At 63.6% G+C, this 55,775-nt stretch carries 53 protein-coding genes (1 of these 53 running past the window's edge); 18 read left to right on the top strand and 35 right to left on the bottom strand.

The window, feature by feature from the left end; translation table 11 throughout:
* The 9 genes from rapZ to PSV05_RS01855 form a co-directional block, all read right to left on the bottom strand.
* Positions 1 to 610, bottom strand: the 5' portion of a protein-coding gene (gene rapZ / locus PSV05_RS01815; RefSeq protein ID WP_300060586.1) for an RNase adapter RapZ. It extends 272 nt beyond the left edge of the window; the window shows 610 of its 882 coding nt (coding positions 1-610); its start codon is at positions 608 to 610; its stop codon lies beyond the left edge, outside the window.
* Positions 607 to 1,560: an HPr(Ser) kinase/phosphatase gene (gene hprK / locus PSV05_RS01820; protein WP_300060589.1), complete on the bottom strand. Its 954-nt coding sequence runs from the start codon at positions 1,558 to 1,560 to the stop codon at positions 607 to 609. The genes rapZ and hprK overlap by 4 nt, the downstream gene beginning before the upstream one ends.
* A 39-nt stretch (positions 1,561 to 1,599) precedes the next feature.
* On the bottom strand, positions 1,600 to 1,929 hold the full coding sequence (gene raiA, locus PSV05_RS01825; RefSeq protein WP_300060592.1) for a ribosome-associated translation inhibitor RaiA: 330 nt from the start codon (positions 1,927 to 1,929) through the stop codon (positions 1,600 to 1,602).
* A gap of 65 nt (positions 1,930 to 1,994) precedes the next feature.
* Positions 1,995 to 3,419 carry an RNA polymerase factor sigma-54 gene (locus PSV05_RS01830; protein WP_300060595.1) on the bottom strand — a complete coding sequence of 475 codons (1,425 nt, stop codon included), beginning with the start codon at positions 3,417 to 3,419 and terminating at the stop codon, positions 1,995 to 1,997.
* Between the two features lie 91 nt (positions 3,420 to 3,510).
* Positions 3,511 to 4,230, bottom strand: coding sequence for an LPS export ABC transporter ATP-binding protein (lptB, locus tag PSV05_RS01835; RefSeq protein WP_300060598.1), 720 nt, complete (start codon positions 4,228 to 4,230; stop codon positions 3,511 to 3,513).
* Complete coding sequence (gene lptA, locus PSV05_RS01840; RefSeq protein ID WP_300060601.1) at positions 4,230 to 4,790, bottom strand: lipopolysaccharide transport periplasmic protein LptA; 561 nt, start codon at positions 4,788 to 4,790, stop codon at positions 4,230 to 4,232. Before lptA ends, lptB begins: the two co-directional genes overlap by 1 nt.
* Positions 4,771 to 5,328 (bottom strand): LPS export ABC transporter periplasmic protein LptC, encoded by a 558-nt coding sequence (gene lptC / locus PSV05_RS01845; RefSeq protein ID WP_300060604.1) that lies wholly within the window; start codon positions 5,326 to 5,328, stop codon positions 4,771 to 4,773. Before lptC ends, lptA begins: the two co-directional genes overlap by 20 nt.
* 11 nt (positions 5,329 to 5,339) lie before the next feature.
* Positions 5,340 to 5,897: an HAD hydrolase family protein gene (locus tag PSV05_RS01850; protein WP_300060607.1), complete on the bottom strand. Its 558-nt coding sequence runs from the start codon at positions 5,895 to 5,897 to the stop codon at positions 5,340 to 5,342.
* Positions 5,897 to 6,910 (bottom strand): KpsF/GutQ family sugar-phosphate isomerase, encoded by a 1,014-nt coding sequence (locus PSV05_RS01855; protein WP_300061329.1) that lies wholly within the window; start codon positions 6,908 to 6,910, stop codon positions 5,897 to 5,899. Before PSV05_RS01855 ends, PSV05_RS01850 begins: the two co-directional genes overlap by 1 nt.
* 70 nt (positions 6,911 to 6,980) lie before the next feature.
* Between PSV05_RS01855 and PSV05_RS01860 the strand changes: the two genes are divergently transcribed.
* Entirely contained in the window at positions 6,981 to 7,214 is a 234-nt protein-coding gene (locus PSV05_RS01860) for a BolA/IbaG family iron-sulfur metabolism protein (protein WP_300060610.1), read from the top strand.
* On the top strand, positions 7,214 to 8,470 hold the full coding sequence (gene murA, locus PSV05_RS01865) for a UDP-N-acetylglucosamine 1-carboxyvinyltransferase (protein WP_300060613.1): 1,257 nt from the start codon (positions 7,214 to 7,216) through the stop codon (positions 8,468 to 8,470). Before PSV05_RS01860 ends, murA begins: the two co-directional genes overlap by 1 nt.
* Before the next feature lie 81 nt (positions 8,471 to 8,551).
* Here the strand turns inward: murA and PSV05_RS01870 are convergent, their stop codons facing one another.
* From PSV05_RS01870 to purM, 3 genes are read right to left on the bottom strand one after another with little or no spacing between them, the layout of a single operon-like run.
* The gene (locus PSV05_RS01870) at positions 8,552 to 9,235 is read right to left on the bottom strand and encodes a DUF3108 domain-containing protein (protein WP_300060616.1); all 684 of its coding nucleotides are present in this window, start codon (positions 9,233 to 9,235) and stop codon (positions 8,552 to 8,554) included.
* A 43-nt stretch (positions 9,236 to 9,278) separates the two neighbouring features.
* A complete protein-coding gene (gene purN, locus PSV05_RS01875; protein WP_300060619.1) occupies positions 9,279 to 9,938 on the bottom strand; it encodes a phosphoribosylglycinamide formyltransferase in 660 nt (219 codons plus the stop codon).
* Between the two features lie 18 nt (positions 9,939 to 9,956).
* Positions 9,957 to 11,027 carry a phosphoribosylformylglycinamidine cyclo-ligase gene (purM, locus tag PSV05_RS01880; RefSeq protein ID WP_300060622.1) on the bottom strand — a complete coding sequence of 357 codons (1,071 nt, stop codon included), beginning with the start codon at positions 11,025 to 11,027 and terminating at the stop codon, positions 9,957 to 9,959.
* Positions 11,028 to 11,095: 68 nt separating this feature from the next.
* Here purM and PSV05_RS01885 point away from each other — a divergent pair, with 68 nt between their 5' ends.
* From PSV05_RS01885 to hda, 3 genes are read left to right on the top strand one after another with little or no spacing between them, the layout of a single operon-like run.
* Complete coding sequence (locus PSV05_RS01885; RefSeq protein ID WP_300060625.1) at positions 11,096 to 12,301, top strand: DUF2066 domain-containing protein; 1,206 nt, start codon at positions 11,096 to 11,098, stop codon at positions 12,299 to 12,301.
* An 11-nt stretch (positions 12,302 to 12,312) separates the two neighbouring features.
* On the top strand, positions 12,313 to 13,473 hold the full coding sequence (locus PSV05_RS01890) for an AI-2E family transporter (protein WP_300061332.1): 1,161 nt from the start codon (positions 12,313 to 12,315) through the stop codon (positions 13,471 to 13,473).
* A gap of 1 nt (position 13,474) precedes the next feature.
* Positions 13,475 to 14,185: a DnaA regulatory inactivator Hda gene (gene hda, locus PSV05_RS01895; protein ID WP_300060628.1), complete on the top strand. Its 711-nt coding sequence runs from the start codon at positions 13,475 to 13,477 to the stop codon at positions 14,183 to 14,185.
* On the opposite strand, the gene murU is transcribed toward hda, so the two are convergent.
* From murU to cysG, 4 genes are all read right to left on the bottom strand, one after another.
* Positions 14,164 to 14,889 carry an N-acetylmuramate alpha-1-phosphate uridylyltransferase MurU gene (gene murU / locus PSV05_RS01900; protein ID WP_300060631.1) on the bottom strand — a complete coding sequence of 242 codons (726 nt, stop codon included), beginning with the start codon at positions 14,887 to 14,889 and terminating at the stop codon, positions 14,164 to 14,166. The two genes, hda and murU, sit on opposite strands and share 22 nt — an antisense overlap.
* Complete coding sequence (locus PSV05_RS01905; protein WP_300061335.1) at positions 14,886 to 15,845, bottom strand: phosphotransferase; 960 nt, start codon at positions 15,843 to 15,845, stop codon at positions 14,886 to 14,888. The genes murU and PSV05_RS01905 overlap by 4 nt, the downstream gene beginning before the upstream one ends.
* A 196-nt stretch (positions 15,846 to 16,041) precedes the next feature.
* The gene (gene cysK / locus PSV05_RS01910; RefSeq protein ID WP_300060634.1) at positions 16,042 to 17,001 is read right to left on the bottom strand and encodes a cysteine synthase A; all 960 of its coding nucleotides are present in this window, start codon (positions 16,999 to 17,001) and stop codon (positions 16,042 to 16,044) included.
* 58 nt (positions 17,002 to 17,059) lie between these two features.
* Positions 17,060 to 18,547 carry a siroheme synthase CysG gene (cysG, locus tag PSV05_RS01915; protein ID WP_300060636.1) on the bottom strand — a complete coding sequence of 496 codons (1,488 nt, stop codon included), beginning with the start codon at positions 18,545 to 18,547 and terminating at the stop codon, positions 17,060 to 17,062.
* 149 nt (positions 18,548 to 18,696) lie between these two features.
* Between cysG and PSV05_RS01920 the strand changes: the two genes are divergently transcribed.
* Positions 18,697 to 19,677, top strand: coding sequence for a LysR family transcriptional regulator (locus tag PSV05_RS01920; protein WP_300060639.1), 981 nt, complete (start codon positions 18,697 to 18,699; stop codon positions 19,675 to 19,677).
* A 33-nt stretch (positions 19,678 to 19,710) separates the two neighbouring features.
* On the opposite strand, the gene PSV05_RS01925 is transcribed toward PSV05_RS01920, so the two are convergent.
* The 4 genes from PSV05_RS01925 to PSV05_RS01940 form a co-directional block, all read right to left on the bottom strand.
* The gene (locus PSV05_RS01925; RefSeq protein WP_300060642.1) at positions 19,711 to 20,451 is read right to left on the bottom strand and encodes a phosphoadenylyl-sulfate reductase; all 741 of its coding nucleotides are present in this window, start codon (positions 20,449 to 20,451) and stop codon (positions 19,711 to 19,713) included.
* Entirely contained in the window at positions 20,448 to 22,217 is a 1,770-nt protein-coding gene (gene cysI / locus PSV05_RS01930) for an assimilatory sulfite reductase (NADPH) hemoprotein subunit (protein WP_300061337.1), read from the bottom strand. Before cysI ends, PSV05_RS01925 begins: the two co-directional genes overlap by 4 nt.
* On the bottom strand, positions 22,214 to 24,046 hold the full coding sequence (locus PSV05_RS01935; RefSeq protein ID WP_300060645.1) for an assimilatory sulfite reductase (NADPH) flavoprotein subunit: 1,833 nt from the start codon (positions 24,044 to 24,046) through the stop codon (positions 22,214 to 22,216). The genes cysI and PSV05_RS01935 overlap by 4 nt, the downstream gene beginning before the upstream one ends.
* A 248-nt stretch (positions 24,047 to 24,294) precedes the next feature.
* The gene (locus tag PSV05_RS01940) at positions 24,295 to 25,785 is read right to left on the bottom strand and encodes a M20 family metallopeptidase (RefSeq protein WP_300060648.1); all 1,491 of its coding nucleotides are present in this window, start codon (positions 25,783 to 25,785) and stop codon (positions 24,295 to 24,297) included.
* A gap of 236 nt (positions 25,786 to 26,021) precedes the next feature.
* On the opposite strand from PSV05_RS01940, the gene PSV05_RS01945 reads away from it, so the two are divergent.
* Together PSV05_RS01945 and PSV05_RS01950 are read left to right on the top strand one after the other, a co-directional pair.
* Positions 26,022 to 26,366: a helix-hairpin-helix domain-containing protein gene (locus tag PSV05_RS01945; RefSeq protein ID WP_300060651.1), complete on the top strand. Its 345-nt coding sequence runs from the start codon at positions 26,022 to 26,024 to the stop codon at positions 26,364 to 26,366.
* A 94-nt stretch (positions 26,367 to 26,460) separates the two neighbouring features.
* Positions 26,461 to 27,105 carry a HutD family protein gene (locus PSV05_RS01950; protein WP_300060654.1) on the top strand — a complete coding sequence of 215 codons (645 nt, stop codon included), beginning with the start codon at positions 26,461 to 26,463 and terminating at the stop codon, positions 27,103 to 27,105.
* Here PSV05_RS01950 and PSV05_RS01955 read toward each other — a convergent pair.
* The 11 genes from PSV05_RS01955 to PSV05_RS02005 all read right to left on the bottom strand — a co-directional run bounded on the left by PSV05_RS01955 (position 27,083) and on the right by PSV05_RS02005 (position 38,014).
* Positions 27,083 to 29,245: a TonB-dependent siderophore receptor gene (locus tag PSV05_RS01955; RefSeq protein WP_300060657.1), complete on the bottom strand. Its 2,163-nt coding sequence runs from the start codon at positions 29,243 to 29,245 to the stop codon at positions 27,083 to 27,085. The genes PSV05_RS01950 and PSV05_RS01955 overlap by 23 nt on opposite strands.
* Positions 29,246 to 29,384: 139 nt before the next feature.
* Complete coding sequence (locus PSV05_RS01960) at positions 29,385 to 29,720, bottom strand: non-heme iron oxygenase ferredoxin subunit (RefSeq protein ID WP_300060660.1); 336 nt, start codon at positions 29,718 to 29,720, stop codon at positions 29,385 to 29,387.
* Positions 29,713 to 30,246: a GNAT family N-acetyltransferase gene (locus tag PSV05_RS01965; protein WP_300060663.1), complete on the bottom strand. Its 534-nt coding sequence runs from the start codon at positions 30,244 to 30,246 to the stop codon at positions 29,713 to 29,715. Before PSV05_RS01965 ends, PSV05_RS01960 begins: the two co-directional genes overlap by 8 nt.
* Positions 30,243 to 31,466, bottom strand: a complete 1,224-nt coding sequence (locus PSV05_RS01970) for a cysteine desulfurase (RefSeq protein ID WP_300060666.1) — start codon at positions 31,464 to 31,466, stop codon at positions 30,243 to 30,245. Before PSV05_RS01970 ends, PSV05_RS01965 begins: the two co-directional genes overlap by 4 nt.
* Positions 31,463 to 32,713, bottom strand: a complete 1,251-nt coding sequence (gene sufD / locus PSV05_RS01975; protein ID WP_300060669.1) for a Fe-S cluster assembly protein SufD — start codon at positions 32,711 to 32,713, stop codon at positions 31,463 to 31,465. The genes PSV05_RS01970 and sufD overlap by 4 nt, the downstream gene beginning before the upstream one ends.
* Positions 32,710 to 33,471: a Fe-S cluster assembly ATPase SufC gene (sufC, locus tag PSV05_RS01980; protein ID WP_300060672.1), complete on the bottom strand. Its 762-nt coding sequence runs from the start codon at positions 33,469 to 33,471 to the stop codon at positions 32,710 to 32,712. The genes sufD and sufC overlap by 4 nt, the downstream gene beginning before the upstream one ends.
* A gap of 134 nt (positions 33,472 to 33,605) precedes the next feature.
* A complete protein-coding gene (sufB, locus tag PSV05_RS01985; RefSeq protein ID WP_300060675.1) occupies positions 33,606 to 35,045 on the bottom strand; it encodes a Fe-S cluster assembly protein SufB in 1,440 nt (479 codons plus the stop codon).
* A gap of 10 nt (positions 35,046 to 35,055) precedes the next feature.
* Entirely contained in the window at positions 35,056 to 35,511 is a 456-nt protein-coding gene (locus PSV05_RS01990; RefSeq protein WP_300060678.1) for an SUF system Fe-S cluster assembly regulator, read from the bottom strand.
* Positions 35,512 to 35,613: 102 nt separating this feature from the next.
* A complete protein-coding gene (locus PSV05_RS01995) occupies positions 35,614 to 36,654 on the bottom strand; it encodes a succinylglutamate desuccinylase/aspartoacylase family protein (protein ID WP_300060680.1) in 1,041 nt (346 codons plus the stop codon).
* Positions 36,655 to 36,658: 4 nt separating this feature from the next.
* Entirely contained in the window at positions 36,659 to 37,564 is a 906-nt protein-coding gene (gene rimK / locus PSV05_RS02000) for a 30S ribosomal protein S6--L-glutamate ligase (RefSeq protein ID WP_300060683.1), read from the bottom strand.
* Positions 37,565 to 37,597: 33 nt separating this feature from the next.
* On the bottom strand, positions 37,598 to 38,014 hold the full coding sequence (locus tag PSV05_RS02005) for a RimK/LysX family protein (protein ID WP_300061340.1): 417 nt from the start codon (positions 38,012 to 38,014) through the stop codon (positions 37,598 to 37,600).
* A gap of 176 nt (positions 38,015 to 38,190) precedes the next feature.
* Here PSV05_RS02005 and PSV05_RS02010 point away from each other — a divergent pair, with 176 nt between their 5' ends.
* Both PSV05_RS02010 and PSV05_RS02015 read left to right on the top strand, forming a co-directional pair.
* Positions 38,191 to 38,655, top strand: coding sequence for an SET domain-containing protein-lysine N-methyltransferase (locus tag PSV05_RS02010; RefSeq protein ID WP_300060686.1), 465 nt, complete (start codon positions 38,191 to 38,193; stop codon positions 38,653 to 38,655).
* A 159-nt stretch (positions 38,656 to 38,814) separates the two neighbouring features.
* The gene (locus PSV05_RS02015; RefSeq protein WP_300060689.1) at positions 38,815 to 41,079 is read left to right on the top strand and encodes a DUF5916 domain-containing protein; all 2,265 of its coding nucleotides are present in this window, start codon (positions 38,815 to 38,817) and stop codon (positions 41,077 to 41,079) included.
* A gap of 39 nt (positions 41,080 to 41,118) precedes the next feature.
* Here PSV05_RS02015 and PSV05_RS02020 read toward each other — a convergent pair whose 3' ends face one another.
* A complete protein-coding gene (locus PSV05_RS02020) occupies positions 41,119 to 41,871 on the bottom strand; it encodes a hypothetical protein (protein ID WP_300060692.1) in 753 nt (250 codons plus the stop codon).
* 113 nt (positions 41,872 to 41,984) lie between these two features.
* Here PSV05_RS02020 and PSV05_RS02025 point away from each other — a divergent pair, with 113 nt between their 5' ends.
* On the top strand, positions 41,985 to 42,323 hold the full coding sequence (locus PSV05_RS02025; protein WP_300060695.1) for a hypothetical protein: 339 nt from the start codon (positions 41,985 to 41,987) through the stop codon (positions 42,321 to 42,323).
* Between the two features lie 10 nt (positions 42,324 to 42,333).
* Here the strand turns inward: PSV05_RS02025 and PSV05_RS02030 are convergent, their stop codons facing one another.
* Positions 42,334 to 42,885, bottom strand: a complete 552-nt coding sequence (locus PSV05_RS02030; protein ID WP_300060697.1) for a DUF1439 domain-containing protein — start codon at positions 42,883 to 42,885, stop codon at positions 42,334 to 42,336.
* A 62-nt stretch (positions 42,886 to 42,947) separates the two neighbouring features.
* Positions 42,948 to 44,996, bottom strand: a complete 2,049-nt coding sequence (gene fusA, locus PSV05_RS02035) for an elongation factor G (protein WP_300060700.1) — start codon at positions 44,994 to 44,996, stop codon at positions 42,948 to 42,950.
* Between the two features lie 235 nt (positions 44,997 to 45,231).
* On the opposite strand from fusA, the gene PSV05_RS02040 reads away from it, so the two are divergent.
* From PSV05_RS02040 to PSV05_RS02050, 3 genes are all read left to right on the top strand, one after another.
* Positions 45,232 to 45,666, top strand: a complete 435-nt coding sequence (locus tag PSV05_RS02040) for an OsmC family protein (protein WP_300060703.1) — start codon at positions 45,232 to 45,234, stop codon at positions 45,664 to 45,666.
* A gap of 69 nt (positions 45,667 to 45,735) precedes the next feature.
* The gene (locus PSV05_RS02045) at positions 45,736 to 47,445 is read left to right on the top strand and encodes an amidohydrolase family protein (protein WP_300060706.1); all 1,710 of its coding nucleotides are present in this window, start codon (positions 45,736 to 45,738) and stop codon (positions 47,443 to 47,445) included.
* Between the two features lie 150 nt (positions 47,446 to 47,595).
* Positions 47,596 to 48,315, top strand: a complete 720-nt coding sequence (locus PSV05_RS02050; protein WP_300060711.1) for a glycine zipper 2TM domain-containing protein — start codon at positions 47,596 to 47,598, stop codon at positions 48,313 to 48,315.
* 48 nt (positions 48,316 to 48,363) lie between these two features.
* Here the strand turns inward: PSV05_RS02050 and PSV05_RS02055 are convergent, their stop codons facing one another.
* The gene (locus PSV05_RS02055; RefSeq protein ID WP_300060714.1) at positions 48,364 to 49,260 is read right to left on the bottom strand and encodes a PhzF family phenazine biosynthesis protein; all 897 of its coding nucleotides are present in this window, start codon (positions 49,258 to 49,260) and stop codon (positions 48,364 to 48,366) included.
* A gap of 89 nt (positions 49,261 to 49,349) precedes the next feature.
* Here PSV05_RS02055 and PSV05_RS02060 point away from each other — a divergent pair, with 89 nt between their 5' ends.
* From PSV05_RS02060 to PSV05_RS02075, 4 genes are all read left to right on the top strand, one after another.
* The gene (locus PSV05_RS02060; protein ID WP_300060715.1) at positions 49,350 to 51,980 is read left to right on the top strand and encodes a bifunctional aspartate kinase/diaminopimelate decarboxylase; all 2,631 of its coding nucleotides are present in this window, start codon (positions 49,350 to 49,352) and stop codon (positions 51,978 to 51,980) included.
* Entirely contained in the window at positions 51,977 to 53,353 is a 1,377-nt protein-coding gene (gene murL / locus PSV05_RS02065) for a UDP-N-acetyl-alpha-D-muramoyl-L-alanyl-L-glutamate epimerase (protein ID WP_300060719.1), read from the top strand. Before PSV05_RS02060 ends, murL begins: the two co-directional genes overlap by 4 nt.
* A complete protein-coding gene (murD, locus tag PSV05_RS02070) occupies positions 53,334 to 54,746 on the top strand; it encodes a UDP-N-acetylmuramoyl-L-alanine--D-glutamate ligase (protein WP_300060722.1) in 1,413 nt (470 codons plus the stop codon). Before murL ends, murD begins: the two co-directional genes overlap by 20 nt.
* Before the next feature lie 254 nt (positions 54,747 to 55,000).
* Positions 55,001 to 55,750 carry a dienelactone hydrolase family protein gene (locus PSV05_RS02075; protein ID WP_300060725.1) on the top strand — a complete coding sequence of 250 codons (750 nt, stop codon included), beginning with the start codon at positions 55,001 to 55,003 and terminating at the stop codon, positions 55,748 to 55,750.
* Positions 55,751 to 55,775: the final 25 nt, after the last annotated feature.

Below are 55,775 nucleotides of genomic sequence, written 5' to 3' on the forward strand. Positions count from 1 at the left end.
CCCAATGCGGATTCGGCAGCACGCGCGCATCGAACACGAAGTCCGCGTCTGGTGGCACGCCGTGTCGGTAGGCGAAGGATTCGAACAGCAGCGACAGGCCGGCGCCGCTCAGGCCGTATTCGGTCAGCAACTGCCGACGCATCTGGTGGACGTTGAGCGTGCTGGTGTCGATCACGTGGTCGGCGATCTGCCGTAACGGTTTCAATGCCTGTCGCTCCAGCGAAATCGCATCGGCCAATACCAGCCCGAGGTGGCTCAAGGGATGCCGGCGGCGGGTGTCGGCGTAACGGCGCAGCAGGGTGTCGTCGGCGGTTTCGAAGAACAGCAGTTTCGGATCCAGGCCCAGTGCGCCGATCTGCGAAAGTGCGTCGGGCACGTCGCCCAGGTCGCCGAGGCTGCGTGCATCGATCCCTACTGCGATCTTTTCCGGCGGATTGGCATTGGCCAGCATGCGCCGCACGAATTCCGGCAGCAGCTCTGCCGGCAGGTTGTCGACGCAGTAGTAGCCCAGATCCTCGAACGTATTCAACGCGACCGACTTGCCGGAGCCGGACATGCCGCTGACGATGACCAGTGGCGGCGGTGCGGGCATCGGCGGCGGTGTGGTCATTGCGCGCGTTCCAGGAAATTGCTGTGGCGGGCCATGAATGCCGCCGCCGGATCCATGCCCTTGGAGCGCAGGATATGCATGCGGGTGGCGGCCTCGGCGAGTACCGCCAGGTTGCGCCCGGCCATCACCGGCAGGGTGATCATCGGTACGTCCAGGTCCAGCAGGCGCCGGTTGCTGATGTCACCGGTCAGGCGCTCCAGGCCATCTGGCCGGGCTTCCAACGATGGCTTGCTGAGATGCACGATCAGCCGCAGGTACTTGTTCCGCTTGACTGCGGTGTCGCCGAACATCTGGCGGATGTTGAGCACGCCAAGGCCGCGCAGTTCCAGCATGTCCTGCAGCAGTTCGGGGCAGGTGCCGTCGAGCACGTCAGGTGCGATCTGGGTGAACTCGGGTGCGTCGTCGGCGACCAGTCGATGGCCGCGTGTGACCAGTTCCAGCGCCAGCTCGCTCTTGCCCGAGCCAGACTCGCCGGTGATCAGTACGCCGATCGAATAGATCTCCATGAACACGCCGTGCATGCTGATTCGCGGCGCCAGCGTGCGCGCCAGCCGGTACTGCAGGTGGTTGAGCAGTTCATGGCCGCGCAGTGGCGAGCCCCACAGTGGAGTGTCGGATTCCTCGGCGGCGATGCGCAGGTCGTCGGGGCATAGCTGGTTCTTGCTGATCACCAGCGCCAGTGGCCGATAGTTGATCAGTCGCTGGATGATTTCCCAACGCTGGCGCGCATCCAGTCTATCCAGCCAGGCCAGTTCCTCGGTGCCTAATATTTGCACCTTGTTCGGATAGATGGTGTTGAGGTAACCGGCCAGCGAAGGCCGCCGCGCCACCGTGTCCACGGCTTCCACGACACGCAGCGCCGCGCCTTGCTGGCCGGCGATCCAGCGCAGTGCGAGCCGCTCATGTTGCTGCTCGAACAGCTCCGCGGCGGTAATGCGGGCGGCGTTCATCGATTCACCAGGAATGGCTCGCGGCGCTTCGGCCTGCGGTCAGCCAAGGGTGCCGTCATGGGCGATGCTCTCGCCGCGGTGGTGGTCGGTCATGCGCTCCTTGTGCTTCATCAACAGGCGATCGAGTTTGTCGCTCAACAAGTCGATGGCGGCATACATGTCCACGCCATTGGCAATCGCATGCAGGGGGGCGCGGCCGTCCAGGGTGATGGTGGCCTCGGCGCGATGCTCGGGCTTGTCCAGGCCAAGCTGGACGCGGATCTCGCATGGGTGGTCGAAATGTCGCGAGAGGCGGGCTAGGTGAGTTTCCACGTAATCGCGCAGGGCCGGGGTGACTTCCATTTGCTGGCCGTGGGTTTCGATCTGCATGTGAACCTCCTTCGACGTGATGGGCCGGCCGGTGGGGTCCGGGCGGCGGGTCGCGTGCCTCCAGCCTAGCCGATGCGCACGCGTTCGTGGGATGGGGGAATGTGTATTGCCTCGCGATACTTGGCGACGGTGCGCCGGGCAACCGGGACGCCCTCTGCCTTGAGCGTCTCGGCCAGCCGCGCGTCTGACATCGGCTTGCGCGGATCTTCGGCTTCGACCAGCTTGCGGATCATGTCCTGGATGGCGGTGCTGGAAGCGCTGCCGCCGCCTTCGGTCTCGATGCCGGAGGCGAAAAAATCACGCAAGGCAATCGTGCCGCGCGGGGTGCGCACGTACTTGCGCGCGATCGCCCGCGACACCGTGGATTCATGCAGGCCCAGCTCGCCGGCAATGCTGCGCAGGGTCAGCGGCTGCAGCGCCTGCGCACCGAATTCGAGGAACCCGGCTTGTTCGCGCACCAGGCAGCGCACCACCCGCAACAACGTGTCCGCGCGCGACTCCAGACCTTTCAACAGCCAGCGCGCTTCCTGCAGGCGACCACGCAGATAGTCGGCATCGCTGCTGCTGGCGCCCTGGATCATCTGTTCGTAGCCGCGATGGATGGCGATGCGCGGCGTCGCGCCGGCGGCCAGCGCTACCCGCCACAGGCCCTGCTGGCGCCAGATCACGCAATCCGGCGTGACATAGGTGCCGGCAGGCATGTCGCCGTGCTGCGCGCCTGGACGCGGATCCAGGCTGCGCATCAGTTCGACCGCGGCCTGCGCCTCCTCGCGGAGACAGTCGAGCTCCGCACACAGGCCTTCGATGCCGATTTTCGGCAGTCTGGCCAAAGCGCCTTCAGTGACAGTGATGGCCAGGGCGCGGCCGGGTGTGTCCGGCTCCAGCGCGCGTAATTGCAGGCGCAGGCATTCGCCCAGGTCGCGCGCGCCGACACCGACCGGGTCGAACTGCTGGATCCTGTGCAGCACCAGGAGGATCTCGCTGGGGCTTGCCTGCACCTCCGGTTCCAGGCTTTCGGCGATGGCGTCCATGCCGTCGCGCAGGTAACCGTCATCGTCGATGGCATCAATCAGGGCCACCCCGATGGACAGGTCGCGGTGGCTGAAATGGCCCAGGTGGAGTTGCCAGAAAAGATGGTCGTGCAAGGTTTCCGAGCTTGCGGCGCGTTCGCTGGCGGCATCGAAGCCATCACCACCATCCGAAGACGGACCGATCCGTTCCTGCCAGGGTTCGCTTTCGCGGTCCCAGCGTTCCTCGACGAACTCCTGCTCTTGCGGGGCCTCGGCGCCATCGGCATCGCGCGTTTCATGCACGTCCGCAGGCCCTGCAGCATTGTCTTCCACCCAGTCCAACAGCGGATTGCTGGCCATCGCCTCGGCGACTTCGAGTTCAAGCTCGGCGGTGGACAGCTGCAACAGACGGATCGCCTGGCGCAGTTGTGGCGTCAGGATCAGGTGCTGGTGCAGCGCGGGGGACAAGCGCGGCTTCATGGACTGAGCATATCGTCCACCGCTTTAAAAAACTGTAGTCAGGCTATCGAAGCCGGACAATCGCGGGGAAACCCGGATTCAATGCCTGGATTCAAAGCCGGAAAGCATCGCCCAGGTAGACCCGGCGCACGTCCGGATTGGCCAGCAGCACATCCGGGGCTCCCTGCGCCAGCACTGCGCCGTCGGCCAGGATATAGGCGCGGTCGCAGATGCCCAGGGTTTCGCGCACGTTGTGGTCGGTGATCAGTACGCCGATGCCGCGATCCTTCAGGTGCTTGACGATGCGCTGGATCTCGTTGACAGAGATCGGATCGACGCCGGCGAAGGGTTCATCCAGCAGGATCAGGCGCGGCTTGCCGGCCAGCGCGCGGGCGATCTCGACCCGGCGCCGCTCACCGCCGGACAGGCTGGCGCCGGCTTGGTCGGCGACGTGGCCGATCTGCAGTTCGTCGAGCAGGTCGGACAGTTCACGTTCTCGACCGTTGTGGTCCAGGTCCGCGCGCAGCTCCAGCACCAGCCGGATGTTGTCGGCGACCGACAGTTTGCGGAACACTGACGGTTCCTGTGGCAGGTAGCCCACGCCCAGCTTGGCGCGCGCGTACATCGGCTGCTGGGTGATGTCGTTGCCATCCAGGGTAATACTGCCGGCATCGGCAGGCACCAATCCGACGATCATGTAGAAGCAGGTGGTCTTGCCTGCGCCGTTGGGACCGAGAAGGCCGACCACTTCGCCGGCGTCCAGCGTCAGGCCAAAGTCGCGCACGACCTCGCGCGAGTTGTAACGCTTGCGCAGGCCCTTGACCACCAGCATCAGGGCTTGCTCTCGCTGGCCGGTGCTGTCGGCTTCGGCGCCGCTTGCGCGCTCTTGCCCTGTGCACTCTTGGGCAGGATCGTCATCTTCACGCGGCCATTGCCGCTGCCACCGCTTTCGACCTGACCGGTCTTCATGCTGTAGACCACGCGCTGACCATTCAGCGTGCCGCGCGGCTGGGTGATCACGACATTCCCAGTGAAGATGACAACTTCGGTCTTGAGGTTGTAGTCCACGTTGCTCGAAGTCACGTGGATCGGACTGCCATCGTCCAATTGTTGCTTGAGGGTCACGCCACCACTCATTTGCGCGCGGTTGATGTCGCCATCGCCTTGGTCGATCACTGCCTTTGCCGCGAGTACGTTCAGGCTGCCCTGGTTGATGGTGACGTTGCCAGTCAGCACGGTTTGGCCGTTGCCGCTCATGCTGAGCGTGCCAAGGTCGGCACCGATGTGCATCGGTTGGTTGCGGTCGGACGTACGCGCGCTGGCGCCGGCTGCAAAAACAGCGGCGAGCACGGCCACGGCAGTGGCCGCGAAATCAATGGGGCGAAGGGACATAGCGGGCAGTGACATCAGATAGGAGGGTGGCCTGCTGGCGGTTGAAGTCCGCTTCCAGGCCACGGCCGCGCATTGTAAGGCCGGGCCGGGTGATGGTCACGGCAACCGAGGAGGTGGCCCGGTTCGCGCGTGGGAACAGGTTCAGCTCCGAGGTCTCGATACGCGTGGGTGGCGGTGCCTGCACGGGACTGGTGGCGACCACCTCACCGCGCAGGCGCAGTTCCTTGCCGTCCTCCGGCACGAAGCCGTGCTTGGCGCGGATCTCCCAGTAGGCGCCGTTGCGATCGGGTACCAGGAACAGCGGCGTCAGCAGGGTCATCGACTTGGCGCCGAGGTCGCGTTGCAGCTCAGGGCCACGCAGGGTGAAGGCTTCCTTGCCCTCACTGTCCAGCGAGACGATCTCGTAGTCGCGCAGTACGTAATCCGGGCGCTTGACCACGTTCGAATCCGGGGCATCTTCGGAATGCGTCCACACCGACCAGCCGCTGGCTATGACCGCTAGCAGCAAAATAATGGTGAGTCCGCCGCGCCAGTTCATGGCGGCTCTCATCAGGGGTGTTCCCCGTGAGCCAGGATCGCGTCGACCTTGCCCTGCGCGTACAGCAGCAGGTCGCAAGCTTCGCGCGCGGCGCCTGTGCCGCCGGTGCGCAACGTGACCCAGTGCGCCTCGTCGAGCACCCATGCATGTGCATCAGCTGGCGCGATGGCCAAGCCGACGCCGCGCAGGGTCGCCAGGTCGGGCAGGTCGTCGCCCATGAAGGCGACTGCTTCCATGCCAATGCCCATGCCGGCAGCGATCTTCTGAATACAGGCCAGCTTGCCGCGTTCGCCGACGTGCACGTGCGGGATCTGCAGTTCACGGCCGCGTTGTTCGACGACCGTGCTGTTGCGTGCCGTGACCAATGCGGTTGCGATCCCGGCGTGGCGCAGCAAGACCAGGCCCAGGCCGTCCTGTACATGGAACGACTTGGCCTCGTGGCCGTCGGTGCCATAAATCAGGTGGCCATCGGTCAGGGTGCCGTCCACGTCGAAGCCGATCAGGCGAATGCCGGCGGCACGTTGCAGAACATCGGCGGGATAGGTACCGGGACAGGCAACGGCTGTCATTACACCACCCGCGCGCGCAGCAGGTCGTGGATGTTGAGCGCACCAACCACGCGCTGCTCGCCATCGACCACCAGCAGCGCATTGATCTTGTGGGCTTCCATCAGCTGCGCGGCCTCAACTGCCAGTGCGCCCGCGTCAATTGTCCGCGGCGAGCGCGTCATCACTGCAGCAATGGTCGTGTTGCGCAGGTCGACCTTGGCATCGTCCAGGCTGCGGCGCAGGTCACCGTCGGTATACAGGCCGAGCAGGCGGCCTTCGGCATCGACCACCGCGGTCATGCCCAGACGCTTGCGGCTCATTTCCACCAGCGCCTCGCTGATGCTGGCTTCAGGGTGGATCCGCGGCACGTCATCGCCGGCGTGCATCACGTCGGTGATATGCAGCAGCAGGCGCCGGCCGAGTGCGCCGGCCGGATGCGAGCGGGCGAAGTCGTCGGCGGTGAAGCCGCGGGCATCCAGCAATGCCACTGCCAGCGCATCGCCCATCGCCAGCGCGGCGGTGGTGCTGGAGGTCGGCGCCAGCGCAAGCGGGCAGGCCTCGGTCGGTACACCCACGTCGAGATGGATATCGCTTTCGCGCGACAAGGTGGAATCCGTCCGTCCGGTCATCGCGACCACGGTATTGCCCTGGCGCTTGAGCACCGGCAACAGCATCAGGATCTCGTCGCTTTCCCCGGAATACGATAGCGCCAGCACGATGTCGGCGTCGGTGACCATGCCCAGGTCGCCGTGGCCGGCTTCGCCCGGATGCATGTAGAAGGAAGGGGTGCCGGTGGAGGCCAGGGTCGCCGCGATCTTGCGGGCCACGTGCCCGGACTTGCCCATGCCGGTGCACACCACTCGCCCGCGACAGGCCAGGATCGCACGGCAGGTAGCGCTGAACGCGCCATCGATGCGTGACGCCACGGCATCCAGCGCCTCGCGCTCGAGCGCGAACACGCGACGCCCACTGGCGGCGAAGTCGAAACTGTCGTCAGGACTGGTTGGACGGGCAGGAAGCCCTGCAGGAGGCACGGCAAGCGTTTTCAAAGAGGCATCCGTTAGACTGGCTCATTCAGTTTACGCGAGCGCTTGCCGACCAGTCATGAACGCCGATGCGATTCGCCAGATGATAGAAACCGGCCTGCCCGGCGCCAGTGCGCAGGTGCAGGGCGACGATGGCGTGCACTTCGAGGCCACCGTGGTCTGCGATGCCTTTGCCGGCAAGCTGCCGCTGGCCCGCCACCGCATGGTCTACGCCACCCTGGGCGCGCGCATGGGTGGTGAAATCCATGCCCTGCAACTGCGTACGCTGACCATCGCCGAGGCCGCCGCCTGATGCAGAAGATCCTGGTCCATGGCGGTGCGCGCCTGAGCGGCGAAGTGCGCATTTCCGGCGCCAAGAACGCGGTGTTGCCGATCCTGTGTGCGACCTTGCTGGCCGATACGCCGGTTCGCATCACCAATGTCCCGTGCCTGCATGATGTGCTGACCACCGCGAAGCTTCTGGCTGGCCTTGGGGCGGGTGTCGAGCACGCCGGCGATGCGATGACCGTGGACCCGCGCAGTGTCAACAGCCATGTCGCGCCCTACGAACTGGTCAAGACCATGCGCGCGTCAGTGCTGGTGCTGGGGCCACTGCTGGCGCGCTTCGGCGATGCCGAGGTCTCGCTGCCCGGGGGATGCGCGATTGGTTCGCGTCCGGTTGACTTGCATATCAAGGGCCTGCAGGCGCTGGGCGCCGAAATCACGGTCGAGCACGGCTTCATCAAGGGGCGCGTCGAGGGCCGGCTGCGCGGCGCGCGCCATGTGTTCGATATGGTCAGCGTGGGCGCGACCGAAAACGTGCTGATGGCGGCAGCGTTGGCAGACGGCACCAGTGTGCTCGAGAACGCGGCGATGGAACCTGAGATCGTCGACCTGGCCGAATGCCTGGTCGCAATGGGCGCCAGCATCGAAGGTGCGGGTACGTCGCGGATCGTGGTGCATGGCGTGGAACGGCTGCAGGGCTGCACGCATGCGGTGGTCGCTGACCGCATCGAGACCGGCACCTTCCTGGTCGCCGCTGCCATGACCGGTGGCCGCATTGTCGCCACCCATGCACGCCCGGAGACGATGGACGCGGTGCTCGACAAGCTGCGCGAAGCTGGCGCTCGCATCGATATCGAAGAGGGCTGCATCACCCTGGACATGGGCGGCAAGCGCCCGCGCGCGGTCAATCTCACTACCGCGCCGCACCCGGCATTCCCGACCGACATGCAGGCGCAATTCATGGCCATGAACTGCATGGCCGACGGGGTTGGAGTGATCAACGAAACCATCTTCGAAAACCGCTTCATGCACGTGAACGAGTTGGTGCGGCTGGGTGCGGATATCCGCGTCGATGGACATACCGCGGTGGTACGTGGGGTCGAGAAACTCAGCGGTGCGCCGGTGATGGCGACCGACCTGCGCGCCTCGGCGTCGCTGATCCTGGCCGGGCTGGTCGCCGATGGCGAAACCACCATCGACCGCATCTACCACCTGGATCGTGGCTACGAGAACATCGAAGCCAAGCTGTCGGGCTTGGGCGCGAGCATTCGCAGGATCGACTGACGCCGGTATCGGCAGGACCACAAAAAAGCCCCGCATTGCGGGGCTTTTTCACACGACCGGTTTCATCTGGCGTGCGGCGCGTCAGTTCACCGATTTCAGGACCAGGTCCAACGAGTCCTTGCCATCGTCCTGCTGCAGGATCCGCGCCGGCACTGGCAAACCCTCGACCACCCATACGGTGACCAGCTTGCCTTCGCTGCTGCGGCTGACCTTGGTCGCGGTCTTCGGCTTGCCGGCCACCGTGATTTTTTCCTGGCCAAGGTTCTGGTAGGTCTGCTGGCGGGCCAGGCCGTTGTCGACCATGCGGTAGCTGAGTGACTTGCCGGCGGCGACATCGCGGACGATGACCAGGTTGAGCATCATCGCGTCCACGTCGCCAGCCTGCAGCTTTACCGGGCCCATGCGGTCGGGCTTGACGTCGCCGCTCCAGCGCGCCTCGCCAGCGATCCAGTCGTAGCTCGCATTCTTCTGCGACTTCTTGATCAGCATCTGGGTGGAATCGTTACCGGACAACGGGCGCCAAGTGCCGTCCCTGTCTTCGAACACGGTGGTCTGGCGCACGGAGGCAATCGGATTGTTCACGCTGAGCTCGTAGTTCCAGCGATTACCGCCTGCAGACGTCAGCTTCATCTGCGCATCGGCATGGATGACGCCTTTCACCGTCGCTTCGTAATCGGCCACGAAGGGTTTGACCGCCCAGGCAGGACTGGCCATGCAGGCAAGCAGCAAGGCGGTCGCGGGCAAGATGGAACGCATGGATTTCATAGGCAAATTGTTGTTTTCAATTGAAATTGGCCGCCGAGATGAGCTAGGCAACTGGCGGCCATGTGGGAGCGAACTCTAGCCGCTGCGGCGTAAACAGGGGATGACCATCGAGGATGGCGACGCCGTCGTGTTCAGCCAGTCGTCCTTCGGCCGCCAGCTTGGCTACATGCACCAGCAACCGGTGCTCGACCTGCAGCACCCGCCGGGCAAGGCTTTCCGCGGTATCACCGGCGAGTACCAGCACCGGCGCCTGGGCGATTACCGCACCGGCATCCAGTTCAGGAATCACGAAATGCATGCTGGCGCCGTGTTCGGCATCGCTTGCCTCCAGCGCACGCGCATGCGTGTGCAGGCCGCGATATTTGGGCAGCAGTGAAGGATGGATGTTCAGCACGCGTCCGCGGAAGCGTTCGACGAATGCCGCGCCTAGGATGCGCATGTAGCCGGCGCAGATCACCCAATCCGGAGTTGTAGCTGCCACTGCGTCGGCTAGATCGGCATCGAATGCCTCGCGGGATGCGTACTCCTTGGGCACGCGCGACCAGCGCAATGGCTCGGGAACGCGCTGCAGCGCGAACGCAGCCGGCTTGTCGGAGAACACACCGACGACCTGTGCATCCAGCTGGCCGGCATCGATGGCATCCAGCAATGCCTGCAGGTTGCTACCGCTACCGGAGGCTAGGACGGTGATACGCGCAGTCATGGGAGTGAGGCTGCGTTCTCAACCAATCCGCACACGCTCACCACCTGCATGCGCCACGACCTGCCCGATCGGCCGATGGGCCAGGCCCATGCGGTCGAGGTCGGCGGACACCGCTGCGACATCATCCGGCGCCAGCACCAGCACAAATCCAATCCCGCAGTTGAAGGTCCGCCACATTTCCGCGGCCGGCACCGCGCCTTCGCGCTGCAGCCAGTCGAACACTGGCGGCAGCACGATGGCACTGGCCTCGATGTCCAGCGCTAGTCCGTCAGGAATCACCCGGATGATGTTCTCGGTCAGGCCACCACCGGTGATGTGCGCCATTGCATGCGGTTCGTGCAGCGACAGCAGTTCCAGTATTGGTTTCACGTAGAGCTTGGTCGGCGCCATCAAGGCGTCGATCAGGCTGATGCCGCCAAGATCCAGATCGCCCGGCCGGCCGGCGCGATCAAAGATCCTGCGCACCAGCGAATAACCATTCGAGTGCGGGCCGCTGGAGGCGATGCCGACCAGCACATCGCCGGCTTGGACATTGCTGCCATCGATCAGCTTCGATTTTTCCACCGCGGCCACGCAGAAACCGGCCAGGTCGTATTCGCCAGGCGCGTACATGTCTGGCATCTCTGCGGTTTCGCCGCCAATCAGCGCGCAGCCGGACTCGGTGCAACCGGCTGCTATGCCGCCGACGACTGCCACGGTGGTATCGATGTCCAGCTTGCCGGTTGCGAAATAGTCGAGGAAAAACAGTGGCTCGGCGCCTTGCACCAGTACGTCGTTCACGCACATCGCGACCAGGTCGATGCCGATGGTGTCGTGACGGCCGTATTGCTGGGCCAGCTTGAGCTTTGTGCCGACGCCGTCGGTACCCGAGACCAGCACCGGCTCGCGATACTTGCCGGACAGGTCGAACAGCGCACCGAATCCGCCTAGCCCGCCCATCACTTCGGGCCGGAAGCTGCGCCGCACCAGCGGCTTGATGCGCTCGACGAGTTCATTGCCGGCATCGATATCGACGCCTGCATCGCGGTAGGTCAGGGGAGTGGGTTGGGTCACGGAGGCCTCGACGCGTTGGCGCGAGCGCGCCTGCAAGTCCGCCATTTTAACGTGAAGGCCGTCCCGGCGTGGACGTGCTGGCCCCGCTGCGGCACCATTCCCCCATGCCGGGCATCGTGCCGGGCAAGGACAGTCAGGCGATGCAAGGATTGAGTCACGGGTTGCGGCGGACATCATGGTTGCTGTTGGCGGTGTCACTACTGCTTGCCAGCGGGCTGGCTACTGCCCAGCGCACGGAAGGTGACCGGGCGTCGGCCACGGGTGCTTACGAGGCCGAAACCAGCGTGCGCAACCAGACTGACGGGGAGCGCGGAGCAGCCTTCGGGCGAGCGCTGGCGCAGGTGTTGGCCAGCGCCACCGGCGACACCGCTGCGGCATCGCGACCGGGCGTGCGCGAGGAGCTGGCCAAGGCCAAGGACTACGTCGACGGATACGACTATCGGCAGGACGAAGGCGTGTCGGCCAACGGCTCGCCGAGTTTCAAGACCATCCTGGTCACGCGCTTCAAGCGCGATGCCGTGGACAGCCTGGTCGGGATGCTCGGGTTGCCGGTGTGGCCGCTGCCGCGCGCCAAGCCGGTGCTGTGGCTGGCGATCGACGATGGCAGTGGTGCGCGCTTGGTCGGGTTGGCCCAGGCCAATGCCGCACGCTCGGTGCTGGACCAGGCCAACGCGCGCGGTTTCGCGCTCGGCCTGCCGGGTGGTAATGCAGCCGAGCAGGCGGCAGTGGGCGCGATCTGGCGCGGCGATACCGCGGCCATCGCCAGCCTGTCGAGTCGCTACAGCCCGCCGATGCAATTGCTGGGCAAGTTGTACCGCGGCGCAGGTGGTTGGGTCGCGGACTGGACCTTCGTCGACAAGGGCAAGGTCCTGTCGCAATGGGCCACCAGCAGCCCGGATGCACGCCGCGCCATGAGCGGCGGTGCCGATGGTGCTGCCAATGCGCTGTTCAAGCGTTATGCCAAATCCGGCAGCGGCGGTCCTCCCGGCAGGTTTCGCGTGCGCATCCTGGGCGTGGCCAGTGCCGACGATTACATGCGCCTGGCTGGCTACCTGGACGGTCTTTCGATCGTGAGGCGCGTACAGCCGGTATTCGCAACCGGAGATACGCTGGAACTGGAGCTTGACCTGGCTACCGGCGTGGATGGCTTCGCGCGCTACGTGGGGCGCAATGGCGTTTTGTTGCAAGTCGACAACAGCGTCGGCAACGGCAATCCGGTCGACGCTGGAGACGGAGTATCGGCGGGTACCCCGAGTTCACTGCCTGCAGCAGGCGTAACCACCTTCCGCCTTGGTGGCCGGGAATACTGATGGCCCACGACATGGGAAGCGACCTGGGCGGTATCGCGGATTTCCTGCGCCGCTTGCAGTGGACGGCACTCAGCTTGGGCGTGCTGGGTCTGGTGTGGCTGCTGGCGCCGATCCTGAGTCCGTTCGTGTTTGCCGCCCTGCTGGGCTGGCTGGGTGATCCGCTGGTCGACCGACTGGAACGCGCGGGGCGTTCACGCAATACCGCGGTGATCATGGTGTTCAGCGTGATGTGCCTGGTGCTGATCCTCGCGCTGGTGATCCTGGTGCCCTTGCTTGAGCGTCAGGTCCTGACCCTGATGGAATCGCTGCCGCGCTATCGCGACTGGTTCATCGGCACGGCGCTGCCATGGCTGGAACAGCGAACCGGGCTGCAGATCCTGGCCTGGCTCGACCCGAGTCGCCTTTTCATCCTGATCCGTGAACATTGGGAAGAGGCTGGTGGCTTCGCCACGACGGTGCTCGGTTATGTGTCGCGCTCGGGTTTTGCAGTGCTCGGCATGGTGGCCAACATCGTGTTGTTACCAGTGCTGACATTTTTCTTCTTGCGCGACTGGGACCTGCTGGTGGGGCGCGTCGGCGCACTCATTCCGCGCGATCATTTCAGCATCGTGCGCAAGCTGGCGATGGAGTCTGACGCGGTACTCGGCGGCTTCCTGCGCGGGCAAATGCTGGTGATGCTGATCATGGGCGTGCTGTATGGCGTCGGCCTGTGGTGGATTGGCCTGGACCTGGGCATCCTGATCGGCCTGATCGGCGGCCTATTGACCTTCGTTCCTTACTTGGGGCCGGCGACGGTCATCGTGCTCGGCAGTATTGCTGCATTGGTGCAGTTCGGGGATTGGCAGCATCTTGCCGGCGTAGCCGTGGTGTTCACGATTGGCCAGGTGATCGAAAGTTACTTGCTGACCCCGAAACTGGTCGGCGACCGCATCGGCCTGCATCCGATGGCGGTGATTTTCGCGGTGCTCGCCGGTGGCCAGTTGTTCGGGTTCCTCGGCATGCTGCTGGCATTGCCGGTCGCGGCAGTGGCGAACGTGCTGCTGCACTATGCGCATGAACGCTATACCGGAAGCCGGCTATATGCGGGCGAACGGCCGCCGATCCTGCTGCACGAAGGCCTTGACGATGCACCCGATGCCGCGTTGACCAACGACGAAACTCCAGCGGCCTGAGATGGCGCGGAGCCAACCACTGGTACCGCAGTTGCCGCTGGCACTGCGCTTTCCGCCCGAGCAACGCTTGGCAACTTATGTCGGCGCGGCCAGTGGCGTGATCGAGCGCCTGCAGTTGCTGGCCGAGGGCGGTATGCCTGATGCGCTTTACCTGCAAGGCAGCAACGGCAGCGGCAAGACCCACCTACTGCTCGGCACCTGTGCCGCTGCCGAGGCAGCAGGCAAACGCCCGCAGTACCTCTCGCTTGCACGTGTGCGCGGACATGCGCGTGATGCGTTCGTAGGGTTCGAACATGCGGATCTGGTGGCGCTGGACGACCTGGATGCGATCAGCGGCGAGCATGACGACGAAGTCGCCCTGTTCGATCTGCACAACCGCCTGCGCGATGCCGGGGTCGGGTTGATTTATTCGGCAGTTCCGGCGCCCGCCATGTTGCAGGTGACGCTTCCAGACCTGCGTTCGCGGTTGGCGCAATGCACCCTGGTGCCCTTGCGCGCGCTGGATGATGCCGGTCGCGCGGCAGTGTTGCGCCAGCGCGCGGCATCGCGCGGATTGGCCTTCGATGAGGCCGCGCTGGACTGGCTGCTGACCCGCTGCAGCCGCGACCTGTCCGACTTGACCGCGATGTTCGAACAGATTGATCGGGCATCGCTGGCGGCGCAGCGACGGATTACCGTGCCGTTCCTGCGTCAGTTGCTCGACACCGCCTGAACTTCGGTTGTTAGAGCTTCATCAAGCAACTGCAAGCGTTCGGGTGTGCCGACATCGGTCCAGCGCCCGCGGTGGTGCGCTCCGGTCACTGCGCCGCGGGCCATCGCCGCGCGCAACAAGGGAGCGAGCTTGAAGCGCGGCGGGGTCAGCTTGGTCCCGGCAACATCACCGATGACGGCGCGCCAGTCGGTAAGCAGCGATGCGCGGTACATGCCGATGCCGGAGAACGTCAGCCGTGTGTCGCCACCGGAATGCACATGGTCATCATTGCCCAAGGCGAAATCGCCACGCGGGTTGTGCACGGGATTGTCGACCAGCAGCAGGTGCGCGTCGCCCTCGGGTTCGCGCGGGAGCGAGGCGAAATTCACGTCGCACCAGATATCGCCATTGACCGCGATGAACGGTGCGTCGCCCAGCCATTGAAGGGCATTGCACATGCCGCCGCCGGTTTCCAGCGGTGTACTGCCTTCATACGCGTAATGGATATGCAGGCCCCAGCGTGAGCCGTTGCCCAATACCTGCGGGAACTGGTCGGCCAGCCATGAGGTATTGACCACGACTCCATCAACGCCGACCGCCGCGAGTTTCTCCAAATGCCATTCGATCAGGCGCTTGCCACCAACACTGAGCAGGGGCTTGGGCGTGCTTTCGGTCAGCGGGCGCATGCGTTCGCCCAGGCCCGCCGCGAACACCAGGGCTTTCACGCCGGCGCCACGGCCTGCAACCGTGCGACCGCGGGTTTCACTTTGTGCTCGATGAAGCGACGCAGTCCCGACAGCTCCGGGTAACGCGGGAGCACGCCATCGAGATAGATGAAGAAGCGTGGCACGTCGGCCAGGTATTTGGGTTTGCCGTCGCGATGATGCAGGCGGGCGAAGATTCCGATCACCTTCAGGTGTCGTTGCACGCCAATAAGTTCCGCGTCGCGCATGAATTGCACCAGCGGCGGTACCGGCAGGCCGGCTTCGGTCGCGCGGGCGTGGTAAAGCTCCAGCCAGATGGATACGCGCAGCCGTGGCCAGCTCAGGAATGCATCCTTGAACAGGCTCAGCGCGTCATAGGCGATCGGACCGCGCACCGCATCCTGGAAATCGAGTACCGCCGGGCCATCGGGGGCACCATCCTCCAGCCGGGCCTGCACGGGCATCAGGTTGCGTGGCATGAAGTCGCGATGGACCAGCACCTGCGGTTGCGCCAGCGCGTTGTCGATCAGCACGCGATAGGCGTCATCCAGCGTCTGCATGTCGTCGCGGTCCAGGTTCATGCCGAGGTGGTGGCCGCAAAACCATTCGTCGAACAGGTGCAATTCGCGCGCCAGCATTGCATCGTCGTAGCCGGGCAGGTCGGCCGGCGGGGCGATCGCCTGCAGCTTCAGCAGCTGGCTGATTGCATGGTCGAACAACAGGTCGGCATTGCCGGTGTCGATCACGTGCAGGTAAGTGTCCGGGCCCAGGTCTTCCAGCAACAGGAAGCCGGCCTCGACATCCTGCGCCAGCACGCCCGGTACGCGCACGCCGCCGGATTCCAGCAAGGTGCGAATCTTCAGCCACGGCCGCACGTCATCCTGGTCCGGCGGCGAATCCATGACGATGGCGCTCTTCAAGAGGCCGGTGCCGTCTGGGGTATGCACCCGCCAGTAGCTGCGGAAGCCGGCATCCATCGACGCGCGCACCGGATTGGCATCGGGGTCGCCCAACACCGCGCGGGTCCAGACAGTGCGCGCGGCGGCGCGGGGGTCGCGTGCGTTGGAGTCTTGGATCGCTTCGGGCTCGCTCATGGGTGAAGGGTAAACCGCCAGATCAATCCAGGCGACCGGGTACGAGGAAAAAAATGTCGAAATCACCGACCTCCGTGCTTCAGCCCAGCGCTGCCAACCACTCGTCATCCGAGCCATCGTTGACACCTTCGAACAGGAAGGTCGACAGGTAACGTTCTCCGGTGTCGGGCAACATCGCCAATAGCACCGTGTCTTCCGGGGCAGTGTCCGCGACCCGCAATGCCGCCGCCACCGTAGCGCCAGCCGAGATGCCGACGAACAGGCCTTCCTCCTGCGCCAGCCGGCGCGAGGTATCACGCGCGACCACATCATCGATCGCGATGTTGTCATCGAAGATCTTGCGGTCGAGGACGTCGGGGATGAAGTCCGGGGTCCAGCCCTGGATCTTGTGGGGATGCCATTCGTCGCCAGCCAGCAATGCCGCAACCGCCGGTTCCGTGGTGACGATCTTCAGGCCCGGTCTTGCCGCCTTGAGCACGCGCCCGGCGCCGCTCATGGTGCCACCGGTGCCCCAGCCGCTGACGAAATAATCCAGCCGCTTGCCAGCGAAGTCGCTCAGGATCTCAGGTCCGGTGGTCGAGGCGTGGTAGTCGGGATTGGCCGGATTGCGGAATTGGTTGGCATACAACCAGCCATGTTTCGCGGCGAGTTCTTCGGCCTTGCGCACCATGCCGGAACCGCGTTCGGCGGCCGGGGTCAGGATCACCTTGGCGCCATACGCGCGCATCAGCTTGCGACGTTCGATAGAGAAGCTCTCCGCCATCGTCGCGACGAAGTTGTAGCCGCGTGCGGCACAGACCATGGCCAGTGCGACGCCGGTATTACCGGAGGTTGCCTCGATCACGGTGTCGCCGGGCTTTAGCAGGCCCTTGGCTTCGGCGTCCAGGATGATCGCGATTGCCAGCCGGTCCTTGACCGAACCGCCTGGATTGAACGATTCGACCTTCGCATAGAGAGTCACGTGCTTGGGTGCGATCCGGTGCAGCTTGACGATGGGGGTAGAACCGATGGTGTCGAGGATGCTGTCGTACAGGCTCATGTCTATTCCCAGGAAAGAGGCAAGAAAAGTGGCAAGCAATGCAGGTGGTTCAAGCTGGTCAGGCAGCCTGGGCGATGTCGCCGATGTGGGCCATTGCGGGCGTGCCATCACATCCTGCACCAGCGGTTGTTAAGGCCTCGCTGCCGAACCAGTGCAGGCGCGTGGCCAGCACCGCCACCTCACCGACGATCAGCAGCGCGGGTGCGCATACCTTGTGTGAACGCGCCAGCTCGGGCAAAGCGGACAATTTCCCGGCAATCACGCGCTGCTCCGGCCGGCTGCCGTTCTCGATGATCGCGAACGGCGTGGATGGCACACGACCGTGTGCAACCAGTTGGTCGCGGATGCGTTCCAGCCCGGACACGCCCATGTAGAACGCGAGCGTCTGGTTGCCCGTGGCCAGTGACGCCCAGTCGAGGCGGTCCAGCGATGCCTGTCCGTGCGCGGTCACCAGTTGCAACGATTGCGCATGCTCGCGATGGGTCAGCGGGATGCCGGCATACGCGGCGCATGCCAGCGCGGCGGTAATCCCCGGCACCACTTCGAAGACGATACCTGCAGCCTGCAGCGCTTCCAACTCTTCGCCGCCACGTCCGAACACAAAGGCATCGCCACCTTTCAATCGCACCACCCGCTTGCCGGCCTTGGCGTGTTCGATCAGTAGCGCGTTGATCTGACTCTGGCTGGTGCCGCCTTCGCCGACCAGCTTGCCGACGCTGATGCGTTCGGCGTCGCGGCGCGCGAGTGCCAGCACCTCGTCGCTGACCAGCCTGTCATGCAGGATCACATCCGCTTCGTTCAGCACACGCAGGCCGCGCAGGGTCAGCAGGCCCGGATCGCCCGGACCAGCGCCGACCAATGCCACCGATCCTTGCGTGGCGAGCACATCGTCCGCGCGCAGGGCCTGGTCGAAGGCATGTTCGGCAGCGATGTGCTGGCGCTTGCGCAGCAACGCCTGCAACGGGCCAGCCAGCAGCCGCGCGAAGCCGCGACGGCGCGCGCCTAACTCCGGCCAGCGTGTACGGATGCGCTGGCGATGCCGGGTCAGCAGCTCGGCAAGCACGCCGAAGGATTCGTCGAACTGGGTTTCCAGTTGCTCGCGCACCAGCCGTGCCAGCATCGGCGCGCCGCCACCGCTTGAGATCGCGACCTGCAAGGGGCCACGAGTGATCCGGGCCGGCATGTGGAAACGCGAGGCATCGGCATCGTCCACGGCATTGGCCCAGATCCGGCGCGTATCGGCAGCAGCGACCACGGCGTGGTTGGTGTCGGGGTCGTCGGTCGCGGCAATCGTCAGCCAGACATCGTCCAGCCATGTGGGGGCGAATTCGCCGGCCAGATGCACGATGCGTCCCTGCTGCACCCATTGCGCCAGCGTCGTCACCAGTTCCGGTGCGCCGATCACAACCAACGCGCCGGCTTCCAGCAGGGCCTCGCATTTGCGCTGGGCGACGCTGCCGCCGCCCACCACCAGCACGCGGCGACCGCGCAGGTCGGTGAACACAGGGAACAACGGTGGCGATGTGGTTTGCAGGGTGGCAGGCATGGGATGACGCTACATGCCGATCCTGCCGATCCCAAAATGATGACGGCGCCTGTGTTTATGTCGTCATGGCATAAGCCAAGTCTGGACATGGGTGCGCCGCTTGGTTATGTTTATCGCTTGATACGGATATAGCGATATATATTACCGCCATGACCCTGACCCAGCTCCGCTATCTCGTGGCCATCGCCGATTCCGGCCTGAATATCACCCAGGCCGCGGAACGTGTGCATGCCACCCAGCCCGGCCTGTCCAAGCAGCTCAAGCAGTTGGAGGATGAGCTGGGCTTCCAGCTGTTCATTCGCAAGGGGCGAAGCCTGGACTGCATCGCGCCGGCCGGTGGCCAGGTGATCGAGCATGCGCGCCGGGTACTGGCGGAAACCGCCAACATCCGCAGCTACGCCGCCAACGAGCGTGGCGAGCACAGCGGTCGCCTGTTGCTGGCGACTACCCATACCCAGGCCCGCTACGTGCTGCCGCCGGTGATCGCGGCGATCAAGCGCGACTTCCCGCGGGTCAATGTCGACCTGCTGGCCGCCGGTGATTCCGAAGTGCTGGGCGCGCTCGACCAGGCCGACCTCGCCCTGATCAGCACTGCCGGCAGCGAGCCGCAGGGCGGCGTCGCGGTGCCGTTGTTCCGCTGGCGGCGGGTGCTGCTGGTGCAGGACACGCATCCACTCGCTGCACTTCAACGCGCACCGAGCCTGACCGAACTCGCACGGCATCCCTTGATCAGTTACGAGTCCTCGACGCGCGCGGACTCTTCGCTGCAGCGCGCCTTCGCCGGCGCCGGGGTCAGTCCGCAGGTGGCGATGACCGCGCGCGATGCCAACCTGATCAAGACCTATGTGCGTGCCGGATTGGGTGCCGGTCTGCTGGCGGAAATGGCGATCGGCCAGCGCGAGGATGCTGACCTTCGCATCCTGCCCGCGCCTGCCGAATTACCCGAGTGCATCACTTGGGCGGTGATCCCGCGTGGCCGCGTACTGCGCGACTATGCACTTGCATTGCTGCATGGTTTGGCCCCGCAACTCGACCGGCGCGATCTGCGCCGTGTTCTGGAAGGCAACCAGGAGGCAAGCTGGCCGCAGCCGCCACACTGGATGGAATTACGCCAGCCAATCGCGGCCTGATCGCGCGCTCGTTTCGCAACTGCATGCCGCCGATCAGGCAGCGGCACTGGTCTCGTTACCGATATGCAGCCCGCATTCGCGGGTCAGGCCAAAGAAACGTGCCTGTGCCTTGTCCATGCCGGGCCGCAGCGGGCGGGTGGTGTGTACATCGCCGACCGAGACATAGCCCTGTCGCGACAACGGATGCTCGGGCAGGTCGTGCTGCATGGCATACGCCGCGATGTCGAGGTCGTCCCAGTCGGCAATCGGATGCAGCTTCCAGCGCCCGTCGCGCAGTTCCAGGATATCGGTGCTGGCGCGGCTCGGCGATTGCATGCGGCGCAGGCCGGCGAACCAGCAACGCACGTCGAGCTCGCGCAACGCACGCTGCATCGGTTCGACCTTGTGCAGTTGGTTGTAGCGCTGCAGGCCTTCGATGCCGTCTTCCCACAACTTGCCGACGCGCGCTTCCATCCAGCTGCTGCCGAGTAGCGGTCGCAGCACGTGCAGGTTCAGGCCGAAGCGTTCGTGCAAGGTGTCGGCATAACGATAAGTGTCGGCAAAGAGATAACCGGTATCGACCAGGATCACCGGGATGTCGGGCTTGACTTGGGTCAGCAGATGCAGGGACACCGCTGACTGCACGCCGAAGCTGGTCGACAGCGCATGCGGCCCGGACAGGCATTCGAGCGCCCAGGCGATGCGCTGGTGCGCGGACAGACGATCCAGCCAGCGGTTGAGTGCAGCGAGCGCCTGCGGGGATTCGGCGGCGGCGATGGGATCTGGTGCGTTCATGCAATCACCTCGATGGCGATGTCGTTGCGTGGTCTGGCAAGTGGCGTGACGATGCCTGCATCAATCAGGAAGTCACCGAAACGCTTTTCAAGAGAAGACTGATCTGGCGTGCGCTGCGCGGCATAGCGCGCGAACAACTCGTCGAGCGTCGAAAGAATCGCGGCCTCGTCGATGTTTTCGCGATGCAGGACGTTCAGGCGTTGTCCGCGATGGTCTGCGCCTAGCATCAGGTTGTAGCGGCCAGGTGCCTTGCCGACCAGGGCGATCTCGCCCAGATACGGGCGCGAGCAACCATTCGGGCAGCCACTGATGCGCAGGTGGATCGGCGCATCCAGCAGGCCGTGTTTGCCCAGCAGGACTTCGGCCTTGTCCAGCAACTCCGGCAGGTAGCGTTCGGCTTCGGCCATCGCCAGTGCGCAGGTGGGTAACGCCACGCAGGCCAGGGCATTCAGCCGCAAGCCACTGGCGCGCGCATGGACGTCGAGTCCGTAAGTGGCGACCAGCGCATCGATGCGCGCGCGTTGCCCAGCAGGCACGCCGGCAATCACCAGGTTCTGGTTCGCGGTCAGCCGGAATTCTCCCGGGTGGATGCGGGCGATTTCGCGCAGGCCCGTCAGGTGCTGTCCCTGTTCGCTATCGAGGATGCGCCCGGCCGGAATGCGCAGGGTCAGGTGACCATGGCCGTCCTCGTCTTCGACCCAGCCGAAGCGATCGCCGTTGTGGTCGAACGAGAACGCGCGCGCCGGTTCCAGCTTGAAGCCGGCGCGCGCTTCCATCAGCGCGACGATGGCGTCCAGCCCGTGCGTATCGATGGTGTACTTGAAGCGTGCGTGCTTGCGTTCGACGCGGTCGCCAAGATCGCGCTGCACGGTGATTGCCGCTTCCGCGATAGCCAGGACACGTTCGGGCGTGACGAAGCCGATCACGTCGGCCAGCCGTGGATAGGTTGCGGCATCGCCATGACTGGCGCCCATGCCGCCACCGATGGCCACGTTGAAGCCGGCCAGTGCGCCGTGTTCATCGACAATCGCGATCAGGCCGAAATCGTTGGCGAACACATCCACGTCGTTGAGCGGCAGCACCGCCACCGCCATCTTGAACTTGCGCGGCAGGTAGGTCGCGCCATATAGCGGCTCGTCTACGTTGGTGCTGTCGGCAACTTTTTCTTCGTCCAGCCAGATCTCGTAATAGGCGCGCGTGTTCGGCAGGAATTTTTCCGACAGTCGCTGCGCCCAGTCTTGAACCTGGGCGTGCAGCCGCGACTGCAACGGGTTGCTGGACGCGAGCACGTTGCGGTTGACGTCGCCGCAGGCGGACACAGTATCCAGCAGCGACGCATTGATCGCTTGCATGGTCGCCTTCAACTCGCGCTTGATCACCCCGTGGAACTGGAAGGTCTGGCGTGTGGTGATGCGCAGAGAATGATTTGCATGCGTCGTGGCGATGGCGTCCAGCTGCAGCCATTGCGCCGGGCTGAACATGCCGCCCGGTGCGCGGATACGGATCATGAACTGGTGTGCAGGTTCAAGTTTCTGGCGGCGACGTTCGTCGCGGATGTCTCGGTCGTCCTGCTGGTAGGTGCCGTGAAACTTGACCAGACGCTGGTCTTCGAAGGACAGCGAGCCCGTCACCGGGTCGGCCAAGCCGTGCAGCAGCGTGCCGCGCAGGTGGCGGCTGTTGGCCTTGATGTCTTCGACAGAGGGATGGCTCATGGCATGGGCTTCGCTGAAGGTATGCGTGTGGTGTTGGTGGTGTGTGGAGGTCAGTAGACGTCGCGGCCGTAGCGGCCTTCGGCCTGCAGACGTGAGAGATACTCGCCAGCCGCATCGATATCGCCGCCGTTGTGCGTGGTGATGACTTCGCGCAGAGCGGCGTGGACGTCCTTGCCCATCGTGATCGAACCGCACACATAAAAATGCGCGCCGTTCTGCAGCCATTCGTACAGCTCGCCGCCATGCTGACGCAGGCGATCCTGCACATAGACCTTGTCGGGCTGGTCGCGTGAGAACGCGAGGTCGAGGCGATGCAATTGCTTGCGCTGCAGGGCGTCCTGCCACTCGGTCTGGTAGAGAAAGTCGGTGTTGAAATGGCGCGCGCCGAAGAACAGCCAGTTGCGGCCGGAAGCTCCGGTTTCGGCACGCTCCTGCACGAAGCCGCGGAACGGCGCAACGCCGGTACCGGGGCCGACCATGATGATGTCGCGCGATGCATCCGCTGGCACCCGGAAGCGCTCATTCGGTTCGATGTAAACCGGCAGCTTTTCGCTTTCATCCAGCGCGGCCAGGTAGCCGCTGGCGGCACCGAGATGCACGTGACCATGGGCCTGGTAGTCGAGGATATCCACGGTCAGGTGCGCTTCGTTGCCTACGCGTTTGCGGCTAGAGGCAATCGAGTACAACCGCTGGGCTTGCGGGCGTAGTGCAGTGATCAGGGCATCGGCATCCCAATCGGTTGGCCAGCGACGGAGCACATCGATCAACTGGTGGTCGGCCACCAATTCAGCCATTCCACCAGTCTGGGGAGCGTCCAGCATCTGTTGCAGTTCGGTGGCGTCGGCGCGCTGTGCATGTACCGACAAAAATGCGCGTGACAATCGGGTCAGTTCGCGGCGGGTAGCCAGCCATTCGGACAACGGCAGCGTTTCGTCGCCAATACTGGCGACGGCATCGCCATCGAGTCTTGTTGCCTGCAATACCGACGCAACGAGTGATTCAGGATTGCAATGGCGAATGCCCAGCGCATCGCCAGGTTCGTACGCGAGAGCCGCACCGTCGAGCGAGAGCTCGATGTGCCGCACGTCTTTTTCGACATCGCCATAGCGGCGGAAACCCGTGCCCTTGAACTCGCGGCCACTGATGCGCTGGTTGGCCAGTACCTCGGCAGGGAACGGGCGTTCGTGCGACCAGCTTGCCGGCGGACGCAGTGGGGTGACCGTTGCCATGTGCGCCGCGGCATGCGCAGTCGGCGCGGTCTCCTTCAGTACTTCGCGGGCCTGGATCAGTGCGGTTTCGTGCCAAGGCCCGGCAACCGTGTCGATGTCGAGATCGGCCAAGCCGACATCGGCTACGCGCTGCGCGCCAAGCTCAGTCAGTCGCGCGTCGATCTTGCGGGCGATGCCGCAGAAGTCGGCGTAACTGATGTCGCCCAAACCGAGCACCGCGAACTTCAACCCCGGTAACTTCGGTGCGCGTTTGCCCGACAGGAATTCGGTGAAACCGATCGCGTCATCCGGCGGATCGCCTTCGCCCTGGGTGCTGATGATGATGTAGAGCAGACGCTCGCTGGCCAGATCGCGGGTGGCATAAGCATCTATACGCAGCAGGCGCGAAGGCAGTCCGGCGGCTTCGAGCTTCGCGTGCAGTGCTTCCGCCGAACGCCGGGCATTGCCGGTCTGGCTGCCGAACAACACGGTTACCGGGCGCACTGCGGCGGGCGATGCATGGATCGGCGTCAACTGTACCGGCGTGCGTGCGATTCCTGCCAGATAGCCGGATGCCCACAGCAGGCCGGCGTTGTCAGTGCCCGCAGCGAACTGCGCCAGCAATGCGCTTTGTTCGCTGGACAGGGGCGTCGGCAGGGCAAGGATGGCGGACATGGGATGAGCGCTATGCAAGGAATCTGCATGCAGGCTATGGCTGCGTTCCCATGCCCGGAAAGGATGGCTGGTTATGCGCTTATGCGGATCGAGGCAGGTGCGTGCTCGAGCGTACGCAGTCGGCATGCTGGAGATAGGACTCAGCCTGCGCACATTGTGGGCCAGTCTGGCCGCTTGACCGCCTGCCAAAATGAAAACGCCCCGCGATGCGGGGCGTCAAAGTTCGATGGCGACGGGTTAACTGCCTGTCAGCAGCAGCCGTGATCGCCGTGCTGCTCGCCGCCGGGAACTACTGCAACACCGGTGGTCTCGCCGCGCAGGCTGGCTGCGTGGTGTTCGGTGAGGACGCGCGCGACGCTGCTGGTGACCCGCTTGCCCATCGGGATGTGCAGGAACTCGTTCGGGCCGTGTGCATTTGAATGCGGGCCCAGCACGCCGGTGATCATGAACTGTGCACCCGGGAACTTCTCGCCGAGCATGCCCATGAACGGGATCGAGCCACCTTCGCCCATGTACATCGCGGGTTGGCCGAAGAACTCCTGGCTAGCCTGTTCAATCGCCGATGCAAGCCACGGTGACAATGCCGGTGCATTCCAGCCGGTGGCCGCCTTTTCCAGTTTCAGTGTGACCTCGGCGCCGTTCGGTGGATCGCGCAACAGGATGTCCTGCAACAATTCGCCGGCACGCTTGCCATCCAGGGTCGGCGGCAGGCGCAGGCTGAGCTTGAGTGCAGTCAACGGGCGCAGCACGTTGCCGGCTGATGCAAGCGGCGGGATGCCATCGGCGCCGGTGACCGACAGCGCCGGTCGCCAGGTGCGATTGAGAACCAGCTCGGTGGTGTCGTGGTCCATCGGTGTCATCCCCGGCAGGAACGGGAACTTGTCGTAGACCGCAGTGCCAAGTACCTCGGCCACCTTCGCTGCCTGCGTACGCCGTTCGGCGGGAATATCCGCATGCAGGTCTTCGATCAGGATGCGACCGGTGGCTTCATCCTCGATCCGCGACAACAACTGGCGGATGATGCGGAAACTCGACGGCACGATGCCGGATGCATCGCCCGAGTGCACGCCTTCTTCCAGCACCTTCACCGTGAGGTTGCCGCCGGCCATGCCGCGCAGCGAAGTGGTGCACCACAACTGATCATAATTGCCGCAGCCCGAGTCCAGGCACACGACCAAAGACGGTTTGCCGATGCGATCGGCGAGGTGATCGACGTAGGCGGGCAGGTCGTAGCTGCCGGATTCCTCGCAGGCTTCGATCAACACCACGCAGCGCGCATGCGGCGCGCCCTGCGCCTGCAGCGCCATGATCGCGGCCAGCGAACCGAAGATCGCGTAGCCGTCATCGGCACCACCGCGGCCATACAGCCGGTCGCCCTTGAGCACGGGTTCCCACGGGCCAAGGCCTTCGTCCCAGCCAGTCATTTCAGGTTGCTTGTCGAGGTGTCCGTACAGCAGCACGCAATCCTCACCGACATCTGCACCCGAGGCGGGGATGTCGATAAAGATCAGCGGCGTGCGCTCTTCCAGTCGCACCACTTCGAGTTGCATGCCGGCAACGGTTTGCGCGCGCGCCCATGCTTCCATCAGCTCAACCGCGCGTTCCATGTGGCCATTGGCGACCCAATCGGCATCGAACATCGGCGACTTGTTGGGGATGCGGATGTAGTCCACAAGCTGCGGCACGATTTCCGATTCCCATTTGTGGTCGACGAATGTGCTGATCTGGCTTGCATCCATGGTTCGGGTTCTCCTGTTCGATCCGTGATTCCAGATCCATGATTCTAGCGCCGTGATTGTTGCGGGGCCGTTATGGGTAGGGCTTTCCCTACCCGTTGTTGCGTCATAGACCCGCAATTCGATGCGGCAGTGGCCGATATCGACGATGCCGGCGCATCGGCAACCTGTGCACACCGGATCGCAGCCCGCGCTTCCGGATCACACCAACCACCTCAATACCAAACCCGGAGATCACCATGAAGTCGCTGACCACCCTGTTTTCCTCGCTGATCCTGTCGCTGGTGCTGGCTGGTAGCGCCCTTGCCGGCGAGACCGTCAATATCAATACCGCCGATGCCGCCACCATCGACCGTGTGCTCGTGAACGTGGGCCCGACCAAGGCGCAAGCCATCGTCGACCATCGCAAGGCGAACGGCGCGTTCCGCAGTCCCGAGCAACTGGCTCTGGTAAAGGGAATTGGCTTGAAGACGGTCGAGAAGAACCGCGACCGTATCGTGATCGGCCCGGTGCGTCCGGCTGCCAATGGCGCCAAGCCCGCTGTGCGCGTGGCCACAGCACCGAAGCCGGTTGCCCGCCGCTGACCCTTGCAGGCATCGCCATCAGCAATTGCATTGCTGAATTTGCAGACACCCGCCCGGTGCGAACCGGGCGGGTTGCGGCGTATAAACTCCCTGCATGAAACAGGAAGGTTCGGGCGCAGCAGGATCCTCGCGAATATTGCCGGCGAGCGGCTACAACCGCATGCGCTGGAAAAACGGCGCCGGCTGGACATCGGAAATCCTGCGCGTACCCGACAGCGACGACTGGCAATGGCGGCTGTCGATCGCCGAGATCGAAGCCGATGCACCGTTCTCGGCATTTCCCGGCATGGAGCGCGAGCTGGTCCTGCTTTCCGGTAACGGCCTGCGCCTGCGTTTTGATCACGACAGTGCTGGTGGCGTGCATGAGTTGCTGCCCCCGCATCACAAGCTGCGTTTCGCCGGCGAACATGCGGCGTTCGGTGAACTGATCGACGGGCCTACCCGCGACTTCAACATGATGTGGAAACGCGACAGCTGCACTGCGCAGCTATGGCACCGGCCATTGGTCGGCACCATGGTGATGTTCGTCGACCCAGGCGAGGCCTGGGCCGTGCACATGCTGGCGGGTCAGGCACGCTTCGCCGACGACTCAGGCCTGGGCACGATGCAGATGGGTGATACCGCGATCCTGGTTGCTGAAGACAAGCGTATGCGCCATGTGCTGGATGGCGGCGGCGAGCTCCTGCTGATTCGGGTTGGCTCGACGCTACCTGGTTTCAGAAGTGGTAGTTCAAACTGACCCACGCGCTGCGCGGCGCCCCCGGGCTGATGTTGTTGTTGCTGTGGGCACTGGCGAAGTAGCGCGTGTTGGCCAGGTTCTCGATGTTGAGTTGCAGTTGCAGCGCCGGATTCAAGGTCCAGTAAATCGCGCCGTCGAAGCGGGTAAATGCAGGCAGTGCGACGGTGTTGTCCACGTTGGCGTAGATCGACCCGCGATAGACGATACCGAGCCCGACGCCGATCGTCTGGTTGATGTCGTAGCGGTTCCATAGTGAAGCTGAATTCCGGGGCAACTGTGCCAGACGGTTCCCCCTGATCGCGGTGGCCGACTGCGTCGCGGTGATTTCGCCAGCCTGGTACGCATAACCGCCCATCAGTTGCCAGGCATCGGTGACGCGGCCCGCAAGGCCCAGTTCCACGCCGCGGACATACTGCCCGTCGACCAGGACCATTTTGGTGACATCGGCCGGATCCGCGACCGCCACATTGCCGCGATCCAGGCGGTACACCGCCAGGCTCGCCTGCAGGTCAGGCTTGAGGTCCCACTTGGCGCCGATTTCGCGGTTGCGTGAGGTTTCCGGCGTCAATGATGCGTTGTCGGCCTTGAGCGACGCCAGCTGGTCACCGGCGCGTGGCTGGAATGCCTTGCTGTAGCTGGCGTAGAACGAGACGTTGTCGAGCGGCTTGTAGACCAGCCCGGCGCGCGGCGAAAGCATGCTGTCTTCGCTGCGGAGGACCTCAGCTGTGCGGTTGTTGCGCAGATCCACGCGGAAATCGTCATGACGCAGGCCGATGATCGCCTGCCAACGTGGCGACAATTCGATTTGATCCTGCAGGTAGAACGCGGCGACCGTGGCGACGCCGTGGTTGTCGGCATCCGTGGCGCTCTGGCGGAACTCGACCGGCACATTCACCGTCGGGTTTGCGAGAGGCACCACACTGCTGCCAGCCGAGAAGTAGCCAGTTTGGCGAAAGTTTTCAGTGACCTGGCGGCCCAGTTCGGCGCCCGCCAGGATCGTGTGCTGGACGCTGCCAGTAGACAGTTTCCAGACCAGGTCAGTCTGGTTGAACAGGTTCCGCCGCTGGGTGGCATTGCTGTAGGCCGCCAGCGTGACCAGAGTGCCTGTTGCATCGACCGAGCTGGGGAAGACGTTCTGGTACATCTTGTCGTAGTCGGCCCAGCGCAGATGGTTGCGCAGGCTAAAGTTATCGCTGAAGGCGCGGTCAAGCGTCACATCGAACGCATCCACGGTCGTCGCGGTCACGCTGAGGGCGGGGTTGCCGAAGAAGGTCGATGGATCAGTGACGACCGGCTTGCCCTGGAAGGACGGAATCCCACGGTCGGCGGTGCGCTCATCGTGGAAGCGCTCGTAGGACAGCTGCAGGCGGGTGTCTTTGCCGAAGTCGATTCCGAAAGTGGGATTTGCGCCGTAGCGCTTGACGTTGACGCCATCGCGGAAGCTGCCGGAGTTCTCGTACATCGCGTTGATACGGAAGCCAGCGTCACTGCCGATGCCCGTGCCGTAATCCAGCGTGCCACGCCTGCGTTGGTTGGCACCGAACTGGACGGAACCGCTGCGGTGATCCATGCCATCGGCCTGACGGGTGACCCGGTTGATTACACCGCCGCTGCCGCCACGACCGAAGATCATCGCGTTTGCGCCTTTCAGTGCCTCGACGCGCTCCAGGTTGTAGACATCGCGGAAGTACTGCACGTCGTCGCGTATGCCGTCCACGAAGAAATCGGCAGTAGTGCTGTTGCCGCGCAGCACCGGTGTATCGCGGTTGCCTTCGCCTTGGGCGGTGCCGACACCGGGCATGTAACGGAAGGCATCACCCATGCTGGTGATGCCCTGGTCGGCCACCAGCTTGTCGGTGACCACGGTTACCGCCTGCGGGACATCCAGCAGCGGTGTGTCGGTCTTGGTGGCGCCACGGATGCTTCGCGCAGCGTAGTCGGGCAGATACCGATCACCGACCACCTTGACCCGATCGAGGTCCTTGGGATTCTCGTCGACCGCTTCGCTTGACGGGGAATCAACCGGAGCTCCAGCAGCGAAGCCGGCTGCAGGTGCGATCAGTACCAGCAGGATTGCGCTGGCGAGGAGGTTGCGGAACTGGCGTGGAACCGCTTGCTGGATGTGGGTGATCTGTGTCATTTGGGGGCGTCGTCCAAAAAGGATAAAGCCGCATCTGGCGGCCTTGTTGTGACGCATATTTAGGCACGAACGATAATCATTCGCAACAACTTTCTGTGCATGGAGGGCTATGCACAGACCTGTAACCAAGAAATTGGGCTCAGTCGCGGTCGTCGCGGGTATAGACGATGCCGTCTTCGACCTTGACCGGAAACCTGACTGCGGGCTCGTACGCTGGTGCGCACAGGGCACTGCCATCTCGCACATCGAAGCGGGCACCGTGCAGGACGCATTCGATGGTGGCGTTCTCGCCATCGAAATGGCCAGCGGACAACTCGAAGTCCTCGTGCGAGCAGCGGTCTTCCAGCGCGTATAGCGCGCCGTCGAAGTTGAACACCGCGATGGCGGTGTCGCCGTCCCAGGCCACGTTCATCTCGCCGGGCAACAGCTGGCTCAACGGGCAGACCTGCACCCATCCAGCCATCTGCTCAGTCATGCCGAAGCTCCTTTTCAAGGACTTCGAAACGCAGGTCGTTGCGCTTGGGAATGCCGAAACGCGCATCGCCATACGGAAAGGGCTTGTGGATGCCGGTGCGGTGGTAACCACGGCGTTGGTAGAACGCAATCAGTTCATCGCGCACGTCGATGACGGTCATGCGCATGACCGGCAGCTGCCAATCATCGCGGGCGATGCGTTCGGCTTCGGCCAGCATCTGCTTGCCGATGCCGCCGCCTTGCAAGCCCGGCAATACCGAGAACATGCCGAAATATCCGGCGCCATCTTCGATGCAAATATTTGCGCAGGAGAGCATCTGGCTGTCGCGTTCGCCGAGCAGCACCAGGCTGCCATCGCGTTCAAGATCTTCGCGCACGCGCTGCGCGTCGATGCGCATGCCGTCCAGCAGATCCGCTTCGGTTGTCCAGCCGGCGCGGCTGGCGTCACCACGATAGCTGGCTTCGACCAACACCACGATCGCGTCGACGTCGGCTTCACCTGCATGGCGGAACGCCAGCATGCTCATGCGAGCAACCGACGGACCTTGACCAGCGCGGCGGCGAAGGCCTCGACTTCGTCATGCGTGTTATAGAACGCGAACGACGCGCGGCAGGTTGCCGGCACACCGAAGAACTGCATCAATGGATGCGCGCAATGGTGGCCGGAGCGCACCGCTACACCTTCAAGATCGAGCAGGGTGGCCAGGTCGTGTGCATGCGCGCCTTCGACCAGGAAACTGATCACTGCAGCCTTGTCGGGCGCGGTACCAATAATGCGCAGTCCGTCAATTTGCGACATCGCCTCGGTCGCGTGCGCCAGCAGTTCGGCTTCGCGCGCGGCGATATTGTCCATGCCCAAGTCGGACAGGTAATCGACTGCGGCACCAAGGCCGATATGACCGGCGATATTCGGGGTGCCAGCCTCGAAGCGGTGCGGCGGATCGTTGAAAACGGTGCCGTCGAAACGCACTTCCTTGATCATCTCGCCGCCACCGAGGAAGGGCGGCATCGCTTCGAGGTGTTCGCGCTTCGCCCATAGCACGCCGGTGCCGGTTGGCCCGCACATCTTGTGGCCGGTCAGCGCATAGAAATCGCAACCAATCGCGGGGATGTCGACCGCCATATGCGGCACTGCCTGCGAGCCATCGACCACCGTGATGATCCCGCGCTTGCGCGCTTCGCGGCAGATGGTCGCAACTGGATTGATCGTGCCAAGCACATTGCTGACATGGGTTACGCCGAGCAGCTTGACCTCGAGTGTCATCGCTGCGAACAACGCGTCGAGATCGAGAGATCCATCGGGCAGGAGATCGGCGACCCTGATGACCGCGCCGGTGCGCTGGGCGATCAATTGCCACGGCACGATGTTGGCGTGGTGCTCCATGCGTGTCAGCAGGATCACGTCACCGGGTTGCAGGCGCGGCAGTGCCCACGAGTAGGCAACCAGGTTGATCGCGAAGGTGGTGCCGCTGCACAGGACTAGTTCGTCGTCGCGCACATTGAGGAAGCGGGCCAGCTTGCCGCGCGCGGCTTCATAGGCTTCGGTGGCTTCGCTGCCCAGCGTATGCACCGCGCGACTGACATTGGCATTGTATCGGCGGAAAAAATCATCGACGGACGCAATCACGCACTCGGGCTTTTGCCCGGTATTGGCCGAATCCAGATAGACCAGTGGCTTGCCATGCACCGTGCGGGTCAGCAGCGGAAAATCGCCGCGAACTACCGTCCAGTCAGGCGCGCCACTCATGCCGCAACCACCCGCGCCGCAACCACCCGCGCCAGTGCGCGTTCCAGCGCGGACTCCAATTGAGTACGCAGGCTTGCGTCATCGATGCCAGATACGATTTCTCGGCAGAACGCCGCGGTCAGAAGGCGCCGTGCATCGGCTTCCGTCAGGCCGCGCGAGCGCAGGTAGAACAGCGCAGTGGGATCGAGTTGGCCGACGGTCGCCCCGTGCGCCGCCTTGACCTCGTCGGCATAGATTTCCAGCACCGGCTGGGTGTCGATCTCCGCCTCGTTGGACAGCAGCAGGTTCTTGTTCGACAGATCGGCTTCGCTGCCATCGGCGCCGGCATGGATGGTGATGCCGCCATGGAACACGGCCTTGCCGCGTTGCGAGGCCAGCCCGCGCCAGCGCAGTGCGCAGACCGTGTCGCGCCCGATGTGCTCGATGCCAAGCCGCGTATCCAGGTGACGTTTGCCATCGGCCAGCAACACGCCATCGGCGTTGACGCGTGCGCCATTGCCTTGCAACAGCACATTGAGTTCATGCCGCGAAAGCCCACCACCAAGTTCCAGGTCGATTCGCGTGTAATGCGCATTGTCGGCAAGCGCCGCGTCGGTGCGCAGGAAGCTGGTCGCACGGACCGCTTCGTCCTGCATCCGGGCGTGGATCAGCCGCGCGCCGTCGCCCAAGACGATCTCGCTGCGGGTGGTCGACATGTGTGCGTGTTCGCCGGATGCGAGTAGGTGCTCTATCACGGTGCAATTGGCGCTCGTATCGAGTTCGATCCGATGGCGCAGATGCCAGGCGGCATCGGCGGCCAGTGGTGTACCGATACAGACGATATGGATGGGCGCGGATGCTTCAGCGTCGGCTTCAATGCGAATGGCGACGCCTGTGTGCGCCAGCACTGTATTGAGGCGAGCGAACGGTGCATCGGCATCAAGCTCGATCGTGTTCTCAACAGGAGTGCCGATGATGTCGATGGTGACGCCAGCGGAAACGGCTGCGTAGTCACTGGACGCGACATCGAACTGTCCGTTGACGAACACCAGCCGTGGCGCGGGAATGCCCGCCAATAGCTCGGTGTCTGTTTCGGGCGTCGAATCTGCGGCCACGAAAATGCGACGCTCCAGCGCGCGCAACGGCGTGTACTTCCACGCTTCGACACGCGCATGCGGCAAGCCATCGCGCAACAGCGCATCGAGTGCCGCGCGGCGTGCTGGATCGCCGTCAAAGCCGGCGGTCAATGAGTCGAGCAATACGCTCATGCGGCTTCCGGGCTGACCCGGTCCTTGATCCAGGCATAGCCATGCGCTTCCAGTTCCAGCGCAAGTTCCGGACCGCCGCTTTCGACGATGCGGCCATCGGCCAGCACGTGCACAAAGTCCGGCTTGATGTAGTCAAGCAGGCGCTGGTAATGGGTAATGACCAGGAAGCTGCGGCCGGCATCGCGCAGCGAGTTCACGCCGTCGGCGACCGACTTCATCGCGTCGATGTCGAGGCCGGAATCGGTTTCGTCCAGGATCGCCAGCTTCGGTTCCAGCAGGGCGAGCTGGAAGATCTCGTTGCGCTTCTTTTCGCCGCCGCTGAAACCCTCGTTGAGACCGCGATGCAGCAGCTCATCCTTGAGGTCGAGCACGGCAAGCTTCTCGCGCACGCGCTTGAGGAACTGCATCGAATCCAGTTCGCCTTCGCCACGCGCCTTGCGTTGCGCATTCAGCGCTGCGCGCAGGAAGTAGGTGTTGTTCACGCCGGGGATTTCCACCGGGTACTGAAAGGCCAGGAACACGCCGGCGGCGGCACGTTCTTCGGGTTCCAGCGCCAGCAGGTTCTGGCCCTCGAACTCCACCGTGCCGGCAGTGATGTCATAGCCCTCGCGACCGGCCAGGATGTTGCCGAGCGTGGACTTGCCAGCACCGTTCGGACCCATGATCGCGTGCACCTGTCCGGGCTGCACATCGAGGGTGAGGCCCTTGAGGATTTCCTTGCCGGCAATGGACGCGTGGAGGTTTTCGATTTTCAACATGTTTTGAGTCTCATTCATTCAAGTTGCCATCCATGGCGCGAAATTGTCTTTTCGGGCTGTCCGGCCCGGCCATCCCTGGCCGGGCGTTCACGTGCGCTGCCGATACCGATAGGGCATCGGCAAAGCGCGCCCGCTCACCCAACGGCGCCTTCCAGTGACACGTCCAGCAGCTTCTTGGCTTCCACCGCGAATTCCATCGGCAGTTCGCGGAACACCGACTTGCAGAAGCCGTCGACGATCAGCGAGACCGCATCTTCCTGGGCGAGACCACGACTGCGGCAATAGAACAGCTGGTCGTCACTGATCTTGGATGTGGTCGCTTCGTGTTCGACGATCGCATCGGGATTCTTGACTTCGATATACGGGAACGTGTGCGCGCCGCATTGCTTGCCAATCAGCAAGCTGTCGCACTGGGTGTGGTTACGTGCGCCGTCCGCGCCCGATGTCACTTTCACCAGTCCGCGATAGCTGTTCTGCCCGTAGCCGGCGCTGATGCCCTTGCTGACGATCTTCGACTTGGTGCGTTTGCCGATATGGATCATCTTGGTGCCGGTATCAGCCTGCTGGCGGTGGTGGGTCAGCGCGACCGAATGGAATTCGCCGACGCTGTCGTCGCCGAGCAGCACGCAGCTCGGGTACTTCCAGGTGATGGCGCTGCCGGTCTCGACCTGGGTCCAGGTCACCTTGCTGCGCGCGCCACGGCATTCGGCGCGCTTGGTCACGAAATTGTAGATGCCGCCAACACCGTTTTCGTCGCCCGGGTACCAGTTCTGCACGGTGCTGTATTTGATTTCGGCATCGTCCAGCACAACCAGTTCGACGACTGCGGCATGCAGCTGGTTCTCGTCGCGCATCGGCGCAGTGCAGCCTTCCAGGTAGGAAACGTGCGAGCGCTCCTCGGCGACAATCAGGGTGCGCTCGAACTGGCCGGTGTGGTTGGCATTGATGCGGAAGTAGGTGCTCAACTCCATCGGGCAACGCACGCCCTTGGGGATGAACACGAAGCTGCCATCGGAGAACACCGCCGAATTGAGCGCGGCGAAATAGTTATCGCCGGTCGGCACCACGCTGCCAAGATATTTGCGCACGATGTCCGGGTACTCACGGATCGCTTCGCTCATCGAACAGAACAGCACGCCCTTTTCCGCCAGTTCCTTGCGGTAGGTGGTGCCTACGCTGACCGAGTCGAACACGGCATCGACCGCCACGCCTGCAAGCTTCGCGCGTTCATGCAGCGGCACGCCGAGCTTGTCGTAGGTGTCCAGCAATTCCTGCGGGACTTCGGCGAGCGAGGCGTACTTCGCCTTCGGCGCGCTGTAATAGCTGAGCGCCTGCAGGTTGATCGGGCCGATCTTGAGCTTGGCCCAGTCCGGCACCGGCATGGTCAAAAAGTGCCGGTAGGCGGCCAGTCGCCAGTCGGTCATCCACTCCGGCTCGTCCTTGATGCTCGACAGCGCACGGATGATGTCTTCCGACAGGCCTGGCGGCAGCGAATCGGATTCGATGTCGGTGATGAAGCCGGCCTCGTATTTGCGGCCAAGCTGCTCGTGGATTTGGGCGTTTTCGGTATTCATAAAGTGGACCTCAGGCGCTGGCCAGCTGCATGGCGATGCGGCGCGGCGACGTTGCGAGGACGGGTGGCGGTGCCAGCATCTGGGCCAGGCTGACGCCGCGCAGGGCATCGGCAACCACGTCATTGATGTGCCGCCAGTTGGCGCGCACGCCGCAGCTGTCCTCGATCCCGCACTGGCCGGCATGCACGCTGCATTCGGTCATGCCGAGCGGGCCTTCCATCGCCTCGACAATTTCGATCAGGGTAATCGTCTCGGCAGCGCGGGCCAGCCGATAGCCGCCGTTGGCACCACGGAAGCCTTCCACCAGACCGGCTTGCGCCAGTGGCTTGAGCACTTTGGCGACGGTCGGCGCTTCCAGTCCGGCCTGTTCGGCCAGCTCCGGGGCGCTGAGCACCACGTCGGGCCGCGCGGCAAGTGCGGTCAGGACGACAGTGGCGTAATCGGTGAGCTTGGTGACGCGCAGCATGGCGTTGGATTTGCTACTTGGTTGAAAGCGTACCGGAATTGTACGGTTTCGAGCGACGAAGGCCAAGCGGCCGCTGGAAACGGGCAGGCATCCCTAGAGAAATCAGAGGATCTCGTCCTCGTCCTCCAGCAGCTGCGGTTCGAGCCGGATGTCCAGCCGCGCGCCTTCCTGCACGGCATCCAGATTGCGGATCGTGGCGATGTGGAACAGGGCATCGCCCTGATTGACCGCCGGCACGTTGGTGCGGCCGATGATCAGGCCGGCAAGTGGCGAGCGCACCTCGCGCTGGGTTTCGCCGAATGGGTCCGCGATCACCCCGATCAGGTCATCGACCGCCACGTGGTGGCCGATCGTGCGGTAGGCACGGAAGATGCCGCCATCGCTGGCACGCAGCCATTGGCTCTGGTCGGAGATCAACACCTCGGACGGAGCGCTGGTCGCCTGCTTGCGACGTCGCAGCATGCCCAGGCTGGTCATCGCGCGGATCACGCCTTGCACGCCGACCCGGATCGAGACCTCGTCGAAGCGCAGTGCTTCGCCGCATTCATAGACGATCACCGGCACGCCACGCGCGGCCGCCGCATCGCGCAAGGAGCCCTGTCGCAGCGCGGCATGCTTGAGCAGGGGTGGCGCGAACGCCATGGCCATCTGCAGGGCGCGCTCGTCGGTGGTGTCGACCCGGATTTGCGGCAGGTTGGAGCGGTTGATCGCCGCGGTATGCAGGTCGATGCCGACGTCGGAGCGGCCCACGACCTGGCTCAGGAACAGGTGCGCCAGCTGCGCCGCAAGGGAGCCGTTGGCGTTGCCGGGAAACGAGCGGTTGAGGTCACGGCGGTCGGGCAGGTAGCGGCTGTGGCCGATGAACCCGAAGGCATTGACGATCGGCACCATCAGTGCGGTGCCGGCGATGTCGTTGAGCACCTTGCCGGATAGCAGCCTGCGCACGATCTCCACGCCCACGACCTCGTCACCATGGATCGCGGCACTGACGAACATGGTCGGGCCTTCGCGCTTGCCGTGCGCGACGTGGATCGGCAAGTTGATCGGCGTGTGGTTCGACATGACGCTCAGCGGCAAGCTGATGTTCTGCCGCTCGCCTGGCGCGATCGAGATACCACCGATTTCAAAGGGCGCGCGGCCCAAGGTGTCAGCCCTTCCCTCTGGTGCGGGTCTTGCCGGCCTTGGCGTGCTTTTCGATGAATTCGATGATCATTTCCGCCACGGGTACGTTGGTCGCTTTCTCGATGCCCTCCAGCCCCGGCGACGAATTGACTTCCATCACCACCGGCCCGTGGTTGGAGCGCAGCATGTCCACGCCGCACACGCTCAGGCCAAGCGCTTTTGAGGAACCAATGGCCGTCGCACGTTCCTGTGGGGTGATCTTGATGGGAAAGGCCGAGCCGCCGCGATGCAGGTTGGAACGGAAGTCGCCTTCCTTGCCCCGGCGCATCATCGATGCGACCACCTTGTCGCCGATCACCAGGCAGCGGATGTCCTCGGCATTGGCTTCCTTCACAAACTCCTGCACCAGGATATTGGTGTTCACGCCGCCGAAGGCCTGGATGATGCTTTCGGCCGCCTTCTTGGTTTCGCCCAGCACCACGCCGATGCCTTGCGTGCCCTCGAGCAGTTTGATGATCACTGGCGCGCCGCCAATGATGTCGAGGATATGCTCGGCATTGGAGGTCTTGTGGGCGAACACCGTGACTGGTAGGCCGATGCCTTCGCGTGAAAGTAGCTGCAGGCTGCGCAGCTTGTCGCGCGAGCGTGAGATGCCGACCGACTCGTTGACCGAGTACACGCCCATCATCTCGAACTGGCGCACCACCGCGGTGCCGAAGAAGGTGACCGAGGCACCGATGCGCGGGATCACCGCATCGATCCCAATGAGCTTGCGCCCGTTGTAGTGGATTGCCGGACGGTGCGAGGCCACGTCGATGTAGCAGCGGATGTGGTTGATCGCCTCGATCTCGTGGCCGCGCGCCTCAGCGGCCTCGATCAGGCGTTTGTGCGAATACAGCTCGGCATTGCGGCAGAGCAGTGCAATCTTCATATGCTGTCTCCGGTTAGGGTCGTCCGGCGCGGATCAGCGCTGGGACAACTGGTACGAGCGGGAGGGGTCGACCAGCAGGCGGCGGCGCATTGCCTCACGCCCGATCAGCAGGCGGAAGCCCATCTGGTCGCGATCAGCCAGGCTGAGGTCCATGGAAAAGCGGGTCTCGCCGATGTGGGCTTCGGTGCGGATCACGTAGCGCAGTTGCTGGTGGCCGCTGGAGCTGGTGATTAGCCGCTGGCCAAGCAAGGGCGCCCGGCACAGCACCTCCGGGTGCGCCTGGCGCTGCGCCGGGTGGATGGCGAAGGCAATCCAAGGCGCGCCATCGACTTCAAATGGCTCAAGGTCAAACGCATGCAGCGCGGAAGTGCGGGCACCGGTGTCCAATTTGGCCTTGATCGGCTGCGCCAGGAGCACTGGCAAATGGATCCATTCGCGCCATCCGGCAATCGCGCGGGGTGCTGGCTTGCGCTTGCGTTTGACCGTGGTATCGACGGGATGGCATCAATGATGGCGTCCACCCAAGTTAGGCTATCGGCCTTGCTGTTTGCAAATCTAGCGCCTTCCACGTGGCGACCGGCACATGCTTCGGGCGACAATGGCCGCCCCTCATCGCCCGACCCGTCATGCCGAAGAAGATCGCCACACGAGTTTCTGCCATCCACGGTAACGGCATGTTCGCCGTCGAGAGGCTCGCCAAGGGCGAGCGCCTGATCGAATACAAGGGTATCCGCCGCACGCATGAGGAAGTGGATGCCGGAGACAGTGGCGATGTGGACTCTGGCCATACCTTCCTGTTTACCCTCAACGAAGTTTGGGTCATTGATGCCAACTTCAAAGGCAACGACGCACGCTGGATCAACCACAGCTGCGCGCCCAACTGCGAAGCCGTGCTGCATGAAAGCGAGGACGACCCGGAAAAGTCCAAGGTATTCATCGAAGCCATCCGCGCGATCACGCCGGGCGAGGAACTGACTTACGACTACGGCATCACCCTGGCCGAACGCCATACGCCGCGCCTGAAGAAGATCTGGGAATGCCGCTGCGGCGCCAAGGATTGCACCGGGACGATGCTGCGGCCCAAGCGCTGATTACTGACTAACTGGATCGACGAAGCAGCTGTTGCTTTATTACGCAACCCTGCCGAAGGTTTGCATGACCTCCGCCAGTTAGACATGGCCGGCTTGGCCGCTAAGGTTAGGGGACCTGCGGCTCGATGCTGCGAGCCTGCTGTGAGTCAACGAATCCCGATGCGCCGACTTCACCCCAAAACCTCCTTGCTGTGCGTGGCCATGCTGGCCGCGCTGTCTTCGCCTGCCTTCGCGCAGGCAGCCGGTGCGCAAATAAAAGTCGATGGTGTGATCGACCCGGCCGAATGGCAGGGGGCGCAACACGTTACCGATTTCAAGATGGTCCAGCCGTTCACCCAGGCAGTGTCCACCCAGCCGACCGAAGCCTGGATAAAGGCCACGCCGGAAGGTTTGGCGATCGCGTTCCGCAACAAGAAAGTCGCCGGGGTCGAGACCCCGCGCCAGCGCAGCCGCCGCGACCAGGAGGTCAACATCGACCGAGTCAACCTGATGGTGGACTTCGATGGCGATGGGCACGGCGGGTATAGCTTCACGGTGAGTGCAAGCGACGGCATCGAGGACGCCACGATGACCAGTGGCGGCAACTTCAGCAGCGATTGGGACGGCAACTGGCAGCACGCGGTGGTCGATGGCGACGGTGAATGGACCGCCGAAATGCTGATCCCGTGGTACACCGCGACGATGCAGAAGGTGCGCGGCGACAAGCGCACCATTGCCGTGTACCTGGACCGCGTGATTGGCAGCGTCAACCAGCGCATGGCCTGGCCGGCGATCAGCTTCGAGCGCCCGCAGTTCCTCAACCAGTTCCAGAAGATCGAGATCCCGGCGTATTCGCAATCGTTGCTGGCGATTACGCCCTACGTGGTCGGCGTGCAGGACCTGGTCAATAAGAACAATGCCTTCAATGCCGGCGTGGATGTGTTCTGGAAGCCCAGCGGCCAGTTCCAACTGACCGCGACCATCAACCCCGATTTTGGCCAGGTCGAGAGCGATTCACTGGTGGTGAACTTCAGCGCGGAGGAAACCTTCTTCAGCGACAAGCGTCCGTTTTTCACCGAAAACCAGGGGCTCTTCGATTTCGGGTTGCTGCTGGACAACAGCCAGTTGCTCTACACCCGCCGCATCGGCGCGGGGGCTGACGATGGCAGCGGGCCGGCCGATATCCTTGGCGCGATCAAGTTCAACGGCAGCATCGGCGGCACCCAGTACGGCGCCTTCCTTGCCGACGAGCGTGGCGATGCCGGCCGTCGGTTCGGGGCATTTCGCCTGCAACGTTCGTTCGGCACGCAAACCCTTGGCGCGATGCTGACCAGCGTGGATCGCCCGTTCCTGGATCGCAGCGCGAACGTGCTGGGCTTCGATCACCGCTGGCAGCCGGATCCAAGCCTGACCGTAGCCTCGACCTTGGTCGGCAGTGACATCGACGTGGCCGGCAAGCACACCCGCGACTTCGGCTTTACCACGCTGGCCCAGAAGACGCTCGACAAGGAGTGGAGCGTGACCGGATTGCTGATCCACTACGGCAAGGATTTCGAGGTCAACGATGCCGGTTATCTGGGACGCAACAACCTCAACTACGGCCAGTTCAAGGTGGACAGGCGCATCACCGGCCTTCCCGAGGAATCGGCGTACGCGTCGCACAACTGGCAATGGCGAATCGATGGTTCGCAAAATACCGATGGGCGTTGGCTGCAACGGCAATTCCAGATGTCGCGCCACAGCCAGCGCCGGGACGGCGGCGATTTCCATTGGAATTTGCAGGCAAGCGCGGCTGCGTTCGATGACCGGATCACTCGTGGCAACGGGCTCATGCGTACCGAGCCCGGTTTCGGGGGACATATCCATCGAATCCTGCCGCGACGTGGCAACTGGAAGGTGGGGGCCGAGCTCAGCGCTGCGGTTGCCGGCGGAGTGCGTGGCGATACGCCCCGGATGTGGAACACCATTGTCAGTGCCACCTATTACTTCAACGATGCTCTGAACCTGGAGTTTCGGGCGGGACATACCTCCGACCAGGAATTCCTGGTCTGGCAACACGACAACCTGGTTAGTGGCTTCCAGATGTCCCGCAACGATTTCAATGCCAGCCTCAACTGGAATATCGGCACCCGCCAGGAATTGCGGGTCAAGCTGGAAGCATTGGGCCTGAATGCAGACAACCCGAAGCCGTGGCGCATCGCTGCGGATGGGCGTGCGCTGGCGAGCAATGACCTCGTGCAACCCTTCAGCCTGCGCAACCTGGGGTTCCAGGTCCGCTATCGCTACGAGCTGGCGCCGCTGTCCGATTTGTACATCGTCTATGGTCGTGGCGGCTTCATGTACGACGGCTACGCTGCGGGTGCATTCGGTCAGTTCGGTGATGCGTTCTCGCTGCGCGACGACGAGCAGCTGCTGGTCAAGTTGTCCTACCGCTTCGAACTGTAGGACGGGCCCGGCTCACCGATCCAAACGCATCACGCGTGCTCAATCCTCGCCTTCGTGGGGCCAACTGATCCCGAGCTGGCCCACCACCAGATCCTTTCCGATCGTCGGATAGCCATTATCGTCGCTGCGGAAGCTGGCATCGCCATGCGGCAGGCGCGCATCGCCAGTGCCCTTGCGTGCAACCAAGGCCACCCTTCGGAAGATGCTGGCATCCACGGCATTGGCCAACTTGCCGCCATGCCAGTCCTGCACGACGCCGCCGTAGTCCCAATCAAGGCCATAAAAGCTGACCGGCGCGCCATTGAGCGCGACCAGCTCGGCGAGAGTCATGCCGGTATGCAGCCCGGCACTGTCATGCCAGAGCGAATCCGGCGATGGCACCCGCAGTTCCTGGATCGGCGCGTCCGGGTTATCGGCATCCTGCACAAGCTCCAGGCGCTTGCGTGGGTCGTCCGGGAACACCACCAACACGGGATAGCTGCCGTTGCCTTCAGCGCCATACAAGGTCTCCTCGTGCAGATTGACTTTGCCGAAGCGCGCTTCCAGTTCCAGCCGTGTGGTCAGCGGTCCCAGGCTACCGGGTAGCACCCAGTCTTCAGTTTGTTCGCCTGGCTTGGCCGCAGATTCAGTTGTGGGTTCGGTCGTCGTGCTTGGTGGCGCTGGCTTTGCGGGTTCAGCCGTGGGCTTGGGGGCAGGCGCCGTCGGCACCGGTGCAGGCGGCGTGCGCTCGCACGCGACAAGGGTCGCGGCCATGCAAACAACCAGGCAATAAACCGGCAGCGTCGGTTTCATGAAAAGGTCCTGCGCGCTTTGAGCTGGGAGGAAGACCGGGTCAGGATTTCGGAGGCGGGGGGACTGCCTGCGATTGTTCGCTGGCCTCAGGCGGATGTGGCGGATGTGCAGGCATGACCGGCATGGTATCCGCTGGTGGCTTGCCTAAAGGGCCTTCGATCGTGATGGTCGGTGGGCTCACCGGCAGATTCGGATCGACCGTGCTGGTGTTCTCGGTCGCGATGTCGACGGACTCTTTTGCGGGATCCTCATTGTCGGTCGCCAGGCCATCTGCTGGTGGTGATAACACCGACGGCGTGCCGGGATTTGGCATGCCGGTGACCGAGCCACCTGCCGCATCGGGCTGGGGCAGGCTCTCGTCGCTGGTTTGTTGCTGCGTTGTCGCGGTCTTGTCGGCACCGCATGCGGCAAGCGTCAGGCAGGAACAAAATATCGCAGCAGAAAAAGTGTGATGGTGCATGGTCAGTCCAGTTTGAGTGTGATCACGCCGGTATCGATGTCGACCCGTTCGATCCGCTTAGATGCGATGCGGCCGAAGGTGCTGTCGTCCAGCCGATATACCGGTTCTTCGCGAGCATAATCGAGCAGCCAGCTGTTGAGCATCGTGCGTGCAGTGCCGTTCATCACGCCGCCGAGTGCGGGTACGTTGACGTTGACGATCTCGGGGTTGTCCAAGTGCAGGCCATGGGTTCCGGCATCGAAGCGCAAGCCGCTTTCGACGATGAAGTGCCCCGAAGGATTCCTGTTGCCACCGCCCATGCCGGTCATGCCGATGTCGAACTCCAGGTGCAGGCGACCGCCGCCGGGCAGGCTCAGCCGCGGATTGAGCAGGCTGATAGAGATCAGCCCGCCCAGTTTGCGGTAGTCGCGCGGGAACTTGTGGTCCAGCTGCGCCTGCAACTGCGGCTCGGTGAAATGGATGTCGCGGCCCAGCAGCACGGAACTACCCAAGCTCGAACAACCCACCAGCAAGCCAACGAACAACAGCATGAAGACCAGGGCGATGCGGCGCATGACGGGAACCTGCGTACGTGCGGGGTTGGACACCTTAGCGCTTCGCCATGAACCTCGGGTTATCAGTCCTCCTCGTGGCGTGGCTTGTAGGCCTCGACAAGTTTTTGCTGGACCTGGGTCGGCACCGGCTCGTAGTGGCTGAAATCCAGCACATAGCGGCCACGGCCCGCTGTCACCGATTTCAGTTCCGCGGCATAGCCTTCCAGCTCCGACAGCGGCACCTGCGCCTTGACCACGATCTCGCCGCCGCGTGCCGAATCGGTGCCACTGATCCGCGCGCGCTTGGACGCCAGCCCGCCGCTGATGTCGCCCATGTGCTGCTCGGGCGCGGTCACTTCCAGGTCGGTGATCGGTTCGAGTACTTGCGGTCGCGCCTTGCTGACCGCATCCAGGAACGCCCTTTTTCCGGCAGCGACAAACGCAATCTCCTTGGAATCCACCGGATGGTGCTTGCCGTCGTAGACAATCACGCGCACGTCCTGCATCGGATAGCCGGCTACTGCGCCACCGGATAGCACTAGGCGCACGCCTTTCTCTACTGCTGGCAGGAACTGGCCGGGGATCGTGCCACCCTTGACCTCGTCGACGAACTCGAAGCCGCCACCGCGCGGCAGCGGTTCGATGCGCAGGGACACTTCGCCGAACTGGCCGGCGCCACCGGTCTGTTTCTTGTGCCGATAATGGCCCTCGGCCTTTGCCGACACGGTTTCGCGATAGGCAATGTGTGGCGGGTGCGTATTCACGTCGACGCCGTACTTGTCCTTCAGCCGTTGCAGCATCACCCGCAGGTGCAGGTCGGACAGGCCGCGGATCACGGTCTCGTTGGTTTCGATGTTGTGCTCGACGTTGAATGCCGGGTCTTCCTCGGCAAGCTTGTGCAGCGCGATCGCGAGTTTCTGTTCCTGGCCCTTGCTCGCGGCGTCCACCGCCAGCCCGAACATCGGATTGGGGAACGCCATCGATGCAAGGTGGATATGGTCCTCGTCATGGCTGTCATGCAGCACGGCATCGAAATGCAGATCGTCGATCTTGGCGACGGCAGCGATGTCGCCGGGAATGGCTTGCGCGATCTCGACATGCTCCTTGCCCTTGAGCTTGAACAGGTGCGCGACCTTGAACGGCTTCTTGCCGTCGTCGACGAATAGCTGGGTGTCCTTCCTGACCGTGCCCTGATAGACGCGGAACACGCCGAGCTTGCCGACGAAGGGATCATTGGTGATCTTGAATACGTCGGCAATGACATGTGCGTCCGGATCCAGCGTGGCGGTGATCGGCTGCGCATTCGCGCCGACGCCTTTCATGAACGGTGGCGGGTTGGCCTCGCCCGGATGCGGAAACAGGGTTTCGGTCACGTCCAGCAGCTCACGCACGCCGGCGCCGCTACGCGCGGAGACGAAGCAGACCGGAACGAGGTGGCCTTCGCGCAGGCATTGCTCGAACGCATCATGCAGTTCCTGGCCTTTCAGTCCGGATTCGCCCAGGTCCAGGTAATGGTCCATCACGGTTTCGTTGATCTCGACAACCTGGTCGATGATCTTCTGGTGCCAGTCGCCGACCGGGCCGAGGTCGCTATGGCCCGAAGATTGGGTAAAGCAGTTGACGACGCTCCTGCCGCCCTCGGTGGGCAGGTTGAGCGGCAACACTTCGTTGCCGAAGGTGTCGCGCAGCTTATCGAGCAGTGCGCCGAGCCGTGCGCCCGGATGGTCGATCTTGTTGACCACCAGTACGCGGCACAACTTGCGCGCCTTGGCGTGTTCCATCATCCGCACAGTGCCGTGGTCGATGCCGTGGTCGGCATCCACAACGATGGCAACTGTTTCAACCGCGGCGAGTGCGGACAGGGTCGGCCCGCGGAAATCCGGGTAGCCGGGCGTGTCGATCAGATTGAGGTGGATGCCGGAGTGGTCGGTACTTGCGATCGCGGCATCGATGGAATGGCCGCGATCTTTTTCTATCGGATCGAAGTCGGAGACCGTGCTGCCGCGTTCAATGCTGCCTGCCGTCTGGATTGCGCCGCCGGCATGCAGCAGGGCTTCGAACAGGGTGGTCTTGCCGGCGCCTGGATGGCCTGTGAGGGCCACATTGCGGATTTGCTGTGTGCTGTAGGACATGAGCCCGTATCTCCTCTATGCGCGGAGCATGCTCTTCAAGAGCGGGCGTCATGGCTGTCCGCGCTTCGCGCCAGAGCGTAAAGCGTGCGCTCGGCGGGCGGTCATGGCGGACTTGGACGATAGCGCGCGGGCGAATACAGCGTCCCGTTGCAGCGCAGCAAAAGCACATCGGCGTAACGCTGCGGGCCCCATTCTTCGGCTATAGAACGTTTCCCTCGAATCAATGGAGCACACCATGGGCATTTCCCGTCACGCCACTGCGCACTGGTCAGGCGACCTCAAGTCGGGCGGTGGCAGCATCAGCACGCCACAGAGCGGCCTGATGGCCGACACGGTATATGGCTTCAACACACGCTTCGGCGACAAGAAAGGCACCAGTCCAGAGGAGCTCATTGCCGCTGCGCATGCCGGCTGCTTCACCATGGCATTGTCCAATGCGCTTGCCGAGGCAGGCCACGTTGCCGAAGCAGTGGACACACGCGCAGAAGTCGACCTGTCGATGGAAGGCGGCCCAAACCTCAGTGCAATCCGTCTCATGACCAAGGCGAAAGTGCCGGGCATCGACAAGGCGAAGTTCATGGCCATTGCAGAAGACGCCAAGGTCAACTGCCCGGTCTCGAAAGCATTGAGCTCCGTACCTATCTCGCTGGAAGCAACCCTGTTGAGCTGACGGTCGGCATGCGTTGCCGGGGTAGTCCATGAACGGCATAGTGCGGTTTCACATCCGACGAGCCATGCCATGACCTTGTCCCGCCTGATCTTGCCCAAAAGCTTGCTGTGCTGCTGCATGTCCGCCGTAGTGTTCGCGGGCAGCGTGCTTGCGCCCGCGAATGCCGCCGATGTGCAGCTGCTCACTGCCAAGCGCATCCATACCTCCGACCCGAAGCACCCGACCGCAACCGCAATCGCCTGGGATGCGTCCGGGCGCTTGCTCGCAGTTGGCGATGTGAAGGATCTGGCGGCGCGCTATCCGGATGCGGATCGAATCGACGCCGGCGACGCCACCGTGGTGCCCGGGATGATCGATGCCCACGGCCACATCATGGATCTCGGCCTGGCACTGATGCGGGCCGATCTGGTCGGCGCCGCCAACAAGGCCGAGGTTATGACGCGGTTGCGTGATTTCGAAAAAACCCTCGCTCCGGGCGAATGGCTGCTCGGTGGTGGCTGGGACCAGAACGACTGGCCGGACACTGCATTCCCCACTGCAGCAGACCTGGATGCTGTGTTCCCGGATCGGCCGGTCTGGCTGGAACGCGTGGATGGCCATGCCGGCTGGGCCAACACTGCAGCACTGCGTGCTTTGTCGGCATCGCCCGTTGGCAAGACCATGCTGAATTCCGGCAAGATCGATGGCGGCAAGGTGATTGCCGGTGCCGATGGCAAGCCCAGCGGCATCCTGGTCGATGGCGCGATGAAACCCATGTATGCAGTGCTGCCGGCACTGGATGCCGCACATGCCGAGGAAGCCCTCACCCGGGCACTGTCATTACTCGCCAGCGATGGCCTGACCGGCGTGCATGACATGGGCGTTTCGCGTGAAGCGCTTGCTTTGTACAAGCAGTTTGCCGATGCAGGTCGGCTGACATTGCGCATCGATGCCTATGCCAATGGCAACAAGGAAGCCTTGGCCGACCTGTGCAAGGACGGTTTGTACACCCATGCCGGCGGTCGACTTGAAATGCATGGCGTTAAATTGTTCATCGATGGCGCGCTGGGTAGCCGTGGTGCCGCGTTGCTGGCCGACTATAGCGATGATCCGGGCAACCGTGGCCTGCTGGTGACCGCGCCGGATGCTTACGAGGCAGCGGTGCGCAAGGCCAAGGGCTGCGGCGTGCAGGTTGCCACCCATGCCATCGGCGATCGCGGCAACCGGCTTGTGCTGGACACCTATGAGCGTGTGCTGGGCGACGATGCGAAAACCAATCATCGCTGGCGCGTCGAGCATGCACAGATCCTGTCACCGGACGACTTGGGTCGCTTTGCAAAACTGGGCGTGATTGCGTCGATGCAGCCAACCCATGCGACCTCCGACATGCCATGGGCGCACGAGCGCCTTGGTGAGGCACGACTGATTGGTGCCTATGCCTGGCGCGACCTGCTCAACAGTGGCGCGCACCTTGCGTTCGGTTCTGACTTCCCGGTGGAATCTCCTGACCCGCGCCTGGGCCTGTATGCCGCGGTGGCGCGCCAGGATCGTGAGGGCCATCCGCCAGGCGGCTGGTTTCCGGCGCAGCGCATGACTGCCGCCGAAGCATTGCGCGGCTTCACCGCAGATGCCGCGTGGGCCGGCTTCGACGAGGATCAGGTGGGCCGGCTCGCACCAGGCCTGCATGCGGATTTCGTGGTGCTCGCTGCGGACCCGCTGACTGTTCCGGATTCGCAGATTGATGACCTGAAAATCCGTTCAACCTGGGTCGACGGCAAGCCCGTTTACGAGTCAAAATAGCCGGTCCGGGTTGTATTCCGGATTACATCCGAAACTGTCGGTGCGCTAAATGGATATGTGGAAGTTTTTCGTATTCAGCTTCGCTTTAGCGCACCGGCTGCATCGTTGAATTGCGCCAGCCAATCCACTTTCCTGGCGAGGGAGTCCACCATGAAGCGCCTTTCCACCGCCTTGCTTGCCATCGGGCTGTTGTCCAGCAGCGCCGCATTCGCCCAGTCGGGCTATTACCCACCCGACAATAGCTACAACGACGGGTACAACGATCGCAATGACAATAGCTATCGTGGCAACAATCAGCAGGGCGATGCCTACTACGACTATGCGCGGGTGATCCGGGTGGATCCGGTGATCGGGAGCTATCGTGGCACTGCCAACAATGGCAACCAGCGCTGCTATGAAACCCAGAGCGCCGGCAGCTACCCGCGCGATGGCTATTACGGGAACGGCAACCAATACGGCAGCAACGGCTACAACCGCAATGATCCGTACGGCCGTTCGCAGTACGGTGGTGGCAGTACTACTGGCCGCAATGTCGCAACGGTGGTCGGCGGCATCGCCGGTGCGGTACTCGGCAGCAAGATTGGCGGCGGCAGCGGCACCTACGCGGCGACCGCGATCGGCACGATGGTTGGTGGCATGGCCGGTCGGCAGGTGTACGAAAATACCCAGCGCGACCGCTACACGCCCGCCGGCACGGTGCGCGTCTGTGATCCGGAACCGGCCGGCAATGGCTACTACAGCCGGACCAATGACGGCCGCGCCAGTGCATACGACGTCACCTACGAATACAACGGTCGCCGCTACACCCGGCGCATGGACCACCACCCCGGCGATCGCGTGCGGGTGCGGGTGGATGTCACGCCGCAGTAAGCCGTCGTACGAGATCGAATGAAACGAAGGGGCCGTGAGGCCCCTTTTTCACTCCGGCCAATCCAGCTCGCCCTCGACCACCGTTACCGCGCGCCCACCCGACCACACATCGCCGGCAGCATCAACCTGCAACTCTATGATCGCGTCGAAGCCGACCTCGCGGCCTTGGCTTACCCGATAGAAGCCATCAGCGCTTGGTAGTGCGTGTTGATCGGCCAGCCATGCCGCCAGCGTCGCATTCGCAGCACCAGAGGCAGCATCCTCGAACTGCGACGGTGTACCCACGAACGCGCGCACCGCAAAGTAGTGGACCGGATCTTCGCTGCGTGCATACACGAACAGGCCCATGCTGTCTGTGGTTTCAGCCAGTGTTGAAATGGCATTCCAGTCCGGTGTCGCGCTACGCAGGTCTGCTTCGCTGGCAAGTTCCGCCAGCCACCAACGGCGGCCGCCATCCATCAATGCCGGTGGCAGCGCACCGAGCCGCAGGCCGGCCAGTGCATCGCGCAGGCGCGGATCGCCAGGCGTCGCGATTTCCTGCACCCGCGCGCGCGGGGTGCGCACCGCAACCGTGCGTTCGCGAGCTTCGCCATGAACCTGCAGCGGCAGCTTGCCGGCGATTCCGTCCTGCACGAGGAACTTGCCTGAAGACGCGCCATCGCGCGGCACTGCCAGCCCGGCATCGAGCACGGCGTGCGCGGTGCCGACGCTCGGATGGCCGGCGAACGGCACTTCACGGCGCGGGCTGAACATGCGGATGCGGTAGCTGGCGTCGTCGGAATCCGCCGGGAACACGAAGGTGGTTTCCGGCAAGCGGGTCCAGCGCGCGATTGCCTGCATCGCTGCATCGTCCAGGCCCTGCGCATCCAGCACCACGGCCAATGGATTGCCAGCACCGGGGCGGGTGGCGAAGACATCAAGCTGCACATAACGACGATTAGGCATAAGCGAATGCGGTCCAGCCGGCAGGAGGGGCCGTTAGAATGCACCACCGCCCGCGCCGCGGGCAGCACTGACTCATTCCGATCCCGCCCATGTCCATTGCTCTTGCGCCTGTGTCCGACCGACCCGCACCTGACAGGGACTGCCGCTGGCTGGTCCTGAAGTTCGGTGGAACCTCGGTCTCCAAACGTACGCGCTGGGACACCATCGGCCGGCTTGCATCGGAGCGTGCGGCACAGGAAGACGCACGCGTGCTGGTGGTGGTCTCGGCCTTGTCCGGGGTCACCAACGAACTCTCCGCGATCTGCGCTGGTGACGATATCGCTGCGCGTGTCGATGCGCTGGTCCAGCGTCATCGCGCGTTCTGTGGCGAACTCGATCTCGAAGCCGATGACGTGCTCGGCGAGCGCTTCGCCGCGTTGCAGGCACTGGTCGAAGATCCACGTGCGACCTCGCTTGCACTGGACTGGCAGGCCGAAGTGCTGGCGCAAGGTGAATTGCTGTCATCGACGATCGGCGCGGCTTACCTGCACGCCAGCGGCCACGACTTCGGCTGGTGCGATGCGCGCGAGTGGCTGGACGCGGTGCCGCCGCAGCCCAACCAGGCCGAGTGGTCGCAGCGGCTATCGGTGAATTGCCAATGCCAAGGCAGTGCCGAGTGGCGCCAGCGTTTCGCGGCGCAACCAGCGCGGATGCTGATTACACAGGGTTTCATCGCACGGCATCGCGACGGCGGGACTGCGATCCTCGGCCGTGGTGGTTCGGATACCTCCGCGGCCTACTTCGGTGCGCTGCTCGGCGCGGACCGCGTCGAAATCTGGACCGACGTGCCCGGCATGTTCAGCGCCAATCCGCGCGAGGTGCCAGATGCACGCCTGCTGACCCAGCTCGACTATTACGAAGCACAGGAAATCGCCACCACCGGCGCCAAGGTCCTGCACGCACGTTCAATCAAGCCGTGCCGTGATGCCGGCGTACCGATGTCGATCCTGGACACCGAGCGCCCGGAGCTGCCCGGCACCCGCATCGATGGCAGCGCCCAGCCCGTCCTTGGGGTGAAGGCGATCAGCCGCCGCAACGGCATCGTGCTGGTGTCGATGGAAGGCATCGGGATGTGGCAACAGGTCGGCTTCCTGTCCGACGTGTTCGAGTGCTTCAAGCGTCATGGCCTGTCGGTGGACCTGATCGGTTCGTCGGAAACGAATGTCACGGTCTCGCTGGATCCGTCCGAGAACCTGGTCAGCACCGACGTACTCGCACGCCTGTCCGAAGACCTGTCGCAGCTGTGTCGGGTCAAGGTGATCCTGCCGTGCGCGGCGATCACCCTGGTCGGGCGCGGCATGCGCTCGCTGCTGCACAAACTGTCCGAAGTCTGGGCGATGTTCGGGCAGGAACGCGTGCACCTGATCTCGCAGTCGTCCAACGACCTCAACCTGACCTTCGTGGTCGACGAAGCTGCCGCCGACGGCATGCTGCCGCGGTTGCACGCGGCACTGATCGATAGCGGTGCGATGCCGGTTTACGAGGGTCAGGTGTTCGGCCCGCGCTGGCGTGAAATCAATGGCACGGTGCGTCCGCGCGGCACGCCGTGGTGGCGCGGTGCGCATGAACGCGATGCATTGCTGGTGCTTGCCGAGCAAGGTACGCCGCGCTACGCCTACCATCTACCTACGGTGCTTGATCGTGCCCGCCAGTTGAAGGCCATTGCAGCGGTCGACCGCCACTACTATGCGATCAAGGCCAATTCGCATCCGGAGATCCTGAAGACATTGGAGCAGGAAGGCTTCGGCCTGGAGTGCGTGTCGCAGGGAGAACTCGAGCGAGTGTTCGATGTCTTGCCCGATCTTTCGCCGCAACGCGTGCTGTTCACCCCTAGCTTCGCACCCATCGACGAATACGCGGCGGCACTGGCGCGCGGCGTCACCGTCACAGTCGACAACGCCGAGTTGCTGCGTTGCTGGCCGGAGGTCTTCCGTGGCCGCGAACTCTGGCTGCGCATCGACCTTGGCCATGGCGATGGCCATCATCAAAAAGTGAACACCGGTGGCAAGGCATCCAAGTTCGGCCTGTCGGCCCAGCGCGTGGAGGAATTCGTCGAGATCGCGCGTGGACTTGATGTGCGCATCACTGGCGTGCACGCGCACCTGGGCAGCGGCATCGAGACCAGCGAACACTGGAAGCAGGTGGTGGATGAACTGGCTGGCTTCGCACGCCGTATCGGCAGCGTCGAGATCCTGGACATTGGTGGCGGCTTGCCGATCCCGTACAGCGACGACGATGAGCCCTTCGACCTCGATGCATGGGCCGATGGACTGGCTTCGATCAAGGCCATCCATCCGGCGTTCAAACTGGCGATCGAACCAGGCCGGTTCCTGGTCGCCGAATCGGGCGTGTTGCTGGCGCATGCCACCCAGGTGATCGAGAAGGATGGCGTGCTGCGGGTGGGGCTGGATGCAGGCATGAACGCGCTGATCCGGCCTGCGCTATACGACGCTTGGCACGACATCATCAACCTGTCGCGGCTGGATGCTGCCTGCGACGGCGAGTTCGAGGTGGTCGGTCCGATCTGCGAATCCAGCGACGTGTTCGGCCAGCGCGTGAAGCTTCCCGCAGCCACGGCGCCGGGTGACGTGATGATGTTGGCCGATGCCGGTGCCTACGGCATGGCGATGGCCAATACTTACAACCTGCGGGCCTTGCCGACCGAGGACGTGATCGAATGAGTGAGTGGATGTTCCAGCGCGACGCCATCAACGAATTTCATTTCGTGCGTTGCGGTTTCGATGCGGCGACCGGCATCGCGCAACTGGTGTATGCCTTCGACGATGGCCCGGAGCTAGTCGAGACCGTCACTGTGCCTGGCGCACCGTTCGTTTTGGACGCGACGCGTGCGCATGCGGTGGACCAGGCATTGCGCCTGCTGCACCTGATTGCGGGCGTCAGCTACTACAAGGCCGCGGTGCCCGTACATATCCGCATCGACAGCTACAACATCGATGCCGACACGGCTACGTTGCTGGATGCGATCTACCTCAACGGGCTTGGCGAGTTCGCCTATCGCAACAACCTTAACCTGCACGATCGCATCCGCTTCCCGCATCGCGATGCTGCGGATGCCGCTGCGCCCACTGTCGGCCTGCGCGAGCATGCATTGGTCGCGATTGGTGGCGGCAAGGATTCACTGGTCAGTATTGAAGCCTTGCGCACGTTGGGTGTCGCGCAGACCGTGACCTGGATTGGCGGCTCGCAACTGATCGCCGCCTGCGCCGCACAGACTGGGCTGCCTACGCTCAATGTCGGCCGCGCGCTTGCGTCGCGGTTGTTCGACTACAACCGGCAGGGCGCGTGGAACGGGCATATCCCGGTGACCGCGGTGAACTCGGCGATCCTGGTGTTGACGGCGCTGCTGCACGGCGTCGATCAAGTGGTGTTCTCCAACGAGCGTTCGGCCAGCTATGGCTCGATGATCGTGGCTGAAGACGGCAGCACCACAAAAGAGGTCAACCACCAGTGGTCGAAGGGCTGGGTATTCGAATCAATATTCGGCGACTACGTCAGTCGTCATGTCGCGGCCGACCTGCATTACTACTCGTTGCTGCGCCCACTCAGCGAGTTGGCGGTGGCGCGACAGTTCGCGAAGTCGACCCGTTACGACGCGCATTTTTCCAGCTGCAACCGCAATTTCCACATCCTCGGCGAACGGCCAGTGAGTCGCTGGTGCGGCGTCTGCCCCAAGTGTCATTTCGTATTCCTGGCGTTGGCGCCGTTTATGCCGAAACCGCGCTTGATGGGCATCTTCGGGCGTAACCTGCTGGATGATCCGGCGCAGACCGCAGGCTTTGATGCGCTGCTGGAATACCAGGACCACAAGCCGTTCGAATGCGTGGGCGAAGGCCGCGAGTCGCGTGCCGCAATGGCCGCGCTCACCGCTCGCGCGGAATGGCGTGGCGATGCACTGGTCGAGCGTTTCGCCCGAGAGATCATGCCGCAGCTGGACCAGGATGCATTGCGCATCGAGCCTTTGCTGGTACCGGATGAGGAGCAGCAGATCCCGGCGAAGCTGCAGGAGCGACTGGGTGCGTATTTCGCAGCTTGAAGTGATTGCAGCAAATGGTGGCCGCATCGCCCTTTGGGGCTGGGGCTGCGAAGGACGAGCTGCCTATCAGGCGATCCGCTCGCGCCTGCGGGACTTGCCGCTGACATTGTTTTGCAGCGCCAGCGAAGCCGAAGAAGCACGCGTCATCGGCGATCGCTGGCTGTGCGCCGGCACCGAAGTCACTGCCGAAACACTCGCCTTGCATGCGCTGGTGGTGAAATCGCCCGGCATCAGTCCGTATCGTCCCGAAGCACTTGCCGCGGCGGCGCTGGGAACGCGTTTCATTGGTGGCACTGCGCTGTGGTTCGCCGAACATGCGACGACCGATGGCGTTGCGCGCGACGTGCTGTGTGTCACCGGCACCAAGGGCAAGAGCACGACCTCGGCGCTGCTTGCGCATCTGTTGCGTTGCGCGGGCATGCGCACCGCGCTGGCCGGCAACATCGGTGTGCCTTTGCTCGAATTGCTGGACGCACAGGCGGATGCGTGGGTGGTGGAGTTGTCGAGCTACCAGACCCGCGATGTCGCCGCATCCGGCGTGCGCCCGGGTATCGCCATCGTCACCAATGTGTTTCCCGAACACCTTGACTGGCATGGCAGCGAAGCACGCTATGTCGAGGACAAGCTGGCATTGCTGACCGAAGCAAAGCCACGCATCGCCGTACTCAATGCCGCCGACCCGCGGCTTGCGGCGCTGTCGCTGCCGGACAGTGACGTGCATTGGTATGGGAACGCGGAGGGCTGGCACCTGCGCGGTGACGAGCTATACCGCGGCGATGCCTTCATCATGGACACCAAGTCGCTACCGCTGCCCGGTCGCCACAACCGCAGCAACCTGTGCGCGGTGCTGACGGCGCTTGAGGCATTCGGGCTGGATGCGATTGCGCTTGCGCCGCACGCAGCGGATTTCCAGCCGTTGCCGCATCGCCTGCAACTGCTTGGCGAGTGCGACGGGATCACCTACGTCAATGATTCGATCAGCACCACGCCACACGCGACGCTGGCGGCATTGGAGCTGTATCGGGATCGCGTTGTTGCAGTTCTGGTCGGCGGGCATGACCGCGGCCTGCCGTGGGAGGCCTTCGCCGATGCCATGCGCGCGCATGCACCTGTTGCAGTCATCACCATGGGCCAGAACGGACCGCGCATCCTCGACCTGCTTTCAGCTGTCGCAGAAGAACGAAGCTTCGTGCTGGAAGCCGCGACAGATCTTCCCGATGCGATGGCCAAGGCGCGTGCGGCCCTGCCGGATGGCGGCGTGCTGCTGCTGTCGCCCGGCGCGCCCAGCTTCGGCGCGTACAAGGATTACACGGCACGCGGTCGCCATTTCACGGAGCTTGCTGGCTTCGATCTCGACGTTATTTCCGGGATTGCAGGCATGGGGATTGCCTGATGTCTGTCAGCCAAATGCATGCGGGGCAAGCCCCGCATCTACGAATGGAGTCCCGTCCTCAAGCCGTATGGTGATGTTGCAAATGCCACCCCGTAGGTGTGGGGCTTGCCCCACACGCGGAGTTTTGCCCACACAACGTTGTTTGCCCCATACGAAAATGCGTCCATCACGACGCCTGAATGCACAGGGCATAAGCTGGCGTCCTTTCACTCGGAGCCTGCCTCATGCGTCGCTGCCTGCTTACCATCGGACTCATGCTCGCCACCGCGCCCGTCTTCGCGAAGATGCAGGCCAAGCCGGTGGAATGGCATGTCGGCAACGACCACTTCAGCGGTTATGTGGTCTATGACGATGCTGGCAAGGCCAAGCGCCCCGGCCTGGTCATGGTGCCTGACTGGTACGGCGTGACCGACAGCGCACTGGAGAAGGCCAAGCACATTGCCGGGCAGGACTACGTGGTGTTGCTGACCGATGTCTATGGCAAGGGCGTGCGGCCCAAGTCCAATGATGAGGCGCTAGCGCAGGTCAAGAAACTCAATGGCGACGACATGGCCTGGCGTGCGCGGATCAACAAAGCGGTCGACGTGCTGAAGGCGCAGGCCGGCAGCGCACCACTGGACGCCTCGAAAATTGGTGCATTGGGCTACTGCTTCGGCGGCTCCACTGTGCTGGAGCTCGCCCGCAGCGGCGCCGACATCGCCGGTGTGGTGACCTTCCATGGCGGGCTAAGCACGCCGATGCCGGCCAAGCCGGGTTCGATCAAGGCCAGCGTACTTGTGCTCAACGGCGCCGACGACAAGGGCGCTGCAGGCGATATCGTGGGCTTCCAGCAGGAAATGAACGAGGCCGGCGCCGACTGGCAATTCGTGAACTTCAGCGGTGCGGTGCACTGCTTCGCGCTGCCAACGGCCAACCGTCCGGGTTGCATGTACAACGAACGCGCCGCGACACGCGGGGAATTGATGATGCACAATTTCTTCGCGGAGCGATTCGCGGCGAAGTGAATCCCGTGGCAAAACTCTTGTAGGA

This window comes from Thermomonas sp. (assembly GCF_029945965.1).
In the GTDB taxonomy this organism is placed as follows: Bacteria; Pseudomonadota; Gammaproteobacteria; order Xanthomonadales; family Xanthomonadaceae; genus Thermomonas.

Bases quoted from the DNA above. Each gene is read 5' to 3' on its own strand.
- hprK (WP_300060589.1), bottom strand. From the start codon at position 1,560: ATGAACGCCGCCCGCATTACCGCCGCGGAGCTGTTCGAGCAGCAACAT.
- raiA (WP_300060592.1), bottom strand. From the start codon at position 1,929: ATGCAGATCGAAACCCACGGCCAGCAAATGGAAGTCACCCCGGCCCTG.
- PSV05_RS01830 (WP_300060595.1), bottom strand. From the start codon at position 3,419: ATGAAGCCGCGCTTGTCCCCCGCGCTGCACCAGCACCTGATCCTGACG.
- lptB (WP_300060598.1), bottom strand. From the start codon at position 4,230: ATGCTGGTGGTCAAGGGCCTGCGCAAGCGTTACAACTCGCGCGAGGTC.
- lptA (WP_300060601.1), bottom strand. From the start codon at position 4,790: ATGTCCCTTCGCCCCATTGATTTCGCGGCCACTGCCGTGGCCGTGCTC.
- lptC (WP_300060604.1), bottom strand. From the start codon at position 5,328: ATGAACTGGCGCGGCGGACTCACCATTATTTTGCTGCTAGCGGTCATA.
- PSV05_RS01850 (WP_300060607.1), bottom strand. From the start codon at position 5,897: ATGACAGCCGTTGCCTGTCCCGGTACCTATCCCGCCGATGTTCTGCAA.
- PSV05_RS01860 (WP_300060610.1), top strand. From the start codon at position 6,981: ATGAACGCCGATGCGATTCGCCAGATGATAGAAACCGGCCTGCCCGGC.
- murA (WP_300060613.1), top strand. From the start codon at position 7,214: ATGCAGAAGATCCTGGTCCATGGCGGTGCGCGCCTGAGCGGCGAAGTG.
- PSV05_RS01870 (WP_300060616.1), bottom strand. From the start codon at position 9,235: ATGAAATCCATGCGTTCCATCTTGCCCGCGACCGCCTTGCTGCTTGCC.
- purN (WP_300060619.1), bottom strand. From the start codon at position 9,938: ATGACTGCGCGTATCACCGTCCTAGCCTCCGGTAGCGGTAGCAACCTG.
- PSV05_RS01885 (WP_300060625.1), top strand. From the start codon at position 11,096: ATGCCGGGCATCGTGCCGGGCAAGGACAGTCAGGCGATGCAAGGATTG.
- PSV05_RS01890 (WP_300061332.1), top strand. From the start codon at position 12,313: ATGGGAAGCGACCTGGGCGGTATCGCGGATTTCCTGCGCCGCTTGCAG.
- hda (WP_300060628.1), top strand. From the start codon at position 13,475: ATGGCGCGGAGCCAACCACTGGTACCGCAGTTGCCGCTGGCACTGCGC.
- PSV05_RS01905 (WP_300061335.1), bottom strand. From the start codon at position 15,845: ATGGATGCCGGCTTCCGCAGCTACTGGCGGGTGCATACCCCAGACGGC.
- cysK (WP_300060634.1), bottom strand. From the start codon at position 17,001: ATGAGCCTGTACGACAGCATCCTCGACACCATCGGTTCTACCCCCATC.
- cysG (WP_300060636.1), bottom strand. From the start codon at position 18,547: ATGCCTGCCACCCTGCAAACCACATCGCCACCGTTGTTCCCTGTGTTC.
- PSV05_RS01920 (WP_300060639.1), top strand. From the start codon at position 18,697: ATGACCCTGACCCAGCTCCGCTATCTCGTGGCCATCGCCGATTCCGGC.
- PSV05_RS01925 (WP_300060642.1), bottom strand. From the start codon at position 20,451: ATGAACGCACCAGATCCCATCGCCGCCGCCGAATCCCCGCAGGCGCTC.
- PSV05_RS01935 (WP_300060645.1), bottom strand. From the start codon at position 24,046: ATGTCCGCCATCCTTGCCCTGCCGACGCCCCTGTCCAGCGAACAAAGC.
- PSV05_RS01940 (WP_300060648.1), bottom strand. From the start codon at position 25,785: ATGGATGCAAGCCAGATCAGCACATTCGTCGACCACAAATGGGAATCG.
- PSV05_RS01945 (WP_300060651.1), top strand. From the start codon at position 26,022: ATGAAGTCGCTGACCACCCTGTTTTCCTCGCTGATCCTGTCGCTGGTG.
- PSV05_RS01950 (WP_300060654.1), top strand. From the start codon at position 26,461: ATGAAACAGGAAGGTTCGGGCGCAGCAGGATCCTCGCGAATATTGCCG.
- PSV05_RS01955 (WP_300060657.1), bottom strand. From the start codon at position 29,245: ATGACACAGATCACCCACATCCAGCAAGCGGTTCCACGCCAGTTCCGC.
- PSV05_RS01960 (WP_300060660.1), bottom strand. From the start codon at position 29,720: ATGACTGAGCAGATGGCTGGATGGGTGCAGGTCTGCCCGTTGAGCCAG.
- PSV05_RS01965 (WP_300060663.1), bottom strand. From the start codon at position 30,246: ATGAGCATGCTGGCGTTCCGCCATGCAGGTGAAGCCGACGTCGACGCG.
- PSV05_RS01970 (WP_300060666.1), bottom strand. From the start codon at position 31,466: ATGAGTGGCGCGCCTGACTGGACGGTAGTTCGCGGCGATTTTCCGCTG.
- sufD (WP_300060669.1), bottom strand. From the start codon at position 32,713: ATGAGCGTATTGCTCGACTCATTGACCGCCGGCTTTGACGGCGATCCA.
- sufC (WP_300060672.1), bottom strand. From the start codon at position 33,471: ATGTTGAAAATCGAAAACCTCCACGCGTCCATTGCCGGCAAGGAAATC.
- sufB (WP_300060675.1), bottom strand. From the start codon at position 35,045: ATGAATACCGAAAACGCCCAAATCCACGAGCAGCTTGGCCGCAAATAC.
- PSV05_RS01990 (WP_300060678.1), bottom strand. From the start codon at position 35,511: ATGCTGCGCGTCACCAAGCTCACCGATTACGCCACTGTCGTCCTGACC.
- rimK (WP_300060683.1), bottom strand. From the start codon at position 37,564: ATGAAGATTGCACTGCTCTGCCGCAATGCCGAGCTGTATTCGCACAAA.
- PSV05_RS02010 (WP_300060686.1), top strand. From the start codon at position 38,191: ATGCCGAAGAAGATCGCCACACGAGTTTCTGCCATCCACGGTAACGGC.
- PSV05_RS02015 (WP_300060689.1), top strand. From the start codon at position 38,815: ATGCGCCGACTTCACCCCAAAACCTCCTTGCTGTGCGTGGCCATGCTG.
- PSV05_RS02020 (WP_300060692.1), bottom strand. From the start codon at position 41,871: ATGAAACCGACGCTGCCGGTTTATTGCCTGGTTGTTTGCATGGCCGCG.
- PSV05_RS02025 (WP_300060695.1), top strand. From the start codon at position 41,985: ATGACCGGCATGGTATCCGCTGGTGGCTTGCCTAAAGGGCCTTCGATC.
- PSV05_RS02030 (WP_300060697.1), bottom strand. From the start codon at position 42,885: ATGCGCCGCATCGCCCTGGTCTTCATGCTGTTGTTCGTTGGCTTGCTG.
- fusA (WP_300060700.1), bottom strand. From the start codon at position 44,996: ATGTCCTACAGCACACAGCAAATCCGCAATGTGGCCCTCACAGGCCAT.
- PSV05_RS02040 (WP_300060703.1), top strand. From the start codon at position 45,232: ATGGGCATTTCCCGTCACGCCACTGCGCACTGGTCAGGCGACCTCAAG.
- PSV05_RS02045 (WP_300060706.1), top strand. From the start codon at position 45,736: ATGACCTTGTCCCGCCTGATCTTGCCCAAAAGCTTGCTGTGCTGCTGC.
- PSV05_RS02050 (WP_300060711.1), top strand. From the start codon at position 47,596: ATGAAGCGCCTTTCCACCGCCTTGCTTGCCATCGGGCTGTTGTCCAGC.
- PSV05_RS02055 (WP_300060714.1), bottom strand. From the start codon at position 49,260: ATGCCTAATCGTCGTTATGTGCAGCTTGATGTCTTCGCCACCCGCCCC.
- PSV05_RS02060 (WP_300060715.1), top strand. From the start codon at position 49,350: ATGTCCATTGCTCTTGCGCCTGTGTCCGACCGACCCGCACCTGACAGG.
- murL (WP_300060719.1), top strand. From the start codon at position 51,977: ATGAGTGAGTGGATGTTCCAGCGCGACGCCATCAACGAATTTCATTTC.
- PSV05_RS02075 (WP_300060725.1), top strand. From the start codon at position 55,001: ATGCTCGCCACCGCGCCCGTCTTCGCGAAGATGCAGGCCAAGCCGGTG.